This is a genomic window from Nostoc sp. 'Peltigera membranacea cyanobiont' 213 (genome assembly GCF_002245975.1).
Lineage (GTDB): Bacteria > Cyanobacteriota > Cyanobacteriia > Cyanobacteriales > Nostocaceae > Nostoc.
This window is the reverse complement of record NZ_NOLI01000042.1, coordinates 1-51,268: the sequence shown is the minus strand read 5'-3', so window position 1 is coordinate 51,268 and position 51,268 is coordinate 1. Positions and strand designations below refer to the sequence as shown.

Here is a 51,268-nt window from a genome sequence, read left to right as displayed (position 1 = left end):
TTTTACCACTCAAAGGATTGTCTACTACGCTCCGCTCCGTAGACCGCTATTCATCCCCACCGTATAAGACGGATGGGGTTTTCCGCGAATCCTGATAAATTCATTTGTGGGGATTCTTTGTTTTGAGTTTCCCGCAGAGGGTTGAATCTATCGACTATTCGACGATCTAACAATGGGGTTTTCTAGAGATTCTCGATACTGTTGGACTTGTTCTGTGTAACCAATAGGCAGAACAGCTTCGACGTTTTCATGGGGACGAGCAATAATTACCCAGGATTCGAGGGTACCGCCATATACATTTTCTGCGGCTTCAATACCAGCAGCCATAGCGGCTTTTACCTCAGAAACATCGCCACGAATATTAACTGTAAAACGGGCGCTACCCACTCTGATATATCCAACGAGGGTGACTCGACCAGCTTTTACCATAGCATCTGCTGCTGCTAGCACCGCAGGGAAACCTTTCGTTTCAAGTGCTCCAACTGCCTGTAATGACATTATTAATCTCCTGTATGAATAAACGCTGATGGGGTCTACCAGTTAATTGTACGAAGCTTCGCTACAGATTTTGATAGCAAAATTGCTTAGAACATGCGGAAAGGTTCTGATTCTTCAGTGAAATGGATTGGTAATATGGTTTCAACATTTTCCGGGGGATTAGGAACGATGTAGTAGGTAATTACTGCACCAACCTTGACTTGCTCTCCAGCTGCTATTCCGGCTTCAACAGCTCTATTTACTTCAGAAACGTGTCCCCGAACGGCAACTAACAAACGAGCGCTTTCAGCTTGACCGTAGTACACAATTGTGACTGCGGCAGCTTTCACCATTGCATCTGCTGCTGCTAAGACACTAGGAAAACCTAAAGTTTCAATTACGCCAACGGCCATTGGCATGGCATTAGCTCCTGGATTAAGGGATAGGCGATATTAATTGTACGTGGCTTTAGTCCCAATTTTAACATTTTGTAAAACTTTCTTTGATGCGGGAAATTTTGGGGGAGTGGGGAGTTAATAGTGAGGAGTGAGGAGTTAGAATGTTTTGATAGTCGCTAGACTATATTTTATGTATTACAAATAATACTCGATCGTATTAGTTTGTGTAATTTTGCTGCTTAACAAAATTAGCAATGAGTGGAAGCTAGCTAGTACGATAAACTGAAATTTATGTTTCCGAATTTTCTTCCTAAAGCAGTTGAGCAACTGACAGAATCTACCTCAATCGCACTGGCTCAGAGTATTCAAACTGCTGCGATCGCTACTCCTTTAATTAATCAACCAGTTACCACAACTTATGTCAAGCAAGGGAGTGGTGGAACTCCTATATTATTAATTCACGGCTTTGACAGTTCTGTATTAGAGTTTCGCAGGCTTTTGCCACAACTCTCTGGAGATAATGAAACTTGGGCAATAGATTTGTTGGGTTTTGGGTTTACAGATAGACTCTCAGGAATTGCTTATAGCCCAACTGCCATAAAAACCCATCTTTATTATTTCTGGAAAAGCCTGATTAACCAACCTGTAATTTTGGTAGGTGCTTCAATGGGAGGCGCGACAGCGATTGATTTTACGCTGACTTACCCGGAGGTAGTAAAAAAACTGGTGTTAATTGACAGTGCAGGGTTGGCGGGTGGTTCACCGTTAAGTAAAGTAATGTTTCCACCGTTGGATTATTTAGCAACTCAATTTTTGAGTAGTCTGAAGGTACGCGATCGCATTTCCCGTATTGGATATAAAAATCAAAATCTTGCTTCTGTCGATGCTTTATGTTGTGCTGCATTACATCTACAAATGCCCAGTTGGAATCAAGCTTTGATTGCTTTTACTAAAAGTGGTGGTTATAGTGCTTTTAGATTGAATATTTTATCACAAATTGTACAACCAACCCTAATTTTGTGGGGTGATTCCGATAAGATTTTGGGTACTAATGATGCCACAAAGTTTAAAAGGGCAATTCCAGACAGTAATCTCATCTGGATTAAAGATTGCGGCCATCTTCCACATCTGGAACAACCACAAATCACCGCACAGCATATTTTAGACTTTTGTGGTGAATTAAATTAAGTTCCTAGACGGAAAAATTAAAGTTTGTCGGAAGTACTTTAGTCCTGATAATCCTTGTTAGCGCTACTAACGATATACATAAAGGGCTGTTTCTGACGTTTCCAGACTTAACAGGGAAAGTTTAATTCAAAAATGGCACTACGGGAACGACAGATGAATCAAGTAGTGCCATAAATTATCTGACTGATTAACTAAATCTAGTCAAGTAACCACATCTCATTAGAACTATCGGGATACTCATTTGGTTGATTTTGAGGTTGAGCTTGAGCAAGTGTTTCCGATGACCGATGTGATTTTTTGTAGTTAAGTGGATTGTAGTGGTCTTTTACTGGTTTGATCGCACTAGTTTCTTTTACTGCTACAGCAAGTTTAGATTTATCTTCTGCTGTTTGTTTTAAAGCATTAATTTCTTCTATAAGCAGGGAATTTGCTTCTGCTAGTTGCAGTGCTGTTTTTTTGGTTTCGTCAAGTTCTTTTGTTACCTGTTGCGCTAATAACTTTTGTTCCGATGCTAATGTTTGTTGTTTAGATAATTTTGATTGCAAATCAGCAATTTCTTGCCCCAGAAATGCTTCCTTTTTATGGCTTTTTTCGAGATTAATTGTCAATTCTTTGACAGTTGCTTCTAAATCAGCTTTAGTGGGACTTGTGCGCTTAGTAGAAGTCGGATCGAGTGTCTGTGCTGACGATTCCTCATCAGATGAAGCTTCTTCTTCGGCAATTGCTTCTGCTGTAACTTCGATCGCAGATTCACCTTCTGGGGGTGTAAATTTTTGCGCCTCTTCTTGTAATAAATCAGAGAGACTTTGTTTCCTAGCCATTATTATTTCTCCAATCACGCTGTAATTCATCAGCTGCACGACGGTAGTCTGACTCCGCCTCTCGTGCATTACTTCCTCGCCATTGAGCGATCGCTACGCCCTCAAGCGCCGCTCGTTCATGAGCCTTATAAGCACGGATAAAGGTATTACAAGCAGGAATACCTAATCTAGTGAGAGTGTTTTTTGCTTCTAGTGCTTCCCCAATACTGCGCGTATCGACTTTGGTAAGCAGTACCCGATGCGGTGTTCCCACAGGGATAACGGCTTCCTTGACTGTTTCCACGAGGATAGCTAAATCCATTGCGGATGGGGGTGTAGGCAAAATTAGATAATCTGCGATCGCAACTACCGCCACTAATGCTTCAGAGCGCAGCGCGGGAGGTGTATCCACCACTACTAAATCGTAACCTGTTATCTTTCCTAATTCACTTAAAAGCTTAGGATCTGTTTCTTGAGATAAATCAAACCCCATTCCTTGCTGACTGCGCCCAAACCACCAACTGGCAGAACCTTGAATATCTGCATCAATCAGCAACACCTTTTTTTTCTTCGCAAAGTTTGCAGCCAGATTGACTGCGGTAGTCGTTTTACCGACTCCTCCTTTACCGTTGAGAATAGCGATGATTTTTGGCACTGCTTGCTTCCGATGCTGCCTTTTGTTAGCGGTAGCGGGGCGTTTAGCCCGTGCTGAGTTAGGAGTGCTGAGTGCTGAGTTAGGAGTAAAGACGCAATTAATCGCATCTGTACAAGAGTTATTATTATTCTCTTTTCAGTTCTCAGTCCCCAGTGCCCAGTCCCTAATGATGAATATAGCGCTTTATGTAACCCTAAGTAACATGAAAACTCGTAACAATAAAATTTAGAAGCCATCAAATCCACAAAACTCTATGACAGCAACTTACAATCTGCCTGATGGGCCTCAAATGCCGCGCTGGTTGCGAACGATCAAGTTTGTTAGTCAGCCAGTGAAATATGTAGATGATTTTGCCAAAACTTATGGCGACACTTTCACAATCAGGAGTAGTAACTCTGATAACCATCTTGTGTACTTTAGTCAACCCCAAGCCCTTGAGCAGATTTTTACTGCTGATTCGAGCCATTTTGAGGTTGGGAGGGGGAACATAGGACTAAAATTTTTGCTTGGCGATCGCTCCTTTATGTTAGCGGATGGCGATCGCCACCAGCGACAACGGCAACTATTAACTCCCCCTTTTCATGGCGAAAGGATGCGGGCTTATGGTGAGGATATCAGTAAAATAACCCGACAGGTGAGTAATGAATGGCAAATTGGTAAGCCTTTCAAAATCCGTGAGTCGATGCAAGAAATTACTTTGCGTGTTATTCTACGGGTTGTATTTGGAATGGAAGAAGGAGAGCTTTTTGAAGAACTGAGGCGATCGCTAAGTGACTTACTAGACTTCATCAGTTCACCGATAATGTCTAGCGCCTTCTTTTTCCGGTTTATGCAAAAAGATTTCGGGGCGTGGAGTCCGTGGGGTAGAATTCTGCAACAACGGCAAAAAGTTGATCGACTTATTTATACTCTGCTTCGAGAACGTCGGGCTGAACCTGATAAAAATCGTCAAGATGTCCTAAGTTTGATGATGGCTGCTCGTTACGATGATGGTCAAGGGATGTCAGATCAAGAATTACACGACGAGTTAATGACGCTGCTAGTAGCGGGACATGAAACTACTGCTTCTGCATTGACATGGGCTTTGTACTGGATTGAGCGTTTACCAGAGGTGCGTGAAAAGTTGCAACATGAACTTAACACCATTGGAGGCAATCCCGATTTAAGTAGTGTGGCTAAGTTACCCTATTTGACAGCAGTTTGCCAAGAAACATTGCGAATTTACCCAATTGCCATGACTGCTTTCGTGCGGCTTGTGAAAATTCCACTTAAAGTTATGGACTACGAACTGCCACAGGGAACAGCAATAGTCCCCAGTATTTATTTAGCGCATCATCGAGAAGAAGTCTACCCACAATCCAAACAGTTCAAGCCAGAACGCTTTTTAGAAAGACAATATTCACCTTATGAATATTTACCCTTTGGTGGCGGTAATCGTCGCTGTATTGGGATGGCATTTGCCCAGTATGAAATGAAAATCGTCTTGGCAACTGTTCTGTCTAACTTTCAATTATCGTTGGTGAACAAGCGCCCTGTGCGTCCTGTGCGCCGTGGGTTAACAATAGCTGCACCAGCCGGAATGCGGATGATTGCAAAACCTCAAGTGAAGCCTGTTGATAGACCAGCGTTAGTGTAATATCAAGTTCGGCTAATTACAATCGTAAAAATACCCTTCCTCGCTTGCGGCTACGGTGTACACACAAGTCTTCTAGAGTTGCCTCATAGGTTTTTGATCCCCCCAACCCCCCGATAAATTGGGGGGCAAAAGCCTCTTAAAGTCCCCCTTTGAAAGGGGGATTTAGGGGGATCTCCAACGATTTTGGGTTTGTACAAAGATGTGTGTACACCGTGCTTTGGCGGGGTAGGGTTCTGGCGCGAAATATGTGAAGTTTGGTTAATTAATCATGCTATTTCAGTATCAGAATTAGCTTATATTTCAGGTTTAATCTCTTGTTTGTTGGCGAGTTGTTCATAATGTTCTTTATCGCGGTATTTAATTGTTCTCATAGGTTGATTTCCAACAATTGCTAAAGGGTCAATATTGGCACTTACAACCGTACCAGCTGCCACAATTGCACCATCTCCAATGGAAACTCCGGGAATAATTAGGACATTTCCGCCAATCCAAACATTGTTACCGATAACAACAGGTTTATGAATGTAGACATTATGCTCATAAGGCAAATCATTACTTTGGTAGTCGTGATTTGCAGAGAGAATAACAACATTAAATCCAAGCGTGGTGTTGTCGCCAATTGTGATTCCACCACGTCCATCTAATAAGACATCCGGGCCGATATAGACTTTATTACCCAAAGAGACATTTTGCGGATGGTCAATTCTAATATCTTGCTTAAATCGTAGACCAGAACCACAAAATTTTAATTGACTCTTCAGTTCTTGATGCTTGTAGCGCCTAATTTTGGTTTCTAGGTATTCTCCCCACCGCACCAAACGAGGGATTAACCATTGTTCCAATAGTCGCTCTAATTTATTTGTAATTTTATCTTTGATTTGTTTCATAAAATCTCATGGAAGTCTAGGAACTCTCTAGCTTTCAAGCAAGGATGAAAAACGATGCGGGTAGTTTAGCACCGTTCATATTTATTAGGTTTCCCTGATTTGAGTATTTTCTCCCGTGTGAATACCGTTTTTCTAAAAGTAGGTTGTGCAATACACACAATAACTTCGCAATTTGCTAAGATTCTCTAGTGTCCGACCAAAAAATATTCCCATGAAAAAATACTCTTCATTACAAAAAATAGCCATAATTACAAATTATGCATATTATCAGTCGTGCAAGACTTTCTGAATTCTGGGAAAAGCACCCTAATTCACAAATTAGCCTGCGGCTATGGTATAAAATGACATCTTTGGCTGAATGGTCAAACTTTGTAGAGTTACGAGAAAATTTTCCCGCAGCAGATCAAGTAAGTAATTTTACAGTTTTTAACAAGACTATCTAAATGTTTTAGGTACTCTAGTCTATGAGTACGAACAAAAACATCATTCTATACCTGATATTCATGGCATAGAATTACTTAAAGCGTTGATAGCTGAATTTGGTTTGCGACAAAAAGACTTAATTCCTATCTTTAAAACCGAGTCTATTGTCTCTGAAGTCTTGAGTGGACAGCGCAAGCTGACAGTTAACCATATCGCTCACCTCGCGGAGTTTTTTCATGTTTCGCCTGCTGCTTTTTTTGAGTCATAAGACGGAAAACTTTACAAATACTCATTGCGTATAGACTTAACAAAAAGCAAACTGATGTAGCAAGATCCATTTAAGTCCCTTTCGTCCCACATCTCGAAGTGGGTAGGAGGCAATGCATGATTGGCAGTATTTCTTTAACCACGATCGCAGCAATTTAAATCAAGCCACTTACCGCATCTTTGAGCCGGAGTGGAAAGCAGAGATTCTCCACTGGTTCAGCCAGAAAGATGTAGCTAAGGAGCAGAAAGAAGATTTTATCCAAGCCTTAATAGATTTTGATGACAGTTGCGGCGATTTTTATCGGTATCGCGCCTATTTTTTGGCGGCTGAAGCTTTATCCCAGTTCCCAGAATGTAGTTTGGGTGATGTAATTGCTTCTCAAGTGCTGAAATGGAGTTATGCTTACTTTCGGCAAGATAAAAGCGATTGGCAGATACTACCAAAACCATTGGTGAAGACAGCGAGAAAAACGCTGGAATTAACCGATAGAAAACGGGTTATCGCTGCTTTTGTCAATTTGGTTCATACTACTGAAAGTCGCACAATTCTTAGACTTGCAGCCGAGAAGTTAGGAAAACTCGATCCGGGTAATAAAAGTGCGATCGCAGCTTTAATGCTGCTAATTCAGCAAAATAACTCTCATCTTGGGACTGCAATTCGTAGCTTAGAGAAAATTGGCTATGGCAATGAAACTGTAATTACTACTTTAATCCAATTCATCAAAATAACGCCTTGGGCTGTAATTCATAGCTTAGGGCAAATTGGCTGCGGTAACGAAACTGCGAGCGCTGCTTTAATCCAATTTATCAAAATGAAGCCTGATGAGATCGCAAATGAGTGGTTGATGTTAGAAGACATATATGAGGGTGCGATTAAAGCTTTAGGAAACATAGCTTATGGCAATCGAATTGCGATCGCTACCCTGATTGATTTCATTCAAAGATACAAAGATGATCTGATTTGTTCAGATGCAGCTAAGGCTTTGTGGGATATCGATCCAGGTAATGCAATAGCGTTAAATATTTTAGTCCAGATTCTCGAAACTACCGAGAATACATCTTTGCTCGATATGTCCGTTAGATATCTGATGGTAATTGACCCAGGTAACAAAGCTGTAATTACTATTTTAACTGAGAGAATTAAAACCACTGAGAATGAATTTTTCCGTTGTAAGGCTGCTTTATGTCTAGGAAAATTCGATTCAGGTAATAGAGTAGCAATTACCACTTTATCCAAAATACTTGAAACTGCTGAGGAGGAATGGGTGTATTTTCATGCAGCAGATATACTAGCACCAACTAATGACTATCAGCAGCAAATAATTAAAGCCATGTGGAAAATGGTTAATTTAAAAGATGAGCGTACATCTCTAGATGCGCTCTTTATCTTGCTGGAAATAGACTCCAATAATCAACAGGCGTTTAATACTCTAATTCGGCTCTTGAACACTACAAAGCATGAATCAATTTTGACAAGTGCTGCTTATGATTTACAACAATTTAACCTAAGCATAAAATTAGAAACCAAAAAACTAAATGAATTAATCGCCGTCTTTATTAGATTAATTCAAACCTATCAGGATCTTGCGGTTAAAGAAAATGAAAATGGAGATTTATTTCCTTCAGAGTGGCTATCCTATGAATCCGGTCTTTTAGATATAGCTGATAATTTGACAAGCGTCATCCAAAAAGAACATTTACTACAAGTAGTCATAACCCTAAAAGACTATCTGAGTGAACAGTTCTACAAGAACAATTCATATCGCTACGAGGCTGTGTTTAATATTATCTGGCATTGTGCTGAGAATATGAGTTACCCAGATTTATACAAGGCTTGGCACAATTAATTGACTGAAGAATAAGCACAGAGTTGTTATCAAAAATTGTAGAGACGCGAATTGTAAAAGCGTCTCTACAAAAACAAAATTTTTTATTGGGCTACTAATCAAAATCCCTGTGCGAATGGCAGACGAGCTACGGTTCTGAGAAGGTCGCCAGCTAAGTTGAGTGCTAAGAAAGCTAAAATCGGAGAAAAATCCATACCGCCCAATGGGGGAATAATTGAGCGGAATAAATTCAGATAAGGGTCGGTTATCTGGCCTAAAGCGGCAAATGGCTGTTTATACCAGTCAATTGTCGGGAACCAAGTCAACAAAACCCGGATAATTAGCAAATAGCTATAAAAGGTGACAAAGGTAACTAGTGTTGTAATCAGTAAACTCATGGATGGCTTTGTTTCCTACTAAGTGTCAAACGCGGTCTTATCTTTACTAATTTTAATTTAGTCCAAGGTCAAAAGTGTTTGCAGATTTGGCACTTGCCACACCAGACATTTTCACCACGCCTGAACAAAGAATCAGGAGTCTTTAGTCAGAGAGCGGTCATTGCTGGCTTGGGGTGAACCGCTATTCACATTACCCAGTTGTTTCCGCACATCATCAATTGTGGCATTTAGCTGGGCAATTTTATCTTCTAGCGATCGCCGGGCCGTTTCTATGCCGGCGCTCTCACTTTCTGAAGCTTTCATCTGACGGCGCTTTGCCGCTATTTTCTTCGCTTCGACTTGGCTATCTGTCAGTTCTGTTTCGTCCTCTGGTAGCAATTGCGGATCGCGTCGAGAAGCAATCAATGCCCCGATAACGCCGCCAAATACGCCACCAACAAAGGCCCCTGCTAAAAAACCACTGCCAAAACCATCTCGCTGACTCATATCTTTACCGCCTTCAACAAACCTTGCAACTTTTACAGTATTTATGCTATTGTCTCCTGCCCTAGCTGCATACTAGCTTAAGTCCCAAATGTGCGATCGCCTGCATCTCCTAATCCTGGTACGATATATCCCTTATTGTTAAGTTTCTCGTCAATGGTAGCGGTGTAAACTATTAAACCTGGATAAGCAACACTTAGTTTTTGCAAAGCTGGTGGAGCCGCCACTACGCAAACAATCCGGGTCAGGGAAGGATCAGCACCCCGTTGTGTCAATTCTGCCATTGTAGCCATAATTGACCCTCCAGTTGCCAACATTGGATCGGTAATTAGCACTCGTGTTTGGGGGTCAAATTTTTCTGGCAACTTGTTTAGATAACAATGAGGTTGCAGTGTTTCTTCATCTCGCGCCAAGCCAAGATGGTAAATCGATGCTAAAGGTAATAAAGTCTGCGCTCCCTCAAGTAATCCTAGTCCAGCCCGCAGAATCGGTACTACTGCTACTGGTATCTGCGGATCGATCACCGTTGCTGGACAGGTATCTAAAGGAGTCTGTACGGCTGTTTCTTGGGTTGGCAGCCAGTCTCGCGCCGCTTCATAAGTCAGCCATCTTCCCAACTCAGTCATGGCGCTGCGAAATAAAACTGAAGGTGTGCCTGCATCACGGGCGACTGCCAGCCAGTGTTTGATCAGGGGATGGGGTGGAACATAAACCCGCAATTGTAGCGTCATAGCCAGAAATAGGCGACTCTTTATTGTACAAGAACTGAAACACCATAATACTCTTTCCTGCATCCGGCTGACAGCTAAAATTAATCATCTCGATTTTATTGATAAAATTTTTCATTAGTAGTTGACATCTATTCTCAATCAAGGCTATATTATTATTCAGTGTTCTCCTCTCTTTTAAGGATCGGCAGACGGGATTAGCCAGCAGTAGCAGGTTCGTCCCTCTTTTTTTTTGATTGGTCATTAGTCATTTGTTCTTTGTCATTAGTCATTAGTCATTGGTCGTTAGTTAAATTAAATTTAAATTTAAATTAAATATTGATTGACTCTAGACAAAGGACAAATACTTCTCTACGAGAGGCTAAACGTTAGCGGAGCTTTGGCTTTAGCGATACGCTCAGTACAAATGACAAAGGACAAATGACTAATGACAAATGATGCGATCGTAATTGGGTCTGGTATTGGTGGATTAGTAACTGCGACTCAGTTAGCGGCTAAGGGAGCGAAAGTGCTGGTACTGGAACGTTATTTGATTCCAGGTGGTAGCGCTGGTTATTTTGAACGCCAAGGCTATCGATTCGATGTTGGTGCATCAATGATTTTTGGGCTGGGACAGAACGGTACTACTAACTTACTCACCCGCGCTTTGTCAGCCGTGAATGTCAGCCAAGAAGCGATCGCAGATCCGGTACAGATTCACTATCATTTACCCCAAGGTTTAGACCTGAAGGTTGACCGGGTTTATGAAAAATTTTTGCAAAATCTTATTGCTCATTTTCGCCATGAAGAACAGGGAATTCGTCGCTTTTATGACGAATGCCAAAAAGTATTCAAGTGCCTCAACAGCATGGATTTACTGTCGCTGGAGGAACCTCGGTATTTACTGCGGGTATTTTTTCAGCATCCTTTGGCGTGTCTCGGTTTAGTTAAGTATCTGCCCCAAAATGCCGGGGATTTTGCCAGACGCTACATCAAAGATCCCCAATTATTGAAATTTATCGATATGGAATGTTATTGCTGGTCGGTGGTTCCAGCAGATATGACACCAATGATCAATGCTGGGATGGTCTTTTCTGACAGGCATTATGGCGGAGTTAACTATCCTAAAGGTGGGGTGGGACAAATTGCCCAAAGACTGGTGGAAGGTCTAGAGAAAGCTGGGGGTAAAATTCAGTACCAAGCTAGAGTCACGAAAATTCTTACAGAACAGGGAAAAGCGGTAGGCGTGCAACTGGCAAATGGTAAAGTATATCGGGGTAAACGCATAGTTTCTAATGCCACACGCTGGGATACCTTTGAGCAATTACTACCAGCAGAAGCAATGCCACATAATGAGAAATTTTGGCAACAGAATTATCAAAAATCTCCCAGCTTTTTGAGTTTGCATATCGGGGTAAAAGAGTCAGTTTTACCTGCGGGCACAGAGTGCCATCATATTTTGCTAGAAGATTGGGAAAAAATGACAGCAGTGGAAGGGACAATTTTTGTTTCGATTCCCACATTGCTCGATCCAGATTTAGCACCAGATGGATATCACATTATTCATGCCTTCACACCTCACTGGATTGATGATTGGCAAAAACTTTCTCCGAGTGAGTACGAAGCGAAGAAAGAAGAGGCGGCTGGCCGAATTCTTGACCGCCTAGAGAAGATTTTTCCCGGTTTAGATGCTGGATTGGATTATCTAGAGGTAGGCACACCCCGCACTCATCGCCGCTTTTTGGGTCGTCAGGATGGCACTTATGGGCCAATTCCCCGGCGCAAGTTGCGGGGATTATTGAAGATGCCCTTTAATCGCACAGGTATTCCAGGACTTTATTGTGTCGGGGATAGTACCTTTCCAGGTCAAGGGTTGAATGCAGTAGCTTTTTCTGGGTTTGCTTGCGCCCACCGGATTGCTGTAGATTTAGGATTTTAGTGTGTATTCTGTCGCCAATCAGGGACTTGCAAATAAAAAATATCCCAAAACTGACGCAAAAATCCTTTCTATTTCTCCTCTCTCTGTGTTCTCTGTGCCTCTGTGGTAGCCTGCGGCAAGCCGCTTTGCGTCTACGTTTATTTGGATAATTTATTTCTTGGAAATCCCCAAAGTGAATAAATCAACGTATGAAGATATTTCCAACTGTCGCCGTGATTGGTTTTGGAAGTTAGCACACGACTCGATCGATTGTACAACCGCTAATAATGAAACTGATGCTACAGACTACCATACAAAATTTCCATAAATTTTATTTATTAATATTGTAAACCTTCATAAGTGTACTTAGTTTCTACCACATACTATGAAACTTTATTTACCATCATTCGGCTAATCCAGTATGGAAATAATTCAAAATATAGCTGGGTGTAAATTCACTCCTTTACCCGAATTACTTGGAGTTTACCGAAAAAACACTTAGTTTAACTAAGTGTTACATAATACTTTATATTAAGAAATACTAGTTAAATTAAACACTTGTAACCGATGTTTTTTCATATAAGTCAATAATTTACGAAGTTTTTGATATGTGTGCTTTAATGGTGGACGGCTTTTGTTCGTTCATGAATCTTCATCACACACAACGCTCACTCATGCTCCTCACACACAAAGAAAATATTTTAAAACTAAGCTGGCTTTTACCCAGCTTCTTCAGCTTGTTCCTGTTTGGCTCCAGTGTCAAAGCTGCTGCGATCGCTAATTGGCATTTTGATAGCAATCGCAATCATCTGGATTTCACCACAGATGAGAATGTTCAACCCAAAGTACAATTACTTACCAATCCTACCCGTCTGGTAATTGATTTACCTGGAGTTAAACTAGGATATCCACAGACTAGTCAAAGAGTGGGGTTAGTAATTAAAGACATTAGCATCCGGCAGTTTAACGCAGATACTACCCGTATGGTAGTTACCTTAGCACCCAATTACACCTTCGATCTAGCACAGGTGAAACTGCAAGAGGAATCTGCCAATCATTGGTCAGTGCAGTTACCCAAGCCGATACAATTGACTGCAACCCAGCCAAACATTTTAGAAATAACACCGACTCAACCGAGTATTTCTCCAACAGTGAGTGATAATAGCACTCTGTTTGCTGGCGTGGTTCCCATGCATTCACCGATGAAAGGGCTGGAACCGCAGATTAAAGCCTTGATGAATCGCTACAACTTCCTGAAAACAGGAATGTTTTTTTTGGATTTGGATACTGGGGATTATCTGGATGTTGGAGGCGATCGCGTTTTCCCAGCTGCTAGTACAATCAAACTGCCAATTCTCATTGCCTTTTTCCAAGATTTAGATGCTGGTAAAGTCACCCTTCAAGAAAACCTGACTATGCGGGGTGACTTAGTAACCAATGGTTCTGGAACTATGCAGTATGAGCGAGTTGGCAAGAAGTATACAGCTTTGGAAACCATCACTAAGATGATTACCATCAGTGACAATACCGCCACCAACATGATTATCGATCGCTTAGGTGGAGTGGCGAAACTAAATCAGCGCTTCCGTAACTGGGGACTGAAAGACACCGTAATTCGGCATCTTTTGGCTGATTTGAGAGGAACCAACACCACAAGTTCTCAAGATATGGCGCGGGTGCTGGCTTTAGTTGTGAATAACAAGCTAGTTTCTCCACAGAGTCGGGAGCAAGCTTTAGATATTCTGCGTCACACCACAATTCACACACTGCTTCCCGCCGGTTTAGGAAAAGGTGCAGTCATCGCCAATAAAACCGGAGATATCGGTTTTCTCATTGGCGATGCGGGATTTGTGACTATGCCAAATGGCAAGCGTTACCTGGCGGCTATCTTCGTCACCCGTCCTTATAAGGACACTAGGGGAAGAGACTTTATCCGTCAAGTTTCCCAGCTTGTTTACAATTACCTGAACCAAGTGAACCCGGTTGCTGCGGTTGATTCGCCTAATAGTGCTACGAGATAGTAATGGGCGGTTAGAAACCGCGTCTACAGAAACAAAACCCACCTCCGTGGGTTAAAAAACCTTAATTTTCCCTTAGTCCGCGGAGGCGGACTTTGCCTGTATAGCCGCGAATTCTATTCGCCCAATGCACAACTGTGTGCCCCTACAGTAATTAGATAATTTTAATTTTACTTGCGGCTCTAGTAGCTTTTTCTCTAGCCTCTTGGACATTCACACCCTTAGCCAAAGCTACGCCCATTCGCCGATATGGATGAGCATTAGGTTTACCAAATAATCTAATATCTACATCTTTTTCTGACAAAGCATCAGCTACACCTGTAAAACCAATAGAATCAGATTTTTCTGAGGCTAAAATTACCGCACTAGCTGATGCTCCTAACTGCTCTATATGAGGAATTGGCAAATCTAAAATTGCTCTTAAATGTAGTTCAAATTCATTGAGATTTTGTGAGATTAATGTCACCATTCCCGTATCGTGGGGTCTGGGAGAAAGTTCGGAAAAAATCACTTCATCCTTGGTAATGAAAAATTCAACACCAAAAATTCCGGCTCCTCCTAAAGCATCAGTGACTTTTATCGCTATTTCTTGAGCTTTTAATATCTTTTCTTCAGAAATTTCTGCGGGTTGCCACGATTCTTGATAATCTCCTCTTTCTTGGCGATGACCAATAGGAGAACAGAAAATTGTCGGCGCATTCCACTGTTTAATTGTCAATAAAGTTATTTCAATTTCAAAGTTAATAAATTCTTCTACGATCGCCTTTTGACTGTCACCTCTAGAATTAGCGATCGCATAATTCCAAGCTTTCTCAACTTCACTCTTATCCTGGACTACAGACTGACCTTTCCCAGAGGATGACATCACAGGTTTAACAACATTAGGAAAGCCAATTTTATCTGAAGCTGCAATCAATTCTTCTAGAGTTGTTGCATAACCATAAGTAGCCGTTCTGATGCCCAATTGTTGATGCGCCAGTTCCCGAATTCTGTCGCGGTTCATTGTATAGTTAGTAGCAGCCGCAGTTGGTATAACTATAATCCCTCGCTGTTCAAATTCGATCAGTTTTTCTGTTCTGATTGCTTCAATTTCTGGTATAATAATATTTGGCTGATGTTTTGTCACTACAGCTTCTAAATCATCGGCACTGAGCATAGAAATCACTTCATAAGCATCAGCAACCTGCATCGCTGGAGCATTTGCGTAGCGGTCAACGGCAATCACATAATTACCAAGACGTTGAGCCGCGATCGCAAATTCCTTACCTAGTTCTCCTGAACCCAGCAGCATCAATTTTTGAGGCAACTTAATACTCATTAGTTTATCCAGTTCAATCTTAATCCAATAATCTTATAATTTTTTGTGTTTTAATTATCGCCTTCTCAAGAATTAAATCTAGCTCCGCGCAGTTCTAAATCTTGACGTTGTAGCTGAGTTAAACCAGCACCTACGCCAAAGTGACACTTATCTACTAGAGTCTCCAACCAAATAGTCTCATTCAAAGTTGCACCTTGTAAATCTGCATTTCTCAAATCAGCTTTCATTAAATTTGCGAATAATAGGTCTGCATTAACTAAACTACTACCTTGCAGATTTGCTCCAGACAAATCTCCTCGGATAAAGTTTACTCCATCTAAAATTAAACCAGATAAATCTGCTCCTATTAGATTAGGAAACTTTAGCTGACTTGGATATTTAAAAAACCTCATCATACAGATAATATTTGCTTCATTTAGACGGATTTTAGTTAAAAAATCATAACGAGCGATGCCCAGTTGCTTAAGAATTTGTAGACGCTGTGGGGAACCTTGTTCTAAAAACTCGATGGCTGTATGGCGTAGGTCTTGAGTTGGATTTAGCATGATTGTCAGATTGTCGCTATCCTTATGCTAGTTAAAAGTTTAACCTTAATACAAGAACCCCGATTTCTTTGAGAAATCGGGGTTCTAATGGATAATTTATTACCTAGCGTCCTGCTAACAATGCTTTCGTAGCAGATTCGCCTACTAATCTTACCTGCCTTGTTAACTTGAAATTCAACAACGCTAAAACACTCAACTGAGCGAGGAATGCCATAAAAATTGTTGTTGCACTAGCGTATTCTATAGCTACCCAAGGAAAAGTTGAAAATAACCAGACAGTAGGATATGCCGATGAGGAGATACCGAGAAGTCCTAGAATCAGCGATGGTAGAAACATCGCTGTACCTAAAGTTCCAATTGCCCAGAAAGAACGTTTAGGAGTTTTTAGCAAAAGTATCAATTGGGCGATGGTAGCATAAATCAACATTAAGCTCACAGATAAAGCCAGGGCTAAAAGTAATTTAAACTTGTCAAAATTGTCACCCGCCCAGTGACTATGGACTGTATCAATAACAGATGTGAGTGAAATCCAGACTATCCAAGGGATACTAACAATTGCCAGATTAATAGCGATCGCCACGATTGCAGGGCTTTTTTCAGCAAAAATTAGATCCTGCCAAACACTCTTGCGACTAGAAAATTCCTGATGTCGATATCTTGCCCAATCTTGTACGGCTTGACGGTGAGGGGAAAGAATCGCAATAAAACTAAAAAGCGATATGAAATTGTATACTCCCACCAAGGTCAAACTTTGCTCAATTTGTTCATCGACATTGGTAATTTGTTCCCAATTTTGTAAGATAAATCCCCACATCATCATCTGGGAAAAAGCTATAAATAAATAACTCTGTCCCTTATTGATCGTTGAGGCTTGAGGATTACGGAAGCAACGTTTAAGAGCTTGGAAAATACCGTAAATACACAATCCAAAATTCAATAGATGGAAGCCAATAAGACTAACAAAACTTCTTCCTAATGGTAAATAGAAAAACTCTAAGTTTTTCAGGGGAGAACCATTATTTAAATGTAAAAAGTTAGGAAAGAGATAATTCGTTGTCTCCACAGGGTTAAACAGTGTAAACCAAGCAACTGAATTGTTTGAATTGTAGCTATAAGATGGTGCCATTAAGATTGGCATCATTAAGAAAATGAAAACTGCACCACTACCTATCCAAGGCTGAAAACCGCCAAACTTATTACTAACCAAACCAAAAAGCAGTGCAGCACTGGAGAAGAAAATACAGCTTGCAGCAAGAATAGCGTAGTAACTCAAAATGGAAGTAAAAGCAATTTGGGCAGAATAACCAGCCCATAAATGTAAAGGAACTGAAACTAGGATTACGAGATAAATTAAACTCGGTACTCCTAGCAATTTGCCAGTCAATATATTTGTTTCTGATTGGGGACTGAGACGGATAAAATTCAGCGTCCCGCGAGTTTCTTCTTTGGCTAAATCATTGATTATTAAATAAGTTCCTGCAACTAATAGTGTAAATACAAAAATTACACTAAACGTCAGAAATATATATTCCCAGTGATCTCGCCACCACAACTGCCAATCGATTTCGTTTTGCGGACAAATATTATTTACGATTAAATTATTGTACTCAGCAATTCTAGATTGATCTGATTGCTGTAAAGCCTGATTTTGTCGCTGTTGATATGATTGACTCAAACGACAGTATGTATCGGTTAGCCAGTATTTATCATCAGGGAACTCGCGGAACTGATATAAAAAAACTACCAGTTGCAATAATAAGGATGCTGCAACTGCGATCGCAATATTAAAAAATTTCAGCCGTCCTTTGAGTTCCCGCAAGAGTTGCGGATTCCAATCGCCGATTTTGTCTATTAAATTGGGCATCATAGGAAAACAATCTCCAAAAATGGGGAGTGATATTTATTGACGAATTAAGATGCTTGTTTGTGACCTAATTTTAAGAAAATAGTTTCTAAGTCTTCTTGAGTGCAGTGAAAATCAGTCAGGGGAATCCCTGCTTTGATTAGCGATCGCAACAACTCAGCACTATCTTCTTCTTTACCGGAAAAATTCACCCGGATGCTATTTTTTCCTGATATCACCTCCCACTCTTCTACTAAATGATGATGTTTCAGTTCCCTTAAAAGTGTCTCTAGGTTCCCCAGAGTTGATATCACAATTTGCTGGTGGGAAAGACGTTGATAAAGGTGTTGTAACGAGGTACTTTCTACCAAGAACCCAAGTTCCATAATTCCTACAGATGTACATAATTCAGCTAAATCGCTGAGAACATGGGAGGAAATAATTACAGTCATCCCAGCTTCTTGCAAAGCCTTGATGACTTCACGGAAGTGCATCCTAGCGATGGGGTCAAGCCCAGAAACCGGCTCATCTAGTAGTAGTAAAATCGGTTCGTGGATAATGGTTCGCGCTAAACTTAAGCGCTGTTTCATCCCCCGCGACAGAGTAGAAATCTGACTGTGGCGTTTATTACCAAGTTGGATTAGTTCTAAAACTTCATGTAGGCGTTGAGTGCGACGTGGTTCTCGCAAGCGATAGAGACGCGCAAAATAATCTAGATAGTCCCAGACTGTAAGATCCTCATATAACGGGTAGTCATCGGGTAAGTAGCCTAGACGACCCTTAAGTTTGGGATTACTCTTGTCACGGAGGAGGCGATCGCCATTAATATAAATCTCACCCGTAGTTGGTTCCTCAGCAGTTGCCAACATCCGAATGAGAGTTGTTTTCCCCGCGCCATTGGGCCCAATCAGTCCATATACTTCCCCCGCCTGGATTTCTAAATCAACATCATTGACAGCAACGTGCCGGTCAAATTGCTTAGTGAGTCCACGGGTGCAAATTGCTAATTCTTTTACCATCGCTGCTGGGGTGCGGCTTGTGATTAACACTTAACGTAACCTCTTTCTATAGCTTTTGTCAGGCTTGTTTCAGAAATTGAAACTGACTCTCAGGAAATTGGCTACATAAAAAAGTAGGTAAGGCATATACCTTAACTACTTATTAATTCTTATTCCGCTATTGATGAAATCTTTGCAAATTAAGCCTTGACTTTTTGCTTTAGTGTCAAGTTATTTCTGATAGTGGTGGGATGACATTATTAATTCCATTACCAGATGAACCGCTAACTGCATAACGGTATTCGGGAATCGGATATCCAGCTTCGCTAAAGGTTTCACGGATAGCTTTATTCGTATCGAAGTAAACCTGCCAGTAATATTCATTATTGCAATAAGGACGTACTGCTAGTACAGGCCCGGCAAAATTGAAAGTCTGAATTTCTACATCCGGTGCTGGATTTTGGAGGACATTAGGAATTTGGCTAATTTTCGCTTTTAAAAGTGCGATCGCTTCGTTATGTTTCACTTCATGATGAAGTTGAGCCACTAAATCAACGCGACGGTAAGGATTGGCAGAATAATTCTGGATATTGTCAGCAAAGATTTTATTATTGGCAACAATCGTCAATACGTTATCAGGTGTATTGATACTAGTTGTGAACAACCCAAGTTCGGTAACAGTGCCTGTGACACCTGCTGTTGTGATGAAATCACCAACTTTAAATGGTCGAAAAACGATTAAAAATGCTCCGGCTGCAAAGTTGGCCAATAGTCCCCCCCAGGCTGCACCAATTGCAATGCCGGCTCCTGCTAGCAATGCAGCAAAGGAAGTTGTTTCAACCCCAAAGAAGCCGAGAATTGCTACAACTAGAATAATTCTCAGCGTAACGCCAATGATATTCAGAAGATAGTTAATCAGTGTCGGATCGACGTGTTGGCTTCGGAAAGCACGTCGCGCTAGCTTCAATGCAAAATCAATCAAGCGTTGAGCAATCAGCCACAGAGCGATCGCCCCTAAAATTTTCAGCCCAAACAGAGTTAGAAGTTGACTAGCAACCAAACTAATTTGTTTTAAATCCATAATTTTTATGTCTGTGAATTATTAAACACAATAAACATACAATAAATTAAATAAAAATTTCCTATAAATAGTTTTTTTTAATTTTTGGAGTGCTATGCAGCAAATAACAAAGTGTTCTCGGAGGATGTCTGAACAGTTTTTTTGATTGCTCTACTTAAATTCGCTAACAGTGCCTTGTCTGTTTGCAGGTTGCTACGCATAGCTCTTGGCTTTAGATTTTAATTATGAATCATCATCTTTTAAGGGTGATTTAGGAATGGCTCATCAGCGGTAATTTTATCTGGAACGTCCAGCCTTTACCCTCATTACTCATCACATGAATGTGACCGCCGTGAGCTTGGACAATTTGTTGAGCGATCGCCAATGCTAACCCAAATCCGCCGCTTTCTCTTGCACGTTCTGTGTCAACCCGGTAAAAGCGATCGAAAATATAAGGTAAATCTGCCTCTGGAATTCCAATTCCAGTATCAATGACTAGAATTACAATAATGTATTGAAGTAATTTGATTTTTGAAAAAGATTACGAGATAATACGGATAAGATTAAAAGTATAAGAGCAGACAATGATAAAACAGCATCTACAAATGGTAACACTACCGAAAGGAGTGACAACTGCGATCGCTGAGTTACAGCTTCTTTAAAACTGCATTTGTTAATGTGCATTGTCAATTAAGTTCTAAAGCTGTGAAAGATTCTCGCCAAAATGCGACAGTCTACACATGGAAGTGAATTTAGAAGAAACGTTTCTCCTACGCCCTTTTGGTTGTAAAACAATTTCCCATTTGCCGACAGCATCAGAAGATAAGCAATAATCGAGTAAAATTCAGATTCAGGAATTGCTGCATGACTCACAAGGCACACGACACAGCCAATAAACACTTAAGCTCAGATACTAACGAACTCAAAGAGAAAAAAGTTTCTCGAAATCAAGTGATCGTGGCTCCATTACCAGACCCGATTGCAAAAAATATTGAAGCGATTATTTCACTTCATACCCAGTCAGTTCGAGAGATTCCCGCCCACCAGCAAATACTAGAAGCGATCGCTACATTCTTTGGGCGATCGACATTTATGTATAGTTTGCTAGTCGTGCTGGCTCTGTGGATTTTTGGCAGTTTTTTTGATGGCTTTTTGCCATTCAATCTACCCGCGTTTAGCTGGTCAAATCAAGGCTTAGACGCTGCTGCATTGGTAATTTCAACTGGAGTATTGGTGCGACAAACTCGCCAAGAAAACTTTGCCGAACAGAGGGCGCAACTGATGCTACAGCTTAACCTGCTCTCCGAGCAAAAAATTGCCAAGATTATTGCTCTATTAGAAGAACTCCGTACTGATTTGCCTAATGTGATAAATCGGCATGATTCGGAAGCGAAATTGATGCAGGAACCGGCTGACCCGATCGCGGTATTAGAAGCACTCCAGAAAAACTTAGCTGAAGAACTGTCATCTACAGAAGAAAACAATATGAGTTGATCGCAGTTTTTTAGTAGACTTTTTTCTATTTAGAATCCCCAGTGGAGTATAAAGGGGAAAATTAATCACTGAGGCAATATGAAATTTTTAGAATGGCTGTCGTCATTCCGTCCTCTATTCTCATCACTCATAAGCTACGGCGATGATATATTCGGGTATCCACACGGAAGAATATTAATAGCAGCGTCTACGTGTATAGGGTTAGCTTTTTACTTTGGACTGTTAAATCTCATTCTTCAAAGCTTCCTGAAATGAAATTCTCCCTGTATGACTACAGCGCTGGATGTGCATCCACGTTTTTTACTCTTCAGTATGGATTGCTGCCATCTGCTATTTTTTTGCTAGTTTATTTTGTGCTTAAATTTATCGTCAATCGGACATCTAGCAAACGCCAGCGAGTAGAGCAATTAGCAGAGGGAATGGCTAAAAGACAAGGGGAGAGACGCGATCGTAAATCTCACGGTAACTAGGACGAATCCTCTCTAGCTGCGATCGCGGTCATATTCTTGTTGGGTTTCATACTCGCGCTGAGACTGTTCTAGCTCTTCTACTCGTTTAAATAGCTGATCGCGTTGTGAGGTGCCGACGGTTTCTAACTCCTGGATTTTGATAGCCAATTGCTTAATCATCAAAAACAATACGTTTTTATCAAGATTCTGAAGCGTCTCACCGTCCACTAGCAGACTGTTCACAGTTTCACTCGCGGATGTAGTGCATTCTAGAAAATTACCAATAACCTTAAAATCCCAAGTTTCACCATCGGCATCTTGGGGACGAATGTAAAAGCTATACTGATTGTTTTCGTTTTTCTGAATTCTAAGACTAAAATCGATGGCTTTTCCATCGTGTAACTGAAAGTAATTTTCTAGTGTAAATCTATTTATCATGCTTAACCTTGAAAAGTTAATAGAAGAGTTAGAAAATTTTGGCGAATACTGGCTGACTCTGCCTTCAACTCTTATAGCCTATTACGATGATTTATATGGTTATCCCTGGGGGCGGATAAAGCTAATAGGAACACTGTGCTTAGGCTTTGCGTTTTACTTTGGGTTGTTCAGCCTAATTTTTGGTCTAGAATGAATCCCCAGATGATATACGAGACTGGAAGCAAGCTGGAAAAGCACCAAGTGTATGTAGCGACACTCAGAAAAAAAAATCGAGATGCTTGAAAAACAGAAAGCCGAAATTGACAAGGAACTAACCGAGCTACATAAACAATTAAGTGATAACGAGGATTACATTCCAGAAGAATGAATCCCCAGAGACTAGAATTTATCGTCGCGGATCTGAAACCCAGATTCTTTATGCAAGTAACCGGCAATCTGGGTTATCCAGTTGGCAAGACGGTTAAATTTATGTTCAATCGTCTTGTCAGCACTGTTAAGCCGATATTCGTAAATATTTTCTTTATCGGATTGGTACTGAGTTACTTGTACCTCTAATCTTCGCTCAACTAAGTCTAGTTTGCTGATTAAATTGTATTCAAGCAAAGAAATACGGGCATTAATATTTGCCTCAACTTGTGCCAATCTGTAAATTGATCCAATCAAAGCAAGCAGCCCAAGGACAATAGTTAAAGTATTATTTAAATCAATTTTCATCTGATGTATTTATGCACCCGCTTGCAATAGCGGCGCTGAAACTAGCCCAAGAATTTACCTGTTTCACCGCCTCTTGTTTTTGTTCTTCACTCACTTGTTATGCCCTCCCACATTCGTATTGTGATATCTGGTATCCATAGCTTTGGTACTATTTCGATACCACCGAGTTTGTCTTGTGCCTCAAGATTCACAATCTGGCTACCGATGTAAAGCCGCTTCCATTTTGAGTAGCTCCTAACTCCTGTATCTGGTATGTACAAGTAAGGTGCGAGATGTGCGATAAATCGACAATCCCATCCACCGATTTTACTCAACTCTACCGCGATGATATTGCTTGAAAAGTTGTGAACTACATCAATGTGTGGACGCTTTGGCACTCTCAGATCGTAGTATCTCCTCTCGAAGATTTTATTCCAGATGAGTGCCACTACAACAGTACAATTGTCTCACTTGCTGCTAACTTAACAACTTCCACTGCGGTGTTAGCAGCTTGTACGCTACCTTGTACAAATCGAGCATCAGTAAGAGTTTGAATGAAGTCAGCTTCTAATAAATCAGCATCCAAAGCAGTGGTTGTAAACGCTGTACCATCCCAATAGGCGGTAACAGTACCGCCATCATTTTTCTGAGCAATGATGTATCCGTTAGCCATTATTTTCTCTTGTTGTTGTTAATGAATGTGTGAATATTTGAGGGAATTATTGCCAAAAATTAGTATACATACTTGCGTCTACGCACTGCGGTTACTCGGATAATGTTTTGTCCGAGATACTTAGAAGCCTTGCCCTCAACGGCAATTGTGTCTGCCTTCTGGGGACTGCAAAGCACTACAGCCCGCCTCTCTGTTCCGCCCTTGGTGTAATAAAGAGCAATTGGAAAGCAACCATTGATTAGTGCTTCTGCTAGTCCACTACCAAGTAAGACCTTGCCTTCTGGCACTTCTCCGGTAGTACTCTCAGTCCAGCCCAGATTATCGGCAATGTCCTTAACTGAGTTCTTAACTGCCTTAGTTTTCACTACCCCATTAGTACCGACTGCAATGAAGTAAGTAGTTTTTGCCTTCGCCGTTGTTGCCATTACTGTATCTTCTTAAGTGTTCGTAGGGAACTAAAAACAATGTAACCCTTGCTGTCAGCACTTCCCAGTATTTGGAACCCTTAAGACATCCAGAAATTCGTGTGTAAATGAAAATGTGATGTTGGCAACGGCACTCCAGGGGGCGTATCCTATCATCAAAACACGAGACCGCCAAGCCTGCCGCTTACGTCGTATAACACGATTTCTTTATTCATCCCAGGTACTTCCACGACGACACTCCTGAAGAATACATTAGCAATCGGTCTGTATCTCTTTCCCTCCCGTTCCTTGCCATATACAAGCTTCTTAGGTGTCTTAGGTTGAGATGTCTTTTTTGGTTCGTGCTTTGAGAGATTACTCTCACTAAAAAGTACATCTTGTACCTCAAGGCATCTTTTAATAATATCTATGGCATCGTTTTCAGTAGTGCAGTAGACTTGCAGTCTGTAGCCTTTGGCGGTGTCTCTGTAGGCATAGATATCCTTCCCTTTCGTGAATTTCACTCCCTTGCCAGCAGTTACAAATTGCGCTTTTATCTTCGTTGCCAGTGTGTGAGCATTACTTGGGGTAAATGTTGCAGCAGTCTCGTTCATCAATCTGAAGCTTATCTCAGCGTCCACCTTTGTGTACCCTTTTGGCACACTTTCTGAATCTTGAGAGAAGTAAAGTTTTACAAGTGGGTGTCCGGCAACGGGTGCGTCAAAATTTTCTGTACTACCGTGAATTACCGCAAGGTTTTTTTTACTATATCCTAATAGATCAAAAAATAAATCATGCCTCATTTTACGCATAGAATCACTATCGTCATCCAACATCAAGCAAGCGGTGTGCAGGCTATCACGGGCACTATTCAGATTAGGTTCCCATCCTGGATCATGATCGGAGAAATATGAGCGTACAAGCTTATTGAATTGTAAATTGTACTGCCCTTGCAAGTGTTCCCACGGATTAAAGTTGTCAGGCAATGGCATATTCAATCATCTCCATCAAACAAATCAGCCAATGTTGTATCAATGGCTTGTGAGATACTTTTTCCTAAATCGAATTCATCTTTCTTGGGTTTATTTTCTTCTACTGCTATCCCTGATTTTTTGTCACTACCATCAGGGTTCTTGTCACCTTTAATTGCTGATTTAAATTCTTCATCGGCGCTTTGAATCTGTGCTTTAGCATCAACAATACTTACGGGAACTTGCACCACAGTTTCGATTGTTTGTGCGGCTGTTTGAGCGTTTTCAAGGGCTACTATTGCACGATTGTGGTAATTTGGTTGCGGGTTGAACCACTCATACGCTTTTTCACCTACTACTCCCCACTTCTTAAGCGCATTACCAATTTTTGATGTCTGCCCGCCTATCACTTCAAGGGCATTCATCATTACATTTTGTGCATTTTGTAAGGCATTAAAAACATTAATCGTTGCTTGATAAATTCGATTTGCTTTTGCCCATTCCTGGGTGAGTTGAGTGTAGTTAGCTTCTCCGATGGCTTCTTTTATAAGAAATTCTGTTGTTTTACCAAGAACAACATTAATGTCAAGCGGTGTTCCGTCCAGACCTTTGGGTAGTATCAACCCTAAAACTGTATTAATAATGCTTCCTAATGTCTGTCCAAGATTGTTGGTTAACATCAGGGCGTTGTGCAATGTGGTGGCAAATGTTAAAACTGCGAGGGCTTTCTCTACATAAGTATTTTGAGCGATATTCGTAATTAGACCAGATATTCCACCAGTAACAGAAGCACCAAGCTTGCTATTAATGATATTTAGTAACGCCAATTGTGCGGCGTTGCTGGCAGTATTCACAATATTAAAAATGCTTGTGCATAAAGCAAATATTGGCGCTAAGGCAGCAGTAATTTTAGCCCCAATTCCTGACATAAAACTTCTAGTTTGAGCGTGCTGAGAAATTATCAAAGCTCTCAAACCTGCTACGTCTGCTGGATTCACGTCAACACCGTTCCTTCCCGCTATACCGGGAACTCCTTGCGATCCTCTTTGTCCTCTTACGCCTGGAATACCTGGATTCCCCTGTCTGCCAGGTGCGCCAGGAATTTGAATAACAGTAGTTACCCCATTCAACCCGTTAACACCATTCCTGCCCGGCAAGCCCTGCAATCCTTGAAATCCTTGAAATCCACGCTCTCCTTGTCTTCCCGGCAGTCCTGGTATACCTTGCAATCCACGTAGTGACTTAATCCCCTGATAAAGTGCGATCGCAGTCAGTGCCGTAGTCAGTGCTACTCCTGCTTTACGAAGCGCTTGACCAGCAAGCTGTTTCGCCTGTTGTCCAATGCCTTCTGCTTCGGTAGCTTTTTTATATGCTGTGGTAGCGTTTTCATTGGCAGTCTTGGCATTACGAACAGCGCCATTGGCTGTAAGCTGCGCCTGTGAAGCTTTTCCACTCGCTGAAGCAGCAAGCACTTCCGCCCTTGTAGCCGTAATTTGTGCTGCACCACCAATTCTTGCTGCACCCTCTCCGATGAGGCGGGCATCAAATGCGAGCGATTTGACATCAACTATTGATGCTTCATTGCGACTAATGCGATTTTGCAATCCCAGTAATTTACCTAGGATGACCGATACACTATTACCGAGAAAATCCAGCCCACGCTCAACAGCATCAATCCGATCGCCGAGAATGCGTAAAGTCTCCAACTGTTCAATTATGGTGAAAAGTGTTCCGACGACCTGGAAAATTTCAAAAACTTTACCAGCTAATCTTCCAGTTGCAGCAAGAGCTTCAGAACTTATACCAACTGCTTTGGCGGCGCTGGCAACAGCGCCGCCTACAGCATTTTCTAGCCTCCCTATCGCTCTGCCAAACCCATCGACTTTTGCACCGATACCATTTATTAATCCGCGCAAGCCACCCACAGCGTTATTAGCCTCTAGCGCTTGATTCGCAGCAGTAGCAGCATTCCTTATGGCACCCGCGCTCTCTACTCTTGCCGAATTTGCGACGGTACGAATACCACCAATTTCACCACGTAAAGCTTCTTCTGCCGCTACTCTTGCACGCGCTTCTGCTAGTGACCTTGCTAGTGCATCGTTAGTAGCTCTCTCAGCAATCTTGGCAGTGTCGTATCCTTGCTTTGCTAATCCTTTTGCAATATCGACATCTGGCTTTAATCTATCTATTACAACAGCTATGCCACCTACCACAGCACTAGCAATACCGGGTTCTAGTACAGATTTAGTAGTGGCGATAATACCAGGCTTGGCACCGGCAATTACTGTTTGTGCGATAGATCGTACTTTTGCTTCGGTAATAAGTTTGGCATTAATGGCATTAATTTGCTGTTGCAACTTATCACAGCAATCGCACTTACTAGCACAATCAAGTGCTGATTTTAGATTACTAATTGTGCTAGAGGCGCTCATATATTAGCTACAATTCCTATTTTTTAATTGCCCTGAAAAACCCTCAATTTGCGCCCAATCACTGTTGCTAATGCACTTACCACCACAACCAGTTCCGCATACGTTCTCACAATCGGATATTGTGCTGTAAAGTCCGGGTGTTTTATACAGCGAATCTTTCACACAATTACCATTCAGGCAATCATATTTATCGGCAATGGCATCTGTGCAACATCCTGGGCAAAAAGTGCAACTTACTACCGTTACAGTGCCGGAGCGCTCTGATGCGTTACCTACGTTAAAACCTAGGTCATCGGATAAAAAGTACCCGCCGCCACAACCGCCACCGGTAGGCACATAGGATATACCTTCACTGCAAAGATAAGCGTCACCCGTAGCACCGTTACAAGCGATATAGGTGATGTAATAGCATTTTTTAGCCATTAATAATCGCCTGGGTTAATAGTCGAGCCAGTGTCAATTTTTGCTAGAGATAGTGTTTTTTGGTCTACCCTGTATTGGGTATTATCTGTACCTCTATTAACAAAAGAGGGGTATCCGGTACCAACTATTAGCGATTGGTCAATATTTGAATCGAAATTACTTTGAGTTAAATATGATTCGGCTTTCTTTACAATTGCTGTTAGATGCCCTTCAGCCGTTGCCGTGGTAGGAGTGGTTAACCCTGTTGAGGTTAATGATGAGTCTGGAATAAATAACCCAGGAGTACTGACAGTATCTCCATTTGCTAGTCGAGCTGCTCCGGTTCCAAAAATTTGAACAATTGTAGGTTCTGCCATACAAATAAATCGGATTTGATGAAGTGATAAATCCGTTGTATGGCTGATTGAAATTTATGTAAATGTTCCACTTTTATGTAAAACAAGAACATTCACTGAGGACGTGTAACCGTTGCAGTGAATAGGATTGAGTCGAATATTTCTAATAGTAAATATTAGGAATATTCCGGTTTAGCCTTGCTCAAGGGTTAAACCGGAATAGGCAGAAGTAGAAAATAATATGAAAAATAATCGAAATGGACAAGCCGCAGTTTTGACCGACGCGGATTATTCCAAAATTCGTAAGCAGATCCGCAGTCAAAAATATAAACTACTCTTGGATCTGGCTTGGTACACCGGAGAGCGCTGGGGGGCCCTCGTCAAGCTGAAACTGCTTGATGTCTACAACCTTGATGGTACACCCAGTGAGTATATCAACTTTCGCGCCAGGACTCGCAAGGCAACCCCCAACGGTAAACGACAAACGCGCCAAGTGCCGGTTCACGATACTTTGGCTGAATTGCTAGCAGCGTACAAGCCAGCGCCCGGATCGGCTTGGCTATTTCCATCCAGGGAAGCGGATAAACCTATGGGGCTTAGAGCGGCTGACCAAATTTTACGCACAGCTGTAGAAAGAGCCGGACTTTCAGCCAAAGGGATATCGACCCACTCCACCCGCCGGAGCTTTATTACTAGACTTGCAAAGCGGGGTGTAAGCTTGGCGACGATTAAAAAAGCCACTGGTCACACTGACTTGAAGGTGTTATCACGTTACATCGAGGTGAGTGACGAGGATGTCAAAAGCGCGATCGCTACTCTATGAACCATAGAATCCTATTCCTGCAAATTGAAATCTTCTTCGGCCGCTTACAGCAAGGGGAATACGATCATCCCCTATATTTGGCTATGGCATTGGAGAACCTGGCAAGTCAGGCATGGGATGAGGTTGACGAGCTATACCCGAATTTGTGACAAATAACATCAAGGCAGATAAGCTCAAACCAGTAGATGTTTATTCACAGAATAATGCAACAACTGCGATCGCACTTCGTAAGGTGGCGCGATCGCTTTTCATTAGTCATTAGTCATTAGTCATTAGTCATTAGTCATTGGTCATTGGGGATTGGGGAGCAGGGGTAATTGAAATTCAGACAAAAAAGCTGTATCCTGCCATGACACAGGCATTTCAAGAAACAGCTAATGCTTAGACCAGGAAAAAACAGCAGCAGCTTCCCGCCAGCTTGGAACCACGGGAAAACCAAAACTATCCGCGTGCCCGTTGTTCTAGAAAATCAGATTTTGGATTACGCTAGAGCGGTAGATTCCAAGCTGATATTTGATGAATCTCGAAATATCCCCTTACTGCCAGGGGATTTTTTACAAATCATTGACCGTTACATTGATTGGAGATGTGAGAATTATCGGTCTACCCAGAAATTTACTAAACCGGATATTACCGCTCGCACCTGGGATGAACTGCGGAAGCTTCAGGAGTTGCTGAGGGAATCTCCTGAATTGTTGGCCCAGGACTAAAACCTTTTCGGCAAGCTTGACAAAACCAGCGCTGCACAACATCGCCGTTGACCTTGGTGTAGCTGCCGTGCTTAAAAACAAGGACTCCGTTACATTTTGGGCATGGTGGACGGCTCATGTTTCCAGCCTTTGATTAACTTCTCAATCTCAATTGGTAATTTACCATCTGCGATCGCAATTTCTACATCTGCCTTTTTGCGTCTTGCTAGGTTACTGTCTACACTTCCGAGGTAGATACGATTCTTCTTCCTAGATACCATCCAGCAGTACCGGAAATACCAATATTTATTACCAGACCGTTCCACCCAGTACTTCTCTACCCAATGGGTATCGTGTTGGGGCGCAACTTTTTGGGTAACGTGTGATACCTGCGCCCCAACACGAGTTTCTACGATGGGTGCAACAGTATCACCTTTGACCTGCGCCCCAACACGAGTTTCTACTGTGTAGCAACCGCAAGGAACAAACAATGCATTATTATTGCCGCGTCCAACGTAAATGTGTCCCCGCCCTCTAGGGTCTACCCAAATAACCTCAGAAATTAATTCGTTGTCAGATTTGTATTGGTAATCCTTTCTGAATTTGCCAGTGGTGACAGCAGCGCATTTATTCATCCATGCATTAGAGAGCTTTACCAAGTCGCCAACCTTGACACCTACCCACCCAGCCCAGGCTTGCTCGTAATCCTCAAGATTTTCATAATCATCTGGGTCTGGCGGTTCTTGTGAGTCGTCGTAAAAAATTGTCAGTTGTCCATCGTCGTCTAACTTATGGGGCACTTCCCCAAAGTCGGCAGGATTCCAGTGATTATCGTGTTCTTGTTGGGGCGCAAGTATTTCATCCCAGGAAGGATCGTGAATGGTAGTGCTTTTTTCAAAAGTTGGCGCGATCGCAAATAATGCTAATTGCCCAGGCACATCAGAATTATGTTTCATAATATTTGTGGATTAATAAATTGGCGGACGTTACAGCGTCCGTTTTTTTATACAGATGAAAATTAACCAGAAGGGAATAATTCATCCCACTCTGTAGAGTTCCCGAACATCTCAAGTAATGTTCTGTAATTGGTTGGCTGTTCCCAAATTCGTTTTCTCAAACAAGTACGTATCCAACCTTCAGGATTAAGAATTTTATCTAACGCACCACGGAGATTAAACATTATGAGTGCGAGTTTAATCTCGTTAGTTGGTCTATCTAATACCTCTTTCTCCTTTGAGTCAAAATGTATACCGTTCTCAGCCAGTGTTTCTAAGTTGATATCGGAATTAGAATGCTGCTGCTGTATATCACCGGGAGCGATAGACTTATCATTTGAGGGGTCTAAACTGTAACTTAAATTATGGTTTTGTAAGTTTTTTTCTCGCTTTCTTCTCGGTGGCTTCAACCATTCGAGGGGTCGCACAAGTAACTTAAATATCTTCCAACTGTACTGTTTAACGACTTGGATAACTCTATGTTCTACTAGCTGTTCAAAAATCTGTTTGAGGTAATTGTGTGAGTATCCTTTACCTCTTGCTTTGGCAACTGTGGCGTTGAATTCTGATAAATCGGGTTCTAATTCTTCAGCTATTGCACCCTGCATCATTAGCCATTGCCAAAGCGATTTAGCAGCAGGGCAAATATGGTGTTGATAACAAAATGCTGTGTGTTCTTCAGTCCAAGGAAGTGAAATTTTTGATGAGTTTTCTGGCATAATACTATTAGTTAATTACTATTAGTTAGTTTCAAGGAGCCACCACGATCGCTAAATCTTCCGGTGGCTTTTTGGTTTTTTATCGTCAATGCCGATCGCGCTCTAGGTCATGGATAACTTTCTCTAAGTACCAGTTATCTGACTGACCTGGGCTTTTTCGCCTCTGCTGTGCTAAAAGGCGTTTAGCGGTTGCTACATCACCTTTGAGCAAGGTTAGTAAATCACTTTGCAGGTATCTGTTTTTGGGGTCGTTGCGGTATGAGTGGGATTTGTTACCCCGTGGTTGGCTGAATTTAGATACAAGGATTTGCCACTGGCGGCGAACCTGCTGCAACGCTGCTATTAAGGCGATTACGCAGTAGTAGAGAATGAAAAGGTTCAGTACGAGGCTGATTAGAATGTACATAGGAATTGAAAGGTAGATGTTCAATTCCACGATGCGGGAAATAACCTGATTGAGACATCGGGAAATCCCGCATCTATATAATTCACTCTCTTCATAAATCAAAACCGCCCTAGCCACAGTGGGCAGGACGGTTTTATTCAGGTTCTTTGGGATTCGCAGCTAAATTATAGATTTCTTGTTTTATTATTTGAACTTCTTCTGTGAAGGATGCTTCAAACTCCTTACTCTCTCCTAGACGCGCCTCAAGACGATGCTGATGACCGCCTACATAAGTACGAAATGCTTTTTCAAGGAGTTCAAGGCGCTCTAGGATTTTACCAGTAGGACTTTCTCCGTCCCAGACGACAGTTGCCCCAGAGGTACTTTCCCCTGGGCTATCAGTCGCAGCAACTCGGATCGGTTCAATCCCATCGACTGAGCTTGAGCCGCGAACGCTTCCCAGTCCGTCTCGCTGATCCGAACTGTTGCCCTTATCTCGTTTTCTATCTTTCTTGGCTTTGCCATCGTTAGTAATTCCCATCTAATTTTCCTATATTACTGTACGAACGTTTTTATATGTACGAACACTTGACAAGAGATAACGTTCGTACAGTATACTATTTTTATTCTTGTACGAACAACTATTGTTAGAAGAATATTAGCTCCCCCACGCCTAACCCTTTGCGTGTTCACCGGAGCAAGCACCCGCGCCACCTTGCGCGGAAACACCCTTTATCACCAGAGAAGCGATCGCGGTTACGAGTTAACCGCGCGGTGATGTTTGATGTCTGCACACTTAGTAATTCAGGAGGCAACTGTTAAAAAAATACCTCAAAAACTACAAACCCTTATAGATAAGGGGCTAGTAGGAACAACAGATAGCGCTGGTAAAGAATTTTGGATGCGAGTTCTTGACCATCAAACTAGCGAAATACTTCTCTTAATCCAGGACGTAGATGGACAAACCGGGACTCGCGTCCACATTACCTTAAACATACTTTGCGAAATATCTAAAATGACAACCACAGTTTTAGAGCTACTTGAAAACCTAAAACATTACCCAGGTGTGACGAAGCTGCACATCAGGGATGTTGATGATGTTGAATTTGCGATCGTTGATTACCAGCCCGGAACCGACGGACTGACAATCGTTATCGGCGAAAAAGTAGAGTCCGATGATGAGGAGGAGGGAGGCTAATTATTGAAAAGGCGATCGATGCCGTCCGGTGGAGCGATAGCGATCGCCAGCAAACAAAATTTGATGTTAAGGAGATTTTACCAATTGTCAAAGCCAGTAGGATATTTTACGAGTTACACAATTAACGACGGCTCCTTACTAGAATCCCTCCAGGAGGAGTACGGCCCAACTTTTGAAAAGATGACCAGACGCGAAAAGCTGTTTTTGATTTCGGCTCTTGCAACTCAACTTTGCGATCAATCACCTGGGCGCTGCCGGGATGAAATCTACGTAGTCGGACATCAAGTTAATAGCTCATTGCCGTTACACGACCGAGAAGGATTACTTGAAGCGCTGAGTAATCAAGTTCGTCACGGCCAAAGCCTTTCAGTGGAGGAACTGCCTATAAAACAATAACTTGAACACTATGTATCTGAATTTACAAGGAAGTTCGCCAGCGCGGACTGAAAGCTTTCGCTGGTGTTTTTTACACAATTTGGATTTTAGATTATGACTTACTCCGAGCAATTAAGACAGTGGGCAATTTTCCGACGCTTGCCCAGTGGTGCAAACGTTTGTGTTTGTCGATTTCGTACCCGAACCGATGCGGATGCTTACACCAGCATCCTTCGCCAGGGAGAAGGGGTGTTTGAGGTAGTTTTCGATCAACCCCAGGGAGTTACCCAAGGATAGCTGATTTATTTGCGATCGCGCTTTTTGGGAGTGCGATCGCAATTTCATCTACCAAGGTCAAAATATCACACAAATATGCAAATCAAAACCATTTCTTACAAGCGAGTTATTAACCTCGGAAATTATGAAAATAAGCATCTAGAACTCTTTGGAGAGGTGCTAGAGGGAGAAGATGACGAAGAAGCAATCTCCAGACTTATGGAGAAAGTAGAACGAAAAATTAGGGAGCCACGAGAAACGGAAATTGTCGCTCTTATTAAAAAATTAGAGGCAATGGCTAATAATCTTCGAGAGCAAAACTCTTACCTAGAGGAGAAACTAGGAGAGCTTAAAAGCAAAGAAGAACAATTAACAAATGTGCAAGAGCCAGATCCAGATGACATCCCTTTTGATTTAGAGTCATCCAATAACCCTAAGTATTTTTAATTGAAGGTTCGCAAATATGAAAATCAAAACAATCCATGCACACTTTCTAATTTCAATTGGCAGTTACAGCAATGAGCGAATTGGCTTTTCAGTTGAATTAGATGAAACAGAATCTATTGAGTCAACTGTAGAAGAGTTGCGAGAAAGAGCTAAAAAAATTGTCGGTAAAAAAGCTGAAGACTTTTACGAAGACAGGGGTAAACTGTGGCGCGAATGTGCTGAATTAGAAAAGAAGCTCAATACATTACGTAAAGAATGGGATGCGACGGCTGAATTTTTAAAAGCCCAAGGTCTAAATCCTGCTGCTCCTTCAATGCCTCAGTTTAGAAATTTGCTTACTGCTGTCACTGTTGAGTCTGAAGTTATCACAGAAACAGAAGATGAGGAAAGCGATGATTACGACGAAGATGATGAGGATTATGGGTAAAAGCAGCATATAACCGCCTGATGAATCGTAATTGCGATCGCGCTTTTTGGGAGAGCGCAGGCTACCTGACACAGTAGCCGAAACGGTGGAAACTACCCACCGTCGCGGGTTGTGTCCAAAGCAATCAGCAAGTTAATTAGTATTGTGCAGCGTTCATTTAGAATTGCGCCCCTAAATTGTGGCGTTCGACGTTTCATGCGCGGCACAACTCTAGTTAATTCCCCGAATGCGTTTACTCCTGAATCGCGCCCCTCAAGCGTGGGGCGTTAGGGTGATTCGTGCGCTATTAAGTTCGGGCTAATCAAAGGATGCCAGTCCTTGAAAACCACCATTTATTGTTCGCAGAACCATGACAATAGAATTAACAATCCTTGGAATTGATGTTAGTAAATCGAGTATAACCACTCATATTTTAACACAATACCCCAAGGGAGGATTGCAAGCATATTGGAATAAAACAAGAAATAAAGCATCTACTTTATATCCGGCTTTTTACTCCAATCCTGATGCCAAGAAGAATCAAAAATCTGCTTTTGACTTTGCTGATTATCTATCAGAAATCAAGCCAGATTACGCAATCCTGGAACCCACAGGAAACCACTATTCAAGACTTTGGGCATCCATTCTTAAAAAGCTAGAAATCAAAGTTATTTGGGTTGGTCACGTCGAATTGCGGCGTTATCGCGGCGGTAAGAACCTTCCGAATAAAAGTGATCCAGCTGATGCTTTAGCAATGGCCGCCTACGGTCACGATCCGGATCATCACTTGGAGACTGGCGAATTAAATCTGAGGTATTTCTTGATGCACCGCCCCGAACCGATTGATGAACTCCGTGACCTGTGCCAACAGCTAGAACATCTCAACAGGGTGCAATCGCCAATTGTGAATTATGCAAGGCAGCTTCTCGCTTGGCAATTCCCAGAGGTTGCTCACACAAAGAGTACATCTAGCAAGGCGGGATTTTTACCACCCCTTTGGGGATGGTTGGCTAAAAGGCTCGAAATCTCCCCCGCCGGGAAAACCCGAATCGAAAATCGCTATAAAATATCCATTGCCAAAGACTACGGAATTGAAATTGACCCAATCTTGGAACTACACGCCGAATGGATGTGTGATATCTCGCTCTATGAGCAGCGCTTAGAAGGAAGAATCAGTAAAATGTTGTCTGAGTCAGCGTTCAAGCCTTACATGAGCGTGTTTGACAAGTTCGGTTTTGGGTTGAGAGTGCGATCGCGGCTGCTTACCAGGATTTACCCATTTGAATCATTCCTGGGTGTTAATGGTAAACCAGTAATTGAATATGAAGTGCGAGAGGTGAAGAAAACGGAACGCGATCGCAAAAACGGAGAAACCACTGTGAGACGATTAGCCGGCGACACCAAACGCATTAAACGCAACCGCAGCCGCGATACTTTCAAAATGCGTTTGGGAATGGGTACTGTTCTGGAACAGTCTGGTGATGGTCTAGTAGAAAAAGCTAGCGGCTCGTCACTGTGCCGAATTAGCTTATGGCAGTACACCCTAACCGGCATAGAAACTGGAAGGCTACCAGAAAACCATCTGACCAAGGAATTAATCAATTACCGCGACTCACTCAAAGCTAACGTTAGCGAACAAGGCCAGAAGCTGTTAGGTGGTAAACATATCCAAGGTAAGCTCATGAGTAAAGTAGTAAATCTACTATTCCAGGAATTGTGTAAAATAATTCCTCTGACCTGATGCTAAAACCCCTCATACAAATGAGGGGTTCTTAAACTAAAAGTTTCAGTTACCCTGAAACATCAAACAAAACTTCAAGTATAATTTTTGTGTCGGCAATAACAATTCATCGTAATATTTGAATAGAGGGATACAGATGGCTCAACTGAATGGTGTAATGATGCAGTACTTCCATTGGTATATCCCTCCAGATGGCAATCTTTGGAATGAATTTAAAGATAAAGTCAAAGAGTTAGCTGATGCAGGTGTTACATCTGTTTGGCTACCCCCAGCATACAAAGGAACAGGGGGTGGCTACGATGTCGGCTACGGGGTCTACGATATATACGATCTAGGCGAGTTTGACCAAAAAGGCTCGGTTCGGACAAAGTACGGCACAAAAGACGAGTATATCGCTGCTGTCAAGGCGGCAAAAGATGCTGGCATTCGAGTGTATGCGGATGTTGTTCTCAACCACAAGTTAGGTGCAGACCAAGAAGAAGAGGTGGAAGCAACGCCCTATAGTCCAGACGATCGCAACCACGCCATTGGTGAGATGCAAAAGATTAAAGTGTGGACTCACTTTACCTTCCCAGGTCGCCAGGGCAAATACTCCGATATGGAATGGCACTGGTGGCACTTCGACGCAGTTGATTACAACGTTTACAACGAAGGTGAGAACGCAGTTTATCTATTCAAAGATAAAAAATTTGATGATAACGTTGACCTAGAAAAAGGCGCTTTCGACTATCTCATGGGATGCGATTTGGATATGGAAAGTCCAGAAGTTCGTGAGGAGTTGAATCGCTGGGGTGAGTGGTTTGTAGAAACCACTGATGTAGATGGCTTTCGTTTTGATGCTGTTAAACACGTTAGAGCTGGCTTTTTCCCAGAATGGCTGCACCACTGTCGCCAAAAAGCAGGTCGCGATCTTTTTGCCGTGGGTGAGTATTGGTCTTATGAAGTTGAAGCGCTGCACCATTTCATTAGCATCACCGGTGGCGATGTGTTGCTGTTTGATGCGCCATTGCACTATAACTTTAGCGCTGCCAGCAAACAAGGCAATGAATACGATATGCGGCAGATATTTGATAACACCTTGGTGCAACAGCAACCTGCTTTAGCCGTCACCTTAGTTGACAATCATGATTCTCAACCTTTGCAGTCATTGGAGTCTGTAGTAGAAAGCTGGTTTAAACCGTTGGCTTATGCGTTGATCCTACTGCGAAGTGATGGTTATCCCTGTATCTTCTATGCTGATTACTATGGCGCTCATTACAAGGATAAGGGACCAGATGGCAATGAGTATGAGATTTGGCTCGATAGTCATCAATGGATAATTGATAAATTTTTGCACGCCCGTCAAACCTATGCCTATGGCGACCAATACGATTATTTCGATCGCGCTAATACAATCGGCTGGACACGCTTAGGAGACGAAGAACATCCTGGCGGGATGGCGGTTGTTTTGAGTAATGGGGGAGAGGGGACTAAGTGGATGGAAGTTGGGCAACCCAACAGCACTTACATTGACATCACTGAACATATCAGCGAACCTGTCACAACGAATGATGAGGGCTGGGCTGATTTTCGATGCAATGCTGGTTCTGTTTCTGTCTGGGTTCCACAGTCATAGTCTGAGTTTTAGTAGCATTCATGCAGAAAGTTAGGCGCTTGACAAACTTTGCCTAAAAGAGAACTTAGGTAGTACCAAGCGCACTAGCTTATGTCCTTGAGAACATGAAAGAGTTTAAAAAAATTAATTAATAACCAAAATTATTTAAGAAAATTGCAATAGAAGTAATGGAGAATTCTGTTGTGATGTTAAATGGCAAAGAAATTGAGATTCAGAACATAGACCATTTAGGGATATAGGAATCATATTTGATTTTTGAACAAAATTAGGTATTGTAGGGTGTGTTAGAACGCAGTTCGTAACGCACCAAACCCTTGATAATGGTGCGTTACGCTGTCGCTAACACACCCTACGTATCTTTTCATAAATCAAATACTAGTCCTATAGTAGCAGGAATAGTAAGTAGGTCGCTGTGAATATTTATTGTTTGGATGAGGCAGGAGGCAGAAGGCAGGAGGCAGGAGGAAAGAGGATTTGAGTGTAACTTTCTTCAGTTTCCTCAAACCTTAGTCCATACTGTTGGCATAGTTGATTAATTCTGTCTTTCAATCTAGCAGTAGGAATTTGCACAAACTTTTGATTAGTCTTATTGCCAAGATTAATATTTTGGCGCTGACCTTCATTCCACCCAAAAACGATTTAGCAATCCTAAATGATTCATGAGAAAACACCATATTCGTGGAGTTTATGAAAGTCAAAAATTTGACAATTTACTGATAACTCAAATGAAGCTCTGATGACACAGAAGGAATTGTAGAAAAAATAAAACTCTCTAATGAATCTTTTTGCTTGCAACCAAATATCTTCTACAGGATTTTGCTGCGGTGCTTTGGGAGCAAATCTTTCACAGGTTATCAACCATTATCCTCTTTCTAAACCATTATTTAAAGAACCTAAATAATCTTTGATTGGCTGTGAACGGTGATAACTGCACCATCCCAAATTATTAATAATTTGGCTCCTGGGCGTTGCGATCGCCTGGAAATATTGTAACTGGCGATACTTCTTATTTGCCACGGTAAAAGCAAGTATGTCGGTTAAATATAATAATTGTTTATAAACTGGCGGTTTGATGGGTAAAATTAGTCTAAACTCCAGTCAATTGCGATCGTTGCGATTAGGTGCTGAGAGTTGAATCATCTCGGAAAAACGTGAGAAAGTGAAAGCTAAATTCACAAATTTTGTCCAGGCTCCTGCATGGCATTCAAAAATTTTCATCCTTTGCGTAAATATGATAATTAGTAAAAAGCTGCTTTATGTACTAATTTTTTTAGGGATGGGGGTTAACGGTTCTTTGTATCTGAACTGGTTTTTATCACCTCCTAACCCCGATCGCGTAGGCTACTGGTTCTCGATATATCTATTCGTATTTCCTTACCTTGGCTTTTTGGGAATTGCTTCTTTAGCACTAAAAGATGTACTAAGGATTCCTTTGAGTATTGGTATTGTTCTGTTGCTATATGTCGGAATTCTAACAATTCTGGCAAACTCATTTCAGCTAGGCTTAGGGTGGATGTTGAGTTGGTTACCTAATTTAGGGTATGAGTTTTTCCATGTGATTCTATTCGTTTTAGCACTGTTATGGCTGATTGTCGTTGTGCAACGGCGATATTAACTGTTTAAGATCGTCTCCATGAATAATGACTTTTTCTCCAGAGATGAATATTACTGAATAGTTACTGATCGCCCAAGGTGTTTCCGAAGCATGGATATTTTGCTGCGTCTGTTGTATCCCACCTTCCTCACCCTAATATATTAAAAATTCCATCGGTACATTTTGCTAGGTATGATATTTAATCTGTAAGCATTTACCCAGTAAAACTAGCTATGACCCAGAACTACCGCATTACTCTACTCCCCGGCGATGGCATTGGCCCTGAAATTATGGCAGTGGCGGTAGATGTGCTGAAAGTCGTAGGGAAGCAATTCGATCTAAAGTTTGAATTTCAAGAAGCCCTGATCGGTGGTGCAGCAATTGACGCTACAGGGGAACCCTTACCATCTTCCACTCTAGAGGCTTGCCGTAACAGTGATGCTGTATTGCTTGCTGCCATTGGTGGTTACAAGTGGGATTCCCTGCCATCTAATTTACGCCCAGAAGCAGGTTTGTTAGGGCTACGCGCAGGTTTGGGATTATTTGCCAATTTGCGCCCAGCGAAAATTTTGCCCCAGCTAATTGATGCCTCGACTTTGAAACGCGAAATTGTCGAAGGCGTGGATATTATGGTGGTGCGCGAACTGACTGGTGGCATTTACTTCGGTAAACCTAAAGGGATTTTTGCCACAGAAACTGGTGAGAAACGCGGTGTAAATACAATGGTTTACACCGAATCGGAAATTGAACGCATTGGGCGGGTGGCTTTTGAAGCGGCAAAAAAACGCGGTGGTAAACTTTGTTCGGTGGATAAAGCGAACGTATTAGAAGTATCTCAGTTGTGGCGCGATCGCATCACCCAACTTTCTCAAGAGTATCCAGATATCGAACTCTCTCATTTATATGTAGACAATGCTGCTATGCAGTTAGTACGCGCTCCCAAGCAGTTCGACACCATTGTTACAGGCAATTTGTTTGGCGATATTCTCTCTGATGCTGCTGCCATGCTCACAGGTAGTATTGGGATGTTACCCTCAGCTAGTTTGGGCGCTTCTGGGCCTGGTGTGTTTGAACCAGTCCACGGTTCCGCCCCAGATATTGCCGGACAGGATAACGCAAATCCTCTCGCGCAGGTTTTGAGTGCGGCGATGATGTTGCGCTACGGTTTAGACCAACCACAAGCAGCAGATCGCATCGAACAAGCTGTATTGCAAGTTTTAGAACAAGGCGATCGCACAGGGGATATAATTTCTCCAGGAAAAAACCTCTTGGGTTGCCGCGCTATGGGAGACTCACTCATTAAAGCTATTGAACAAAAATAATTTTTTAGAGCAAACTGGGCAATTTGGCAACCTTTGCTATAAGTTTCGGGTAGACTAAAGTGAAATCTAGCAATCAAATAACAGTCGATAGTGTACGCATTACGACAAGGACAAGTAAATTTTACCGCCCCAAAGAACCAATCGCCTTTGATTGATCCTGCTGTAATCAGAGCTGCTGGGCAGATATACTATACTCACTGTGAAGTCCACCCCGAAATCGCGGGACAACCTTCCGGTGTAGCAATTAATCGTGTGAATCATCGAGGTAAGGTTATTTTTACTAACCAACCAGTTCTTTTACCTCAAGAGTGTTTTGTACCCTTAAGTCAAATTGAATCACACATGTATTAGTCATTGGTCATTGGTCATTGGTCATTGGTCATTGGTCATTGGTCATTGGTCATTGGTCATTAGTTCTCGACAAAGGACAAATGACTAATGACAAAAGACAAAAGATAAACGACAAATGACACAGGACTAATGACAAAGGACAATTAGACTGTATGGACATTTTGTTCGCTATTCCAGCGAGTGTAATGGTCTTTGCTTTGGGTGCATCTATTGGCAGTTTTCTCAACGTTATTGTTTATCGGCTACCTGCTGGGTTGTCAATTCTTTGGCCACCTTCTCGTTGTCCTAAATGCTTAAACCAGCTAAAAGCTTACGACAATGTACCAGTATTCGGCTGGATTTCCTTAAAAGGGCGGTGTCGATATTGCAAAAGCAAAATTTCTGTCCGTTATCCCGTGGTAGAAGGGGTGACGGGCATAATTTTTTTGCTGGTTTTTTTAGTATTCCAAGTTTCTACTTTAACAATAGGCTATTGGGCTTTTTGTAGTTGGTTATTAGCACTATCGCTTATCGACCTAGATACAATGACCTTACCTAATCCACTTACTCAGTCGGGTTTAATGGTAGGAATTCTATTCCAAATGGTGGTTGGTTATCTACCAGAGGGTAGTTTTGTGGCATTGGTAAATCATCTGATGATGGCGATAGTCGGCGCAGTCTTAGGTTTATGGTTATTTGATGCGATCGCCCTATTGGGTTCAGTTGCCTTTGGTAAAACTGCAATGGGTGCGGGTGATGCCAAGTTAGCAGCCATGATGGGAGCCTGGTTAGGCTGGAAATATTTGCTCTTAGCTAGTTTTATCGCCTGTGCGCTGGGAGCCTTAATTGGGAGTGGTGTTATTATGCATAGACACAAAGCCGTGAGTCAAGAGACATCGAGACAAAGGTTAGGACAAAAAATGCCTTTTGGCCCTTTTCTGGCTTTAGGATCTGCGATCGCCATATTTAGCGGTGAAGCCATTTTGTCTAGCTACCTGCGGTTATTTTTTTCAGCATCTTGAATTGGAGTTGGGGGTGTAAGCAATGCCGCATACCCAATAACCTTTCATAAGAAATATTTATAATTCGTGACTGTAACCAACATTACCCCATTTGCCCTTCATATTTTGATAATATTCTGCTTGTGACTTGTATTACCCTCTTAACGAACGATTAACCGTTGGCAAGCACAACTAGTACAACAGATGCTGCTTATTCAAAACACTAGCGATGCGAATCATTGATTTGAGTGGGAGAGGGAGAGCATCTTATTTGGAGGTTGGTATTCTCATGGCTTTGTCAGTACGTCCATATAATTAAGTCTGCTGAAAAAAAGAGCAAAAGACTTGTATTGGCATAAGTATTTTCGTTAAGCTGGCAACCAAAGATGATAATTAAGGTCTGAATTGCTTAAAAGCGTAGTTTGACGATGTAGTAATTAGTCATTAGTAAAGACAAATGACTTATGACTAAGGACAACCCAATACGGTTTGACATGTTTTCAACCTCATGCCCACTTAAAATAAAATAAAAAATGGCTAACAACGAAGAATCACGTGGTTTAAAGTCTCTATTTGATTGGTTTGCAAATCGACGGAAATCAGGATCTACCAACCTCGAACGCCAAGAACGTGAAATTGCGGATGGTTTGTGGCATAAATGTTCTAAGTGCGGTGTTTTGGCATACACAAAAGACCTGAAAGCCAATCAGATGGTTTGTATCGAATGTGGTCATCACAATCGGGTAGATAGCGATGAACGCATTCGTCAATTGATAGATAACAATACCTGGAAACCCCTAGACGAGCATTTGCGTCCAACCGATCCGCTAGAATTTCGCGATCGCAAACTCTACAGCGATCGCCTGCGGGAAACACAAGATAAAATTGGCTTAATAGACGCAGTTCACACTGGTTTAGGTCAAATCAATGGTTTGCCCATTGCCCTTGGGGTTATGGATTTCCGCTTCATGGGTGGTAGTATGGGTTCGGTTGTGGGAGAAAAACTCACCCGGATGATTGAGCAAGCCACTCAACGACGGTATCCTGTAGTTATTGTCTGCACCTCCGGCGGCGCGAGAATGCAAGAAGGAATGCTCTCCTTGATGCAGATGGCGAAAATTTCCGCAGCCCTACAGCGTCATAAAGACGCGCGACTATTATACATTCCTGTTTTGACCAATCCCACAACGGGCGGCGTTACCGCTAGTTTTGCGATGTTGGGCGATATCATTTTGGCAGAACCCAAAGCAACCATTGGTTTTGCCGGTCGGCGAGTGATTGAGCAAACCCTGCGGGAAAAACTCCCCGAAAATTTTCAGACTGCTGAAGATTTGCTCTTGCATGGTTTTGTTGATGATATCATACCCCGTACCCAATTAAAGAACACCCTAGCCCAGCTGATTGCTCTACACCAGCCGGTACTAACACCACCTCACATGGTTTTGTGGGAAACAATGTCTTTAACTTCTACCGCCGCCGAATAGAACGTGGGACGTGTGACGTGGGGAATGGGGAATGGGGAAAGACTGTTGCAAGTTCTCACTCCAGTCCCCCTGCTTCCTGCCCCCTCACCTCCCCGGCTCTTTGACAAAAACCAGTGGAACAATTGCTGCTAGTCGGAATAGACCAGAGAGGGCGAACAACCCTAGCAAGCCACCAAACTGAGCAAATTGAATAATGAAGCTGCCTATAGTTGTGCCTAAAGCACCACTTGCTCCAGCAACGGCAGCTGCGATCGCAAAATAGATAGACTGATTTTGAGTTGGGGCGATCGCTAATTGTATATTGTTACTGCACAAGTCAATCGCCGCCCAAGTACCTCCAGCCAAAATGTGTAGCAGAGGTAGCCACAACCAAATATCAAGGCGATTAGCACCAATCCCCAGCCATAGCGGTGGTGTAGCTGCAACCAAAACCCCAATAGAGATGAGGATGGGACGATTGCCTATCTTGTCTGCTAATTTTCCCCATAGAATCAGCATTAGCAAAGTGGCCCCCGCCTGAAGGCTGTTGTAGATAGTCACATAGCTTACATCCAAATCCAGCCTGTCTAGCATGTAGAGGTTGAAAAAAGGACTGCTGAGGTTAACAGCAAGATTCCAGAAGCTGAAATAGAGCAGAAATCTTAAAAAGTTAGAGTTTTTCCAAACACTGTTAGCTAATTGGTTTTGTGGTGGGTGAATTGATTGAGCCACTTCCGAAGATTCATCTTTTGCAATCTCTGGTAGAATCTCACTTGTTTGAGTTAACTTGCCATAATAAGTGTTTTGCGATCGCGGATTCATATCTACTTGGAAATACTGACATCCCAATCCCGCAATTCCCAACACAATGCTTATTAACAAAACCACCCCATAGCCTTGTAGAGTTCCACCATACCAATGTGATACAGCTAGACCAGCCATTGGTACGCAAACCAAATTGGTGAGGTTAGCAGCACTATTGCGTGTCCCAAAATACCTGCCTCGCAATTGTCTGGGAACGATCATTGCTACCCAACTTAGCCATGATGCAGTTCCTAATCCTCCCAAAAGATTGCTGAATAGGACAATCAAGAGTGTCAAGATCGCTAACTGGTGAGTATTAATCACTCCCAAGCTTACAGCTACAATACCGATTACTAGAACTAGCCATAGCAGCCGACCAATTCCGTGTGTGCGAAGAGAATATTGAAAGCGGCTGCTGCTACGTTCAGACAAGTAAGCACCCAAGGGCTGAATCAGATTGACCAACATGGGGATAGAGCAAAGCATCCCAAATACTAATGGACTAGCACCCAATTCCACTAAGAAATTGCTGAGTAAAATGCCGCCAGTTCCAAGAGAGTAAACCGATGCTAAGACAGAATCCGCTGTGGAGGCTTTTAAACTTGTGCGAATAGCATCCTTAGGAATTCGAGAGGTTGGAGAAAGTGCTGTTGCTGGTGAGGCAATCTGGGAAATTTCCAGAGTCAGTGGCGCAGTTGTTTCAACCTGAACAGAATCCATAATGTATGTTTATGAGTAAAGCATCCTGACATAAACCCCGTTGTCGAAGAACTCAGTCTTAAGAAGTTTTCGTTATTCTAGCTTGCAATTTTCAACAAAAATTTTAGATAAGTAAATATTAGGATTACTATTTGATTTTTGAACGAAATTAGGGATTGTAGAGGAGCCATTGCGTTGCGGTGAATCCAGCGCTGTAGGCGGGTTTCCCGCCGTAGGCGACTGGTGAACCCGAAGGGAGGTTCCCTCGTATCAACTGGCGTTGTGTTAGAACAGAGTTCGTAACGCACTCTTATCAAGAGTAGCCATCCTCACTACCAATTTAAGAAACTCCATCATTTGGAAATTTTTAGTATTTCAATCCATAATCCAAAATTCAGGGATTGAATAGCGTTAATATTGCCTATAAATTTGCCTTCGATACTTTTTCAATTTGCCCAGTAAAGTATGCTTCTTCATGTTTGAGTTGTTGCGCTAGTTCCAATCCTTGTTTAAAAGCTGTTAATGCTTGAGGAAAATCTTTGCGTTCTATATACAATTGCCCAATTTGGTCATAAGCTTGCATCATCCCGTAAAAGTTGGCGGCTTGCGCCTCTGTCTGCACAAGGATTTGGCTAGCCTGCAAGGCCTCGTCTATTTGTCCTTGAGAACGGTACAGCGCAATTAACTTTTGCAAAGCGTCACCAGCTGGAACGTACTCCTTTAATTGCCAAGCAGTGGTATAAGCCTCTTGATAATTTTTAAAGGCTTCTAGCAGTAAGTTAGGATCTTTCTTTGCAAGAGATTCGTAATCTGAAGCGATCGCTAGCTTTAATTCTGGTATTTTAGTAAGATTTTTTTCACTAACGTAAATTTCTAGTAGTTTATTAAGTACATTCAATGACTGCTGTGGTTGTTGTGTCTGCTCATAAATGTAAGCTAGCCGTTGCAGATATGTTATTTCGTTTACACGTTCGCCTTGGGAAGTAGCGAAACCCAACAGTTCTTCGTAGACTGGGGCGGCTTTAGGATAATCAAACCAACTTAGATGTAGTTCGCCAATGGTCTTAAGTATTTCTACTAGTGCTGTTGTATCTTTTTGCTGCCGCACCACTAACAGAACTTGGTCGTAAGCTTCTACAGCTAGTTTAATCGAACGCACATTTTGGTAAGCTTGGGCTAGCGATCGCCACAATTCTAGATCGACTTGGGCAGTTTTTTTCTGAGATTCTGCCTGTTTTTCAATGGCTTGCAATCGCTGCAAAATATATTGTACTTCTTCTTTATTGTTTTGCTTCCAAGCGATCGCCCCAACTCGCGATAGTGCTTGCACCTCTGCTAATGAACCTAAAAAGCGCCGCAAGCGAAGTTCTCGGTTCCAAATTTCAAACGCCACCACCGGCTCCCCTGCTTGCAGTTTCGCTGCTGCTTCTTGGTTTAAGGCATCTAGCGCTGGTTCTAAGTTTTGCTGTTCTTGGAGAGTTAACGGCTGTTTATCCTTGGGCAAACGGGGTAGCAGTGGGTCGGGTGTGGTAATTTCTAGGGGACTGGGAGGAAATTTATCCGGTACTTTCGGCTTTTTACTCTCTGCCAGCGTCAAGGAACTACTAAAGAGTATAGCGGCAGTCACAATCACAATTAAACGCTTGAGCATGGGAACTTTACCTGGACTTGAGTTAGTTACATGAGGTAATCATCCTCATGCCCTATTATTTTTACTCTCTTTTTCTGCTCTGGCTCTTTCCTGTGTCAAACTATCAATAGCATCACCCAAAGCAGTAGTTAGACTATTACGAGTTTGGGCGTGGCTATCCTGCTCAGTTTTCAAAGCTTGCAAGAGGCGATCGCGTTCTTTGATCGCGGCGATGAGTTTAGCTTGCAAATCCTCCACAGATTTTAGTTGTTCTATCTCTTGTTGGATCGCTGTTACTGGTGTCTCAGCAGCCAGTGTCTCGGCCTCAAAACCTCGGAGTTTATGTAAGTCTGCCTTGAGGGATGCGATCGCCTGTTGCGATAGTTGGGCATCTGTGCGGCGTTGTTCTGCTTCTGTGTTGTAAAGCTGTCGCCATTTTTGGGCACTTTCCCAAGCCGCATCGCGATCGCCCTGAAGTCCCGCCATCTGCTCTCTGAGTACCTGGATTTCTGTCAACCACTGTTGTGTTAAGTCTTGATTCATAAATAAATAGTCATTTGTTATTTGTCATTTGTCATTTGTCAATGGACAGAATGCTGCTTAAAGCGGAGAATGAAAAATTATCTCTTTTTCCCCTGTCCCCTGCTCCCGACTCGGTATTCTTGCGGTAAAAAGATAAATGCGATCGCTACACAAAATTTGGCACAGTAGTTAAGAAAACTAACCAGTTTTAACTCTAAATTATGCCAAAGCTTCGTTTTTTTCGCTTCTTTCGCCACCTCAATTGGCGCACGCTCAAAAAAACTTTTGCCAGGACAATGGAAAGACGGCTTTTGGGACTTGCCTCGGAAATCGCCTTCAATGCCATGTTATCGCTGTTTCCAGCAATTCTTGCTCTAATCGCAGCCATTGGCTTATTGGCAGAATCTTTGCAAGCCACCTTTAAACAACTAGCGCTTCAACTCAGTCAAATCTTACCTGACGAAGCCTTAATTCTGATCCGTGATTTTGCTACCACAGAAATTACCAACTCCAAAAATAGCGGTTTATTTTCTCTGAGCTTTGTCTTAGCAATTTGGACTGCCTCTGGGGCGGTGAGTACCGCGATGACAGCCCTCGACCAAATCCATCAAATTCCTTCAGAAAAGATACGCCCCTTTTGGAAAGCCAAGCTTGTCTCTCTCGGATTAACAGTCGGTACTATGTTACTTTTAGTGCTGGCTTCTCTCTTAGTGTTCACCAGCGACTGGATTTTGGGAATGGTAATACGGGAAAATGGTTCCTTGATCTTCTTATTGCATCTTTGGAAGCTGTTACGCTGGCCATTAGCCTTAAGTATTGTTGCTGTCGCCTTTGGCTTTGTCTATCGTTATGGGCCAAGTGCATGGAACTCAGGTACTCCAATGATGCCTGGAGCAATTTTAGCAGCTGTTTTTTGGGCAATATTATCTGCCCTATTTCGGCTTTATGTGGCAAATTTTGGGAATTATAATAAAGTATATGGTGCTGTAGGAGCCGTGATAGTTTTAATGCTCTGGCTGTCAATGAGCGCTGCTGTTCTGTTAATCGGCGATCAGTTGAACGTGACAGTCGGTGAAGATATGCGCTCAAAAGCGCAGTCACAATTTAATGAAAATATTAGTTTGTAAATCCCTGAGAAAACTTTTGACAAACCTCAGTAGGGGAGTAAAATGTCTAACGATTCATTCAATATAAATAAGCGATCGCCTTCATGCCGGATTCTTCTCCTCGGTTTTCGATGATTGAGCCTGATGCCAAAGCACCCACCCTGAAGCGCCTGCGTCAGTTAAGTCGGCTGCTAGATAACATTGTTACTATTCCTGGTACTAAGATTGGTTTTGGTCTAGATCCAATCTTAGGACTTATACCTATTGGTGGTGATTTTTTGGGAGTCATGTTTTCTAGCTACATCATCCTAGAAGCCGCGCGTCTGGGTGTATCTAGAGCCACTTTAGGCAAAATGGTTTTCAATGTGATTGTTGATGGCTTGGTAGGTACTGTTCCCGTTTTGGGAGATTTTTTTGATTTTGCCTGGAGAGCTAACACTAATAATATCAAGCTATTGGAAGAATACTTAAAGTTTCCGAGCGAGCAAAAGAGTGCAGATAGGTTGTTTATCGTTGCCCTTTTGGTTGGATTGTTACTGATCTCCATAGTTTTAGTAGCATTACCAGTGATTCTAATTAGAATGCTGTGGAACGCCTTAACAGGTGGTTAAATTATTTATTGATAATGGAATGAAAGATTGGTGGCAAGCTACTTTTCCTAAAGGGCGGCAAAGTCTAATTATTACTGATGCTCAAGGTTATCCTGTACAAATTTCCTATGGCGAAAAAGGTAGAGGTAAACCGCTAATCTTATTACATGGCATGGGTAGTTGGAGCTATAATTGGCGACACAGTGTAGCCGCATTATCTAAACATTTCCGGGTAATTTGCTTTGATGCCAAAGGTTTTGGTTTTTCTGAAAAACCATCGTTTCGTAGAGAACACAACAGTCATCAAATTCTTGAGTTTAAAAGAATTATTCAGGCATTATGTGATGAACCCGTAGTGATTGTGGCTGAATCTCTGGGGGGATTAGTTGCCCTTGCCCTTGCTCAAGAAAATCCGCAGTTAATCGGACAGCTTGTAGTCGTAAACGTACCTGTTTTTACCAAACATTTACCCCATTGGGCTATGTCGTTACTTGCCCAAACTCCTCTAGAAATAATCCAAACAATTGACACCTTACGTCTGGCATATTTGTTTGCACCTCTATTGAGAGAAATTATGGCAAGAGAAAGACGTGGGGTATTATTTGATCCGTCCATTTTGACACAGGAAGATGTCTATTGGATTACTTACCCCTTTATTGAATTTCCTGGTGCGATCGCTAAAGTTGCTGAAGAGTTACAAATAGCAGCGCAAGAAATTGAGAATTGGCAAGCAAATAAACCAAATATGCTTACCCAAATCCAAAATAATCTGAGTGCAATTCAGTGTCCTACACTAGTTTTGTGGGGCGATCGAGATAGTTGGTTTCCTGTTAGTCATGGTGAAAAGTTACATCAGCATCTCCCCAATTCCAAATTAAAAATTTTGTCTAACTGCTATCATGATGCATCAACAGGTGCTTTTGAGCAGGTGAATGCAGCGATTCTCGAATTTTTACGGGATACGGAATGCTCTTAAGAGTGAGAGGTGGGGCTTTTTTTATTTCAGCTAACTGAATTCTGTTTCGATAAAAAGAGAGTGAGAGGAAGCATATCAGTCAGCTTTCAAACTCCCACTCTGCCATTTGCTACTGAAGTGAACAGGAATGTATACAGACGTTGCCCGTTCTTTCGGGGCTAATACGTACTTCAACAACAACGCCCATACGCATTTTATATTCCTGTTGCAGCAAATGCCAAACCTGATTATTAATATTTATCTGCTGAGAAAAATCCTCTATAAATAATTAGTAGAGATAGGTTTTTTGTAAATCACTTAGTTAGTATTAGTTCAAAGGAATTTGCTTGCGTGGTAGGCCCTGATAAAAAAACCTTGAAGTCGTTTATCTTCGTTCAATTTAACTTGGTTAATCAGAGTCTGGTTGCCATTTTGGCAACTTTTTAAATTTTCTAACGGGACTCCCTTGACATCCTCCCCCGTTTATAAAACGGGGGATTCTAAGCTCAAACAGCAATTGCAGTCTCGGACTGTCTAACATCACCTAACTTAATAGTCTATGCCCCGACTACGTAACAGCCCTCTGTCGGAGACCCTGTTCGCGTTCGCCAGTTAGCTTTAATTACGCCGACCTACTTAGTCAACAACTCTCAATAAATAGTTAATTATGCTAGAAACAACAGCTAGCACAATTGAACCTAACAAAGCAGGTAAAAATCCCTGAATCTCAAAACCATAACCAGGAGTTAAAGCACTTGCCAACCAAAGGGTTAAAGCGTTGATTACCAATGTAAATAAACCAAAGGTGAGCAAGGTAATCGGAAAAGTTAAAATCTGCAAAATTGGTCTAATAAATGCATTAACCAGACCAATAACAAGGGTAGCGACTAAGGCAACCACAAAATTCTTGATAAAGAATCCCGGAACAATATTAGCAGTCAGAAATAACGCTACCGCAGTACCGAGCCAAGTTAATAAAAAGTGTTGCATAAGTTTTTTTAGAGGAATTAGCAGTAAGTTTAATTAATTTCACTGTTGACAGTTGCGATCTGTAACACTATCAGGTGTTCTTGTGCTTGACTCATAAAGTTCCCATCATCTTTTGTTAGTCCAAAAGCAATGTAATTTTTCTGTCTTGGCATAAAGATACTTTTAATCGGTCTATCTTTCTGACTTTTCACAGCATTTACAATAAACCCACGAAAAACCTAATCCCCTAACCTCCTTCCCTTGTCGGTAAGGGGGAAAATTTAAAGTCTCTCTCCTCTTAGAAGAGAGATTTAGAGAAAGGTTTTCCAGATACTGTGAAAAATCAGGTGTATCTTTATCGTATTGCAGGATGTACCGGAGTGAAGTACCCCAACCTGCTTCGCTGAGGTTGGGGCTTCCAACATCATTGAATCAGTGACGGTCTTATTCGTCCTCG

61 protein-coding genes and 3 pseudogenes are annotated in these 51,268 nt (G+C 42.0%); 30 read left to right on the top strand and 34 right to left on the bottom strand.

Translation table 11 applies throughout. The features are described 5' to 3' along the window. Positions 1-147: 147 nt before the first annotated feature. Positions 148-498, bottom strand: a complete 351-nt coding sequence (locus CDG77_RS14125) for a carbon dioxide-concentrating mechanism protein CcmK (RefSeq protein WP_094329988.1) — start codon at positions 496-498, stop codon at positions 148-150. Between the two features lie 86 nt (positions 499-584). Beyond that, on the bottom strand, positions 585-896 hold the full coding sequence (locus CDG77_RS14120) for a BMC domain-containing protein (RefSeq protein WP_094329987.1): 312 nt from the start codon (positions 894-896) through the stop codon (positions 585-587). A 270-nt stretch (positions 897-1,166) separates the two neighbouring features. Here CDG77_RS14120 and CDG77_RS14115 point away from each other — a divergent pair, with 270 nt between their 5' ends. Further along, positions 1,167-2,063 (top strand): alpha/beta fold hydrolase, encoded by an 897-nt coding sequence (locus tag CDG77_RS14115; RefSeq protein ID WP_094329986.1) that lies wholly within the window; start codon positions 1,167-1,169, stop codon positions 2,061-2,063. 197 nt (positions 2,064-2,260) lie between these two features. Here CDG77_RS14115 and CDG77_RS14110 read toward each other — a convergent pair whose 3' ends face one another. After that, the gene (locus CDG77_RS14110) at positions 2,261-2,884 is read right to left on the bottom strand and encodes a hypothetical protein (protein ID WP_094329985.1); all 624 of its coding nucleotides are present in this window, start codon (positions 2,882-2,884) and stop codon (positions 2,261-2,263) included. Continuing rightward, a complete protein-coding gene (locus tag CDG77_RS14105) occupies positions 2,877-3,518 on the bottom strand; it encodes a ParA family protein (RefSeq protein ID WP_094329984.1) in 642 nt (213 codons plus the stop codon). Before CDG77_RS14105 ends, CDG77_RS14110 begins: the two co-directional genes overlap by 8 nt. Here CDG77_RS14105 and CDG77_RS35450 point away from each other — a divergent pair. Next, positions 3,505-3,747, top strand: coding sequence for a hypothetical protein (locus tag CDG77_RS35450; RefSeq protein WP_143857028.1), 243 nt, complete (start codon positions 3,505-3,507; stop codon positions 3,745-3,747). The genes CDG77_RS14105 and CDG77_RS35450 overlap by 14 nt on opposite strands. 24 nt (positions 3,748-3,771) lie before the next feature. Then, complete coding sequence (locus CDG77_RS14100; protein WP_094329983.1) at positions 3,772-5,154, top strand: cytochrome P450; 1,383 nt, start codon at positions 3,772-3,774, stop codon at positions 5,152-5,154. 293 nt (positions 5,155-5,447) lie between these two features. On the opposite strand, the gene CDG77_RS14095 is transcribed toward CDG77_RS14100, so the two are convergent. Further along, positions 5,448-6,041, bottom strand: coding sequence for an acyltransferase (locus CDG77_RS14095; protein WP_094329982.1), 594 nt, complete (start codon positions 6,039-6,041; stop codon positions 5,448-5,450). 257 nt (positions 6,042-6,298) lie between these two features. Between CDG77_RS14095 and CDG77_RS14090 the strand changes: the two genes are divergently transcribed. From CDG77_RS14090 to CDG77_RS14080, 3 genes are all read left to right on the top strand, one after another. Beyond that, complete coding sequence (locus tag CDG77_RS14090; RefSeq protein ID WP_094329981.1) at positions 6,299-6,484, top strand: type II toxin-antitoxin system HigB family toxin; 186 nt, start codon at positions 6,299-6,301, stop codon at positions 6,482-6,484. Positions 6,485-6,567: 83 nt separating this feature from the next. Next, positions 6,568-6,732, top strand: coding sequence for a helix-turn-helix domain-containing protein (locus CDG77_RS37595; RefSeq protein ID WP_219852058.1), 165 nt, complete (start codon positions 6,568-6,570; stop codon positions 6,730-6,732). Positions 6,733-6,844: 112 nt separating this feature from the next. Continuing rightward, positions 6,845-8,578, top strand: a complete 1,734-nt coding sequence (locus tag CDG77_RS14080; protein ID WP_094329980.1) for a hypothetical protein — start codon at positions 6,845-6,847, stop codon at positions 8,576-8,578. Positions 8,579-8,676: 98 nt separating this feature from the next. Here CDG77_RS14080 and CDG77_RS14075 read toward each other — a convergent pair whose 3' ends face one another. The 3 genes from CDG77_RS14075 to upp form a co-directional block, all read right to left on the bottom strand. After that, a complete protein-coding gene (locus CDG77_RS14075; RefSeq protein ID WP_094329979.1) occupies positions 8,677-8,955 on the bottom strand; it encodes a YggT family protein in 279 nt (92 codons plus the stop codon). 132 nt (positions 8,956-9,087) lie between these two features. Beyond that, positions 9,088-9,441: a hypothetical protein gene (locus tag CDG77_RS14070; RefSeq protein WP_094329978.1), complete on the bottom strand. Its 354-nt coding sequence runs from the start codon at positions 9,439-9,441 to the stop codon at positions 9,088-9,090. 77 nt (positions 9,442-9,518) lie between these two features. Next, a complete protein-coding gene (upp, locus tag CDG77_RS14065) occupies positions 9,519-10,169 on the bottom strand; it encodes a uracil phosphoribosyltransferase (protein WP_094329977.1) in 651 nt (216 codons plus the stop codon). Positions 10,170-10,593: 424 nt separating this feature from the next. On the opposite strand from upp, the gene crtH reads away from it, so the two are divergent. The 3 genes from crtH to CDG77_RS14055 all read left to right on the top strand — a co-directional run bounded on the left by crtH (position 10,594) and on the right by CDG77_RS14055 (position 14,084). Beyond that, positions 10,594-12,084, top strand: a complete 1,491-nt coding sequence (gene crtH, locus CDG77_RS14060) for a carotenoid isomerase (RefSeq protein ID WP_094329976.1) — start codon at positions 10,594-10,596, stop codon at positions 12,082-12,084. A gap of 172 nt (positions 12,085-12,256) precedes the next feature. Beyond that, positions 12,257-12,391, top strand: a complete 135-nt coding sequence (locus CDG77_RS38520; protein WP_262985156.1) for a hypothetical protein — start codon at positions 12,257-12,259, stop codon at positions 12,389-12,391. A gap of 346 nt (positions 12,392-12,737) precedes the next feature. Then, positions 12,738-14,084, top strand: a complete 1,347-nt coding sequence (locus tag CDG77_RS14055; RefSeq protein WP_181154543.1) for a serine hydrolase — start codon at positions 12,738-12,740, stop codon at positions 14,082-14,084. 151 nt (positions 14,085-14,235) lie between these two features. On the opposite strand, the gene purT is transcribed toward CDG77_RS14055, so the two are convergent. From purT to CDG77_RS14025, 6 genes and pseudogenes are all read right to left on the bottom strand, one after another. Further along, the gene (gene purT / locus CDG77_RS14050) at positions 14,236-15,399 is read right to left on the bottom strand and encodes a formate-dependent phosphoribosylglycinamide formyltransferase (protein ID WP_094329974.1); all 1,164 of its coding nucleotides are present in this window, start codon (positions 15,397-15,399) and stop codon (positions 14,236-14,238) included. A 65-nt stretch (positions 15,400-15,464) separates the two neighbouring features. Further along, positions 15,465-15,944: a pentapeptide repeat-containing protein gene (locus CDG77_RS14045; RefSeq protein ID WP_094329973.1), complete on the bottom strand. Its 480-nt coding sequence runs from the start codon at positions 15,942-15,944 to the stop codon at positions 15,465-15,467. A gap of 103 nt (positions 15,945-16,047) precedes the next feature. After that, complete coding sequence (locus CDG77_RS14040) at positions 16,048-17,811, bottom strand: ABC transporter permease subunit (protein ID WP_094329972.1); 1,764 nt, start codon at positions 17,809-17,811, stop codon at positions 16,048-16,050. Positions 17,812-17,855: 44 nt separating this feature from the next. Next, complete coding sequence (locus CDG77_RS14035; RefSeq protein ID WP_094329991.1) at positions 17,856-18,806, bottom strand: ABC transporter ATP-binding protein; 951 nt, start codon at positions 18,804-18,806, stop codon at positions 17,856-17,858. 205 nt (positions 18,807-19,011) lie between these two features. Continuing rightward, a complete protein-coding gene (locus CDG77_RS14030) occupies positions 19,012-19,866 on the bottom strand; it encodes a mechanosensitive ion channel family protein (RefSeq protein ID WP_094329971.1) in 855 nt (284 codons plus the stop codon). A 250-nt stretch (positions 19,867-20,116) separates the two neighbouring features. Then, positions 20,117-20,350: pseudogene (locus tag CDG77_RS14025) on the bottom strand (sensor histidine kinase); the annotation flags it as partial. A 359-nt stretch (positions 20,351-20,709) separates the two neighbouring features. On the opposite strand from CDG77_RS14025, the gene CDG77_RS14020 reads away from it, so the two are divergent. After that, the gene (locus CDG77_RS14020; RefSeq protein ID WP_094329970.1) at positions 20,710-21,339 is read left to right on the top strand and encodes a DUF1003 domain-containing protein; all 630 of its coding nucleotides are present in this window, start codon (positions 20,710-20,712) and stop codon (positions 21,337-21,339) included. A 251-nt stretch (positions 21,340-21,590) separates the two neighbouring features. Then, entirely contained in the window at positions 21,591-21,809 is a 219-nt protein-coding gene (locus CDG77_RS35445; RefSeq protein ID WP_143857027.1) for a hypothetical protein, read from the top strand. A gap of 12 nt (positions 21,810-21,821) precedes the next feature. Here CDG77_RS35445 and CDG77_RS14015 read toward each other — a convergent pair whose 3' ends face one another. Next, entirely contained in the window at positions 21,822-22,226 is a 405-nt protein-coding gene (locus CDG77_RS14015; RefSeq protein WP_094329969.1) for a hypothetical protein, read from the bottom strand. On the opposite strand from CDG77_RS14015, the gene CDG77_RS14010 reads away from it, so the two are divergent. Then, on the top strand, positions 22,225-22,419 hold the full coding sequence (locus CDG77_RS14010) for a hypothetical protein (RefSeq protein ID WP_094329968.1): 195 nt from the start codon (positions 22,225-22,227) through the stop codon (positions 22,417-22,419). The two genes, CDG77_RS14015 and CDG77_RS14010, sit on opposite strands and share 2 nt — an antisense overlap. A gap of 185 nt (positions 22,420-22,604) precedes the next feature. On the opposite strand, the gene CDG77_RS14005 is transcribed toward CDG77_RS14010, so the two are convergent. The 8 genes from CDG77_RS14005 to CDG77_RS13975 form a co-directional block, all read right to left on the bottom strand. After that, positions 22,605-22,940: a hypothetical protein gene (locus tag CDG77_RS14005; protein WP_094329967.1), complete on the bottom strand. Its 336-nt coding sequence runs from the start codon at positions 22,938-22,940 to the stop codon at positions 22,605-22,607. 86 nt (positions 22,941-23,026) lie between these two features. Next, positions 23,027-23,317 carry a hypothetical protein gene (locus tag CDG77_RS14000; RefSeq protein ID WP_143857026.1) on the bottom strand — a complete coding sequence of 97 codons (291 nt, stop codon included), beginning with the start codon at positions 23,315-23,317 and terminating at the stop codon, positions 23,027-23,029. 50 nt (positions 23,318-23,367) lie between these two features. Then, the gene (locus CDG77_RS13995) at positions 23,368-23,592 is read right to left on the bottom strand and encodes a hypothetical protein (protein ID WP_094329965.1); all 225 of its coding nucleotides are present in this window, start codon (positions 23,590-23,592) and stop codon (positions 23,368-23,370) included. 59 nt (positions 23,593-23,651) lie between these two features. Continuing rightward, positions 23,652-24,017: a hypothetical protein gene (locus tag CDG77_RS13990; protein WP_094329964.1), complete on the bottom strand. Its 366-nt coding sequence runs from the start codon at positions 24,015-24,017 to the stop codon at positions 23,652-23,654. A gap of 155 nt (positions 24,018-24,172) precedes the next feature. Beyond that, entirely contained in the window at positions 24,173-24,988 is an 816-nt protein-coding gene (locus CDG77_RS13985) for a hypothetical protein (protein ID WP_094329963.1), read from the bottom strand. Between the two features lie 2 nt (positions 24,989-24,990). Next, positions 24,991-27,399, bottom strand: coding sequence for a collagen-like triple helix repeat-containing protein (locus tag CDG77_RS13980; RefSeq protein ID WP_094329962.1), 2,409 nt, complete (start codon positions 27,397-27,399; stop codon positions 24,991-24,993). A gap of 3 nt (positions 27,400-27,402) precedes the next feature. Continuing rightward, positions 27,403-27,822, bottom strand: coding sequence for a hypothetical protein (locus CDG77_RS35440; RefSeq protein WP_143857025.1), 420 nt, complete (start codon positions 27,820-27,822; stop codon positions 27,403-27,405). After that, entirely contained in the window at positions 27,822-28,178 is a 357-nt protein-coding gene (locus tag CDG77_RS13975; protein WP_094329961.1) for a hypothetical protein, read from the bottom strand. Before CDG77_RS13975 ends, CDG77_RS35440 begins: the two co-directional genes overlap by 1 nt. A 220-nt stretch (positions 28,179-28,398) precedes the next feature. Here CDG77_RS13975 and CDG77_RS13970 point away from each other — a divergent pair, with 220 nt between their 5' ends. From CDG77_RS13970 to CDG77_RS13965, 3 genes are all read left to right on the top strand, one after another. Continuing rightward, entirely contained in the window at positions 28,399-28,980 is a 582-nt protein-coding gene (locus tag CDG77_RS13970) for a tyrosine-type recombinase/integrase (RefSeq protein WP_094329960.1), read from the top strand. Continuing rightward, on the top strand, positions 28,977-29,129 hold the full coding sequence (locus CDG77_RS36505; RefSeq protein ID WP_190233976.1) for a hypothetical protein: 153 nt from the start codon (positions 28,977-28,979) through the stop codon (positions 29,127-29,129). The genes CDG77_RS13970 and CDG77_RS36505 overlap by 4 nt, the downstream gene beginning before the upstream one ends. A gap of 228 nt (positions 29,130-29,357) precedes the next feature. Next, complete coding sequence (locus CDG77_RS13965) at positions 29,358-29,690, top strand: hypothetical protein (RefSeq protein ID WP_094329959.1); 333 nt, start codon at positions 29,358-29,360, stop codon at positions 29,688-29,690. Between the two features lie 89 nt (positions 29,691-29,779). Here the strand turns inward: CDG77_RS13965 and CDG77_RS36500 are convergent, their stop codons facing one another. The 4 genes from CDG77_RS36500 to CDG77_RS13945 form a co-directional block, all read right to left on the bottom strand. Beyond that, positions 29,780-30,625: an Arm DNA-binding domain-containing protein gene (locus CDG77_RS36500; RefSeq protein WP_190233977.1), complete on the bottom strand. Its 846-nt coding sequence runs from the start codon at positions 30,623-30,625 to the stop codon at positions 29,780-29,782. Between the two features lie 62 nt (positions 30,626-30,687). Next, positions 30,688-31,383: a hypothetical protein gene (locus CDG77_RS13955; RefSeq protein ID WP_094329958.1), complete on the bottom strand. Its 696-nt coding sequence runs from the start codon at positions 31,381-31,383 to the stop codon at positions 30,688-30,690. A gap of 85 nt (positions 31,384-31,468) precedes the next feature. Continuing rightward, positions 31,469-31,789 carry a hypothetical protein gene (locus CDG77_RS13950; protein WP_223269810.1) on the bottom strand — a complete coding sequence of 107 codons (321 nt, stop codon included), beginning with the start codon at positions 31,787-31,789 and terminating at the stop codon, positions 31,469-31,471. A 133-nt stretch (positions 31,790-31,922) separates the two neighbouring features. Continuing rightward, positions 31,923-32,309 (bottom strand): hypothetical protein, encoded by a 387-nt coding sequence (locus CDG77_RS13945; protein ID WP_094329957.1) that lies wholly within the window; start codon positions 32,307-32,309, stop codon positions 31,923-31,925. 243 nt (positions 32,310-32,552) lie between these two features. Between CDG77_RS13945 and CDG77_RS13940 the strand changes: the two genes are divergently transcribed. The 7 genes from CDG77_RS13940 to CDG77_RS13910 all read left to right on the top strand — a co-directional run bounded on the left by CDG77_RS13940 (position 32,553) and on the right by CDG77_RS13910 (position 37,826). Beyond that, the gene (locus CDG77_RS13940) at positions 32,553-32,966 is read left to right on the top strand and encodes a hypothetical protein (protein ID WP_094329956.1); all 414 of its coding nucleotides are present in this window, start codon (positions 32,553-32,555) and stop codon (positions 32,964-32,966) included. A 3-nt stretch (positions 32,967-32,969) separates the two neighbouring features. Further along, positions 32,970-33,362, top strand: coding sequence for a hypothetical protein (locus CDG77_RS13935; RefSeq protein WP_143857024.1), 393 nt, complete (start codon positions 32,970-32,972; stop codon positions 33,360-33,362). Positions 33,363-33,455: 93 nt separating this feature from the next. Then, a complete protein-coding gene (locus CDG77_RS13930; RefSeq protein ID WP_094329954.1) occupies positions 33,456-33,638 on the top strand; it encodes a hypothetical protein in 183 nt (60 codons plus the stop codon). Positions 33,639-33,647: 9 nt separating this feature from the next. Further along, positions 33,648-34,064, top strand: coding sequence for a hypothetical protein (locus CDG77_RS13925; RefSeq protein WP_143857023.1), 417 nt, complete (start codon positions 33,648-33,650; stop codon positions 34,062-34,064). 16 nt (positions 34,065-34,080) lie between these two features. Further along, positions 34,081-34,491, top strand: coding sequence for a hypothetical protein (locus CDG77_RS13920; RefSeq protein WP_094329952.1), 411 nt, complete (start codon positions 34,081-34,083; stop codon positions 34,489-34,491). A gap of 349 nt (positions 34,492-34,840) precedes the next feature. Continuing rightward, a complete protein-coding gene (locus tag CDG77_RS13915; protein WP_094329951.1) occupies positions 34,841-36,211 on the top strand; it encodes an IS110 family transposase in 1,371 nt (456 codons plus the stop codon). A 136-nt stretch (positions 36,212-36,347) separates the two neighbouring features. Continuing rightward, on the top strand, positions 36,348-37,826 hold the full coding sequence (locus tag CDG77_RS13910) for an alpha-amylase (RefSeq protein WP_094329950.1): 1,479 nt from the start codon (positions 36,348-36,350) through the stop codon (positions 37,824-37,826). Between the two features lie 477 nt (positions 37,827-38,303). On the opposite strand, the pseudogene CDG77_RS37590 reads toward CDG77_RS13910, so the two are convergent. Both CDG77_RS37590 and CDG77_RS37585 read right to left on the bottom strand, forming a co-directional pair. Then, positions 38,304-38,465: pseudogene (locus CDG77_RS37590) on the bottom strand (RNA-guided endonuclease TnpB family protein); the annotation flags it as partial. Positions 38,466-38,483: 18 nt separating this feature from the next. Further along, a pseudogene (locus CDG77_RS37585) lies at positions 38,484-38,803 on the bottom strand (IS630 family transposase); the annotation flags it as partial. 254 nt (positions 38,804-39,057) lie between these two features. Here CDG77_RS37585 and CDG77_RS13900 point away from each other — a divergent pair. The 5 genes from CDG77_RS13900 to accD all read left to right on the top strand — a co-directional run bounded on the left by CDG77_RS13900 (position 39,058) and on the right by accD (position 43,557). Next, positions 39,058-39,441: a hypothetical protein gene (locus tag CDG77_RS13900; RefSeq protein WP_094329949.1), complete on the top strand. Its 384-nt coding sequence runs from the start codon at positions 39,058-39,060 to the stop codon at positions 39,439-39,441. 212 nt (positions 39,442-39,653) lie between these two features. Next, positions 39,654-40,742 (top strand): 3-isopropylmalate dehydrogenase, encoded by a 1,089-nt coding sequence (gene leuB / locus CDG77_RS13895; RefSeq protein ID WP_094329948.1) that lies wholly within the window; start codon positions 39,654-39,656, stop codon positions 40,740-40,742. Between the two features lie 90 nt (positions 40,743-40,832). Continuing rightward, a complete protein-coding gene (locus CDG77_RS37580; RefSeq protein WP_094329947.1) occupies positions 40,833-41,093 on the top strand; it encodes a hypothetical protein in 261 nt (86 codons plus the stop codon). 152 nt (positions 41,094-41,245) lie between these two features. Continuing rightward, complete coding sequence (locus CDG77_RS13885) at positions 41,246-42,094, top strand: prepilin peptidase (protein ID WP_094329946.1); 849 nt, start codon at positions 41,246-41,248, stop codon at positions 42,092-42,094. A gap of 512 nt (positions 42,095-42,606) precedes the next feature. Continuing rightward, the gene (gene accD / locus CDG77_RS13880; protein ID WP_094329945.1) at positions 42,607-43,557 is read left to right on the top strand and encodes an acetyl-CoA carboxylase, carboxyltransferase subunit beta; all 951 of its coding nucleotides are present in this window, start codon (positions 42,607-42,609) and stop codon (positions 43,555-43,557) included. A gap of 84 nt (positions 43,558-43,641) precedes the next feature. Here the strand turns inward: accD and CDG77_RS13875 are convergent, their stop codons facing one another. The 3 genes from CDG77_RS13875 to CDG77_RS13865 form a co-directional block, all read right to left on the bottom strand. Beyond that, a complete protein-coding gene (locus CDG77_RS13875) occupies positions 43,642-45,060 on the bottom strand; it encodes an MFS transporter (RefSeq protein WP_094329944.1) in 1,419 nt (472 codons plus the stop codon). A 400-nt stretch (positions 45,061-45,460) separates the two neighbouring features. Then, entirely contained in the window at positions 45,461-46,690 is a 1,230-nt protein-coding gene (locus CDG77_RS13870) for a tetratricopeptide repeat protein (protein WP_094329943.1), read from the bottom strand. A 45-nt stretch (positions 46,691-46,735) separates the two neighbouring features. Then, the gene (locus CDG77_RS13865; RefSeq protein ID WP_094329942.1) at positions 46,736-47,212 is read right to left on the bottom strand and encodes a hypothetical protein; all 477 of its coding nucleotides are present in this window, start codon (positions 47,210-47,212) and stop codon (positions 46,736-46,738) included. 200 nt (positions 47,213-47,412) lie between these two features. Here CDG77_RS13865 and CDG77_RS13860 point away from each other — a divergent pair, with 200 nt between their 5' ends. From CDG77_RS13860 to CDG77_RS13850, 3 genes are all read left to right on the top strand, one after another. Continuing rightward, positions 47,413-48,318 (top strand): YihY/virulence factor BrkB family protein, encoded by a 906-nt coding sequence (locus CDG77_RS13860; RefSeq protein WP_094329941.1) that lies wholly within the window; start codon positions 47,413-47,415, stop codon positions 48,316-48,318. 83 nt (positions 48,319-48,401) lie between these two features. Next, positions 48,402-48,908 carry a DUF4112 domain-containing protein gene (locus tag CDG77_RS13855; protein ID WP_094329940.1) on the top strand — a complete coding sequence of 169 codons (507 nt, stop codon included), beginning with the start codon at positions 48,402-48,404 and terminating at the stop codon, positions 48,906-48,908. Positions 48,909-48,927: 19 nt separating this feature from the next. Beyond that, the gene (locus CDG77_RS13850) at positions 48,928-49,863 is read left to right on the top strand and encodes an alpha/beta fold hydrolase (protein ID WP_094329989.1); all 936 of its coding nucleotides are present in this window, start codon (positions 48,928-48,930) and stop codon (positions 49,861-49,863) included. A gap of 615 nt (positions 49,864-50,478) precedes the next feature. Here CDG77_RS13850 and CDG77_RS13845 read toward each other — a convergent pair. Continuing rightward, positions 50,479-50,832 carry a phage holin family protein gene (locus tag CDG77_RS13845; RefSeq protein WP_094329939.1) on the bottom strand — a complete coding sequence of 118 codons (354 nt, stop codon included), beginning with the start codon at positions 50,830-50,832 and terminating at the stop codon, positions 50,479-50,481. Positions 50,833-50,861: 29 nt separating this feature from the next. After that, positions 50,862-51,023: a hypothetical protein gene (locus CDG77_RS36490; protein ID WP_190233974.1), complete on the bottom strand. Its 162-nt coding sequence runs from the start codon at positions 51,021-51,023 to the stop codon at positions 50,862-50,864. Positions 51,024-51,268 lie beyond the last annotated feature (245 nt).

What these genes read in the sequence shown, in the direction of transcription:
- CDG77_RS13910 (WP_094329950.1), top strand. Translation starts at nt 36,348, where the DNA reads ATGGCTCAACTGAATGGTGTAATGATGCAGTACTTCCATTGGTATATC.
- CDG77_RS13915 (WP_094329951.1), top strand. Translation starts at nt 34,841, where the DNA reads ATGACAATAGAATTAACAATCCTTGGAATTGATGTTAGTAAATCGAGT.
- CDG77_RS13950 (WP_223269810.1), bottom strand. Translation starts at nt 31,789, where the DNA reads ATGTACATTCTAATCAGCCTCGTACTGAACCTTTTCATTCTCTACTAC.
- CDG77_RS13940 (WP_094329956.1), top strand. Translation starts at nt 32,553, where the DNA reads ATGTCTGCACACTTAGTAATTCAGGAGGCAACTGTTAAAAAAATACCT.
- CDG77_RS14095 (WP_094329982.1), bottom strand. Translation starts at nt 6,041, where the DNA reads ATGAAACAAATCAAAGATAAAATTACAAATAAATTAGAGCGACTATTG.
- CDG77_RS35450 (WP_143857028.1), top strand. Translation starts at nt 3,505, where the DNA reads ATGATTTTTGGCACTGCTTGCTTCCGATGCTGCCTTTTGTTAGCGGTA.
- CDG77_RS36505 (WP_190233976.1), top strand. Translation starts at nt 28,977, where the DNA reads ATGAACCATAGAATCCTATTCCTGCAAATTGAAATCTTCTTCGGCCGC.
- CDG77_RS13865 (WP_094329942.1), bottom strand. Translation starts at nt 47,212, where the DNA reads ATGAATCAAGACTTAACACAACAGTGGTTGACAGAAATCCAGGTACTC.
- CDG77_RS13975 (WP_094329961.1), bottom strand. Translation starts at nt 28,178, where the DNA reads ATGGCAGAACCTACAATTGTTCAAATTTTTGGAACCGGAGCAGCTCGA.
- CDG77_RS35445 (WP_143857027.1), top strand. Translation starts at nt 21,591, where the DNA reads ATGAAATTCTCCCTGTATGACTACAGCGCTGGATGTGCATCCACGTTT.
- CDG77_RS14040 (WP_094329972.1), bottom strand. Translation starts at nt 17,811, where the DNA reads ATGATGCCCAATTTAATAGACAAAATCGGCGATTGGAATCCGCAACTC.
- CDG77_RS14020 (WP_094329970.1), top strand. Translation starts at nt 20,710, where the DNA reads ATGACTCACAAGGCACACGACACAGCCAATAAACACTTAAGCTCAGAT.
- CDG77_RS14070 (WP_094329978.1), bottom strand. Translation starts at nt 9,441, where the DNA reads ATGAGTCAGCGAGATGGTTTTGGCAGTGGTTTTTTAGCAGGGGCCTTT.
- CDG77_RS13990 (WP_094329964.1), bottom strand. Translation starts at nt 24,017, where the DNA reads ATGGCAACAACGGCGAAGGCAAAAACTACTTACTTCATTGCAGTCGGT.
- CDG77_RS14110 (WP_094329985.1), bottom strand. Translation starts at nt 2,884, where the DNA reads ATGGCTAGGAAACAAAGTCTCTCTGATTTATTACAAGAAGAGGCGCAA.
- CDG77_RS14120 (WP_094329987.1), bottom strand. Translation starts at nt 896, where the DNA reads ATGCCAATGGCCGTTGGCGTAATTGAAACTTTAGGTTTTCCTAGTGTC.
- purT (WP_094329974.1), bottom strand. Translation starts at nt 15,399, where the DNA reads ATGAGTATTAAGTTGCCTCAAAAATTGATGCTGCTGGGTTCAGGAGAA.
- CDG77_RS14115 (WP_094329986.1), top strand. Translation starts at nt 1,167, where the DNA reads ATGTTTCCGAATTTTCTTCCTAAAGCAGTTGAGCAACTGACAGAATCT.
- CDG77_RS13875 (WP_094329944.1), bottom strand. Translation starts at nt 45,060, where the DNA reads ATGGATTCTGTTCAGGTTGAAACAACTGCGCCACTGACTCTGGAAATT.
- CDG77_RS13930 (WP_094329954.1), top strand. Translation starts at nt 33,456, where the DNA reads ATGACTTACTCCGAGCAATTAAGACAGTGGGCAATTTTCCGACGCTTG.
- accD (WP_094329945.1), top strand. Translation starts at nt 42,607, where the DNA reads ATGGCTAACAACGAAGAATCACGTGGTTTAAAGTCTCTATTTGATTGG.
- CDG77_RS13980 (WP_094329962.1), bottom strand. Translation starts at nt 27,399, where the DNA reads ATGAGCGCCTCTAGCACAATTAGTAATCTAAAATCAGCACTTGATTGT.
- CDG77_RS13955 (WP_094329958.1), bottom strand. Translation starts at nt 31,383, where the DNA reads ATGCCAGAAAACTCATCAAAAATTTCACTTCCTTGGACTGAAGAACAC.
- CDG77_RS14100 (WP_094329983.1), top strand. Translation starts at nt 3,772, where the DNA reads ATGACAGCAACTTACAATCTGCCTGATGGGCCTCAAATGCCGCGCTGG.
- CDG77_RS14055 (WP_181154543.1), top strand. Translation starts at nt 12,738, where the DNA reads ATGCTCCTCACACACAAAGAAAATATTTTAAAACTAAGCTGGCTTTTA.
- CDG77_RS13965 (WP_094329959.1), top strand. Translation starts at nt 29,358, where the DNA reads ATGCTTAGACCAGGAAAAAACAGCAGCAGCTTCCCGCCAGCTTGGAAC.
- CDG77_RS13850 (WP_094329989.1), top strand. Translation starts at nt 48,928, where the DNA reads ATGAAAGATTGGTGGCAAGCTACTTTTCCTAAAGGGCGGCAAAGTCTA.
- CDG77_RS13920 (WP_094329952.1), top strand. Translation starts at nt 34,081, where the DNA reads ATGAAAATCAAAACAATCCATGCACACTTTCTAATTTCAATTGGCAGT.
- CDG77_RS13985 (WP_094329963.1), bottom strand. Translation starts at nt 24,988, where the DNA reads ATGCCATTGCCTGACAACTTTAATCCGTGGGAACACTTGCAAGGGCAG.
- CDG77_RS14125 (WP_094329988.1), bottom strand. Translation starts at nt 498, where the DNA reads ATGTCATTACAGGCAGTTGGAGCACTTGAAACGAAAGGTTTCCCTGCG.
- CDG77_RS13860 (WP_094329941.1), top strand. Translation starts at nt 47,413, where the DNA reads ATGCCAAAGCTTCGTTTTTTTCGCTTCTTTCGCCACCTCAATTGGCGC.
- CDG77_RS13885 (WP_094329946.1), top strand. Translation starts at nt 41,246, where the DNA reads ATGGACATTTTGTTCGCTATTCCAGCGAGTGTAATGGTCTTTGCTTTG.
- CDG77_RS14090 (WP_094329981.1), top strand. Translation starts at nt 6,299, where the DNA reads ATGCATATTATCAGTCGTGCAAGACTTTCTGAATTCTGGGAAAAGCAC.
- CDG77_RS13900 (WP_094329949.1), top strand. Translation starts at nt 39,058, where the DNA reads ATGATAATTAGTAAAAAGCTGCTTTATGTACTAATTTTTTTAGGGATG.
- CDG77_RS14075 (WP_094329979.1), bottom strand. Translation starts at nt 8,955, where the DNA reads ATGAGTTTACTGATTACAACACTAGTTACCTTTGTCACCTTTTATAGC.
- CDG77_RS13970 (WP_094329960.1), top strand. Translation starts at nt 28,399, where the DNA reads ATGAAAAATAATCGAAATGGACAAGCCGCAGTTTTGACCGACGCGGAT.
- CDG77_RS13945 (WP_094329957.1), bottom strand. Translation starts at nt 32,309, where the DNA reads ATGGGAATTACTAACGATGGCAAAGCCAAGAAAGATAGAAAACGAGAT.
- leuB (WP_094329948.1), top strand. Translation starts at nt 39,654, where the DNA reads ATGACCCAGAACTACCGCATTACTCTACTCCCCGGCGATGGCATTGGC.
- CDG77_RS14035 (WP_094329991.1), bottom strand. Translation starts at nt 18,806, where the DNA reads ATGGTAAAAGAATTAGCAATTTGCACCCGTGGACTCACTAAGCAATTT.
- CDG77_RS13870 (WP_094329943.1), bottom strand. Translation starts at nt 46,690, where the DNA reads ATGCTCAAGCGTTTAATTGTGATTGTGACTGCCGCTATACTCTTTAGT.
- CDG77_RS13995 (WP_094329965.1), bottom strand. Translation starts at nt 23,592, where the DNA reads ATGGCTAACGGATACATCATTGCTCAGAAAAATGATGGCGGTACTGTT.
- CDG77_RS35440 (WP_143857025.1), bottom strand. Translation starts at nt 27,822, where the DNA reads ATGGCTAAAAAATGCTATTACATCACCTATATCGCTTGTAACGGTGCT.
- CDG77_RS14015 (WP_094329969.1), bottom strand. Translation starts at nt 22,226, where the DNA reads ATGATAAATAGATTTACACTAGAAAATTACTTTCAGTTACACGATGGA.
- CDG77_RS14010 (WP_094329968.1), top strand. Translation starts at nt 22,225, where the DNA reads ATGCTTAACCTTGAAAAGTTAATAGAAGAGTTAGAAAATTTTGGCGAA.
- CDG77_RS14005 (WP_094329967.1), bottom strand. Translation starts at nt 22,940, where the DNA reads ATGAAAATTGATTTAAATAATACTTTAACTATTGTCCTTGGGCTGCTT.
- CDG77_RS13855 (WP_094329940.1), top strand. Translation starts at nt 48,402, where the DNA reads ATGCCGGATTCTTCTCCTCGGTTTTCGATGATTGAGCCTGATGCCAAA.
- CDG77_RS14080 (WP_094329980.1), top strand. Translation starts at nt 6,845, where the DNA reads ATGCATGATTGGCAGTATTTCTTTAACCACGATCGCAGCAATTTAAAT.
- CDG77_RS14030 (WP_094329971.1), bottom strand. Translation starts at nt 19,866, where the DNA reads ATGGATTTAAAACAAATTAGTTTGGTTGCTAGTCAACTTCTAACTCTG.
- CDG77_RS13845 (WP_094329939.1), bottom strand. Translation starts at nt 50,832, where the DNA reads ATGCAACACTTTTTATTAACTTGGCTCGGTACTGCGGTAGCGTTATTT.
- CDG77_RS36500 (WP_190233977.1), bottom strand. Translation starts at nt 30,625, where the DNA reads ATGAAACATAATTCTGATGTGCCTGGGCAATTAGCATTATTTGCGATC.
- crtH (WP_094329976.1), top strand. Translation starts at nt 10,594, where the DNA reads ATGACAAATGATGCGATCGTAATTGGGTCTGGTATTGGTGGATTAGTA.
- CDG77_RS14045 (WP_094329973.1), bottom strand. Translation starts at nt 15,944, where the DNA reads ATGCTAAATCCAACTCAAGACCTACGCCATACAGCCATCGAGTTTTTA.
- upp (WP_094329977.1), bottom strand. Translation starts at nt 10,169, where the DNA reads ATGACGCTACAATTGCGGGTTTATGTTCCACCCCATCCCCTGATCAAA.